Origin of the sequence: Arthrobacter agilis (genome assembly GCF_006494655.1) — a bacterium.
Taxonomy (GTDB): Bacteria; Actinomycetota; Actinomycetes; order Actinomycetales; family Micrococcaceae; genus Arthrobacter_D; species Arthrobacter_D agilis.
This window is the reverse complement of record NZ_VHIM01000007.1, coordinates 115,344-172,203: the sequence shown is the minus strand read 5'-3', so window position 1 is coordinate 172,203 and position 56,860 is coordinate 115,344. Positions and strand designations below refer to the sequence as shown.

The following is a 56,860-nucleotide window of genomic DNA, read 5'->3' as shown; positions in this document are numbered from 1 at the left end:
CGGCGAGCGCCATCCGGACCACGTTCGCGGTGGTCGCAGGCAGCCGGTGTCCGGTCATCGTCGCGGTGAAGGGCGCCTGGTCCTCGCGGTGCAGCACGATCGCGACACCCAGGTGCTCGCCGGGCTCGGGCACGCGCATCTCGTAGTCCCCCTCGACGGGGTTGAATGGCGACACGTAGAACTCCTTCGGCGTGCGCGCCGTGCCGTGCGCGTCGACGTCGAGCAGATAGCAGTGGCGTTCGCCGTAGGTGTTGTGCACCTCGGCGACGACGGCGGTGAGGGCACCCGAACGGTCGTGGCACCAGAAGAGCGACAGGGGGTTGAAGACGTGGCCGAGGACGCGTCCGCTGCCGAGCATCGTGACCGTCCCGCCGTCGTCGTCCCTGCCCTGTGAGCGCAGGAACTCCCCGACGTTCTCGCGGATGCTGTTCGTGGGCGAGCCCAGGTGGTCCTCGGGGACGAACCGGGCGAACGGGGCGAGCCAGCGCGGCAGGACGGGGAGGTCGTCGAGGTCCACGAACCAGCTGTAGCTGCGGTAGGTGAACTCGTTGCGCAGCGGCGTCCGCCGTACGTGGCGGATGCTGGTCGGATAGAGGGACGCGCTCATGACCGGACGTCGGCGAGTTCAGCGGCCGGGTTGCCGTCCCACGACCCGCCGACGCGCTCTGCCGCGCGGAGCCCGGACAGGGCTCCGTCCTCATGGAACCCCCACCCGTGGTAGGCCCCGGCGAAGGCCACGCGGCTGTCGCTCAGCTCCGCCAGCCGCGCCTGGGCGGTGACGGACTGCGGCGTGTACTGCGGGTGCTCGTACACCATGGTCTTCAGGACCAGCGCGGGATCGATCAGCTCGCCCTCCCCCAGGCTGACGATGAAGCGGTGGTTGGTCCGGCCCTCGAGCCGCTGGAGCCGGGTCATGTCGTAGGACACGAGCACGTGGTCCGGGGTCGCATCGCAGGCGGGCAGCCGGTAGTTCCACGAGGCGCGGGCACGGTGTTCCCTGGGTAGGACCGACTCGTCGGTGTGGAACTGTGTCCTGTTGACCGAGTAGGGCATCGTGCCGAGGACCTCGGCGGCCGCGCCGGTCGGCTCCTCGATCATCGCCAGGGCCTGGTCCGGGTGCGTTGCGATGATGACGGCGTCGAACAGTTCCGTCGCGTCGGCGCTCGTGACGAGGACGCCGTCGGCCGTCTTCCGGACCGAGGTCACAGGGCTGGCCAGCCGCACGTCGTCGAGGTTTTCGACGACCCTCCGCACGTACTCGTTGGAGCCACCCGTGACGGTGCGCCACTGCGGGGAACCCTTGATCGTGAGCATGCCGTGGTGGTCCATGAAGGAGAAGAGGTACCGCGCGGGGTAGGCCAGGGCCGTCGCGGGGTCGCAGGACCACACGGCGGAGACCACGGGGGTCATGAAGTGCGAGGTGAAGTAGTCGCTGAACGCACCCCGGTGCAGGAAATCGCCCAGCGTCAGGTCCTCGTCGCCGGCCTCCGGCTCCCCGGTGCGTGCCAGCAGCGCCCGCGCGGACCTCTGGAAGCGCAGGATCTCCAGGAGCATCCTCAGGTAGCGCCCGCGGAGCAGCACGCCGGGCTGCGCGAACACCCCGCGGCGCCCCTTGGCCCCGGCGTACTCGAGGCCGCACCCGTCGCAGCGGATGGACATGCTCATGTCGGAATCCTGCGTCGGGACCCCGAGCTCGTCGAACAGGCGGAGGAGGGTGGGATAGGTGCGGTCGTTGTGGACGATGAAGCCGGTGTCCACGCCCGTCGTCGTGCCGTCGGCCAGGTCCACCTGATGGGTGTGCGCATGCCCTCCCGGCCGTTCGTCGGCTTCGAAGAGGGTGACGGCGCTGTCGCGGCGGAGGACCCAGGCGGCGGTCAGGCCGGAGACACCGCTGCCGACGACGGCGACCCTGCGGCGGCCGGTCACGCCGTCGCCCCGGGTAAGCTCGACGGATTCCGTGTCTTCTGCGGCCATCATGTCTCCTGGATGCTCGGCGGTTCGGTGGATCCTCCGCGGGGGAACCCGCGGAGTCGCCACAAGCCCGCCGGGCCAGGCGCCCGCGGTACCGGCACGAGGATCTGAGAGACCTGTCGCAAAGATGGTTCGGGAGAAGTTCGGAGACGCACATAATCGGGATTGGTGCAACAGGTTCTTGCTGCACATCAGGAGCTGGACCAACGAGGGGGTGAGTGATAGGTGGTGAATCCGATTCATCTGCGCACCCTGCTCGAGGTGATCCGGCACGGCTCGTTCAGCGGAGCCGCCACGAGCCTCGGCTACACGGCGTCGGCCGTCTCACAGCAGATGTCCGCGCTCGAACGCGATACCGGTGCCACGCTCTTCACCCGGTCCGCCCGAAGCGTGATCCCCACCGACGCCGCGCTGGCGGTGGCGCGCCATGCGTCCAAGGTCCTGACCGACATCGACGCTCTCCTCGCCTCGACGGCCCGCGCGGGCGCCGGGCCCGCCCACGAACTCCGGCTCGGCATCTTCCCCAGCCTCGCCACCTTCGCCCTCCCCCGGTTGCTGCGCATGCCGGAGTGGCAGCGGCTCGGGGTCTCCCTGCGGCTCTTCGTCGGCGAACCCGCGCACGCGATCCAGGGCCTCCGCGCCGGCGGCGACCTCGATCTCGCCCTCGTCTACCAGGTGGGTCAGGCTGGTCTCGCGTGGCCCTCGACGCTCAGCCGCCAGTGGATCGGCGACGACGACTTCAGGGTGGTCCTGCCCGAGAGCTGGGGCATCCGCAGCGGCGCACGGGTCACCGCGGACCAGCTCGCCGACATGCCGTGGATCATGCACCACCCCGGGACCGCGGACGCCACGGTCATCGAGCGATTGTTCGCGAGTTGCAATCTGCACCCCCGGATCGCGGCCTACTGCGACGACTTCAATGCGAGCCTCGAGCTCACCGCCGCCGGACTGGGGGCCGCTCTGGTCCCGGATCTCGCCATGGTCAACCGTCCCGACGGGATCGTCGCGCTGGACGTCCCGGAGATCCGCCTCACGCGGAGCATCTTCGCGCTGCGGACGAGCGATGCGGACGAGGCCCGCGTGCGGCTGTTCATGGACCAGCTCGCCGAGATCCTGCGATCCAGGAGCATCGTGCCCAAGCACACTCCGTAGCTCGGGGCACGCTCTCCGGCCGGCGCGATTTCCGTTGCAGCGCCTCCAGCCCGCTCCGTAGCGTCGGACCGTGCGACGGGCGGTTGCCCGGCGGCCGGGAGGAGAGGAACCGTATGCGGATCAGGAACAGCGTCATCGTCATCACGGGAGCGGCGAGCGGGGTGGGGCGTGCCACGGCCCTCCACTTCGCGCGGCACCGGGTCAGTCTCGTGCTCGCGAGCCGGCGCGTCGAAGCGCTCGAGGCACTCGTGGCGGAGTGCCAGGCCCTGGGGTCGCGGGCCATCGCCGTCCCCACGGACACGTCGGAGTACGACGACGTCCGGCAGCTCGCGAGCCGGGCCGTCCAGGAGTACGGGCGCATCGACATCTGGGTCAACAATGCCGCCGTCTCCTTCTTCTCGCCGTTCCTGGCGGTGCCGATGGCGGATTTCAGGCGCGTGATCGACGTCAACGTCATGGGGTACGTGCACGGTGCGCGCGTGGCGCTCGAACGGATGCAGGACCAGGGCGCGGGTGTCGTGGTCAATGTGGCATCGATCGTCGGAGCGGTGCCGCAGCCCTACACCTCGGCCTACTCCGTGTCGAAGGCCGCGGTGCGTGCCCTCGGCGTCAGCCTCGGGTCCGAACTCGGCCTCGACCGGCAGAAGCACATCCACGTGTGCACGGTCCTGCCACCCACCATCGACACGCCCTTCTTCCAGCACGCGGCCAACTACACGGGCCGCCGCGCGGTCGCCATGCCGCCCGTCTACTCCCCCGAGCGCGTCGCGAAGGCGATCCTCCGTCTGGCCGAGCGCCCGCGGCACGAGCTCGTGGTCGGGAGGCTCGGGCGCTCGATGGTCCGGCAGCACCGGCTCATGCCCGGCCGCATGGAGAAGGTCATGGCGCACCAGGTCGAGAACACGCATCTGTCGAAGAAGCAGGCGGCGGACCCCTCGTCGGGCAACCTCTACGCACCCTCCCTCGACCCCGCGACCGCGCAGGTCACCGGCGGGTGGAAGGGCAGGCGGCGCTCCGCCCGCCGCACCCTGGCCGGTGCCGCACTCCTCGGCGTCGGCGTCGTCGTCCTCGCCGACCGGCTTCGGACTGCACGCACCTGAGCTTTGCCCCGGGCGCCGGACACACCGAACGGTTCCCCGGCTCAGAGTGACGCGACGGTACCCGCTTCGGGTGGCCGCTCGAGGCCGAGCGCGTCGAGGACGTCCAGCGCGGCGGCATGCTCGTTGAAGGTGTAGAGGTGGAGCCCGGGCGCTCCGTGATCGAGAGCGGCGCGCGCCAGTTCGACCGTCGCCGCGACCCCGGTACGACGCCGTTCCGCGTCGGAGCGCGCCCCTTCCAGCCGTGCCAGGAGGGAGGCGTCGACCTCGATGCCGGCGAGGCTGCCCAGCTTCTCGACCCGGCGGGTACTGGTGAGCGGCATGACCCCGGGAATGATGGGGATGGTCACCCCCGCCCGTCGTGCCCGCGTCAGGAGCCGGGCGTAGTCGGCGGGCTGGAAGAACACCTGGGTGATGGCGAAGTCCGCGCCCGCCTGCTGCTTCGCGAGGAGCACGTCGATGTCGTGCTCCTCACTGGGCGAGTCGGGGTGGCGGGTGGCGTAGGCGGCGACCCCCACGGAGACCCGGCCCGCGGCCAGCTGGGCGGTCCGCGGGGCCTCGATGTGACGGATCAGCCGGACCAGGTCCTCGGCATGCTGAAGATCGCCCTCGGAGGGGTCCACGCCGTCCGGCGCATCACCGCGAAGGGCCAGGATGCCGCGGACGCCACCACCGATGAGGCGCTCGACGACGTCCGTGAGCTCGGCGCGGCTGCTGCCGACACAGGTCAGATGTGCCAGGGGCTTCAGCGCGGTCTCCGTGAGCAGCCGACGCAGCAGGGTGAGGGCTGTCTCCCTGTTGCTGCCCGCGGCACCGTAGGTCACGGACACGAAGTCCGGTCGGGTGTCCTCGAGGCGTCGGATGGTCGCCCACAGGGACTCCTCGGCGTCGTCGCCCCTCGGGGGATACAGCTCGTAGGACAGTGCCGGGTACGTACGTGCGGGCATGCGGGTCCTCTTCGTCCGTGCTACCTGCTGGATGACGCCGGAGGGATCCGGCTCAGTCGGTTTCCTCCGGGACGCCGGCCGAGCGGACCTCGCTGTGGATGATTCCCATCTCCTCCAGCCTGGCCGACATACCGGCGCCATCCGCAGCATAGACCCAGGGAATGCCGGGGGTGGGCTGCACGCCCGTCTTGGAGCGACCACCTGCGAGGACGGCCTCGCCCGCGGACAACTGCCGGATGGCGATGGCCCTGACATTCTCCGGATGACGCCGGGCGAAGGCGGCGTAGATGGCCTCGTCGTGCTGGCCGTCGTCTCCCACCAGCAGCCACTTGATACCGGGGAACTCCTCAGCGAGACGTTCCAGGGACGTCCTCTTGTGCTCCTGGCCGCTACGGAACCAGCGATCACGAGTAGGGCCCCAGTCGGTCAGGAGCTTGGGACCCGCCGGGTACAGGTTCCGGGAGAGGAATCGCGAGAGGGTCGGTGCCACGTTCCACGCCCCCGTGGACAGGTAGAGGACGGGAGCCGAGGGCAGCGTGCGTACGATCCGCTCGTAGAGCACGGCCATTCCCGGGGTGGGGGTCCGCGCGTGCTCGTCGAGGACGAAGGTGTTCCAGGCGGCCAGGAACGGGCGGGGCAGGGCCGTCACCATGACGGTGTCGTCGATGTCGGAGACCACCCCGAACGTGGTGCCGTCCGCGACGACCCGCACCGGCGCCTCGACCACGGTGGATCTGCCGGATTGCAGCTCGATCGTATGCCACCCGGGGGCCAGGGAGACGGGAATGCGGGCATCGACGACGCCGCCGCGATCAGCGGTGACGTCGTGGACGGTGTCACCGACGGTCACGTGCATGACGGCGTGGGCGACGGGAGCGCTCGTGAAGTTGCGCCACCCGCGCATACCTTCCTGCAAGGGCTTCAGGGGACCGTCGTCCGTGCCTCCGGTGTCCCTCGGGTCGCTCAGGACGACGCGCGCCAGCACGCGGATCCAGGCTGTCGTCCCGTAGCCGGTATAAGGGATGACGGTGTCCACCCTGCCGCGCTTGAGTGCCACGCGGGTCTGCAGACGGAGCCAGGCGTCGTCGAGCCTCAACGCCATATGACGCTCCTCGATGACGGACTCCGTCGAGGTGCCCTTCTGAGATGCACTGCTGTCGTCTGCGGCGGAGGAATCGTGGGCCTGGTCGGCTGGGGGGCACATGCCCTTCAGTCTGGCACGGTAAGCGCCGCCGGACGACTGCTGCCGCGAGGTCACGAGCTCCTAACGACTTGCCCGGAGCACCCCGTCGGGCTTGTCGGCGCGGTCGGCGCCTGCCACTCTGGAACCTCGGTTCAGCAACTCGCCATGGGGGTCGGATGACGCAGGAGTGGGAAGAGGTGGGCGTGTTACTCAAGGAAGAGTCCGCCCTGCAGGGATGGGCCAGTGCAGCACTCGACGACCGTGAGGTCGCGGCGGCGGATCTCGCTCAAGCCATCCGGTTCGGCAAAGCCCAGGAGGCCCTCGAGGCCGTCGCTGCCGGTGGTGCCGGGCTGACCGCGGACCACGCCAGGGCATTGCATTTCGCGAACGAGATGGCCGAAGTGCGCCATCACGCTCCCCTGATCGCCGTCGAGAACGGCCTGCCTGTCCTCGCTCCCGGAGTACGCCCGCTGATCGAGAGTTTCCAGGAGCTGGGGCTCTGGACCGAAGGCCCTGCCTGGGACATCTGACGCCCACGCCCCCGGGCCTATGACCGCACGGTCGATCCGGCTTACCGTTCACCCATCCGCGCCCTGAGTAGCGCCGAACAACTGACGGTGGCGCCTCTTCGCGCGACCCGCCGCCCCCGGGCGGTTCGGCAGATTGCTCCGACCGGCCGGTGACGCGCGGTCGCGGGCGTGGATGAGGCGGTCCCTGATGAACTCGCACGCGACGCTCCGGTGTTCGGCACCCTCGTCGCCGGGTTACGACGCCGGTCGTTTCACTCTCTCGGTCCTTCCGTCCGTCCTTCGATTGACGTGGCGCCACCAGATCGTGATCGATCACGTCGATGTCGCCCGGGTCGGTAGGGCCATCACCGCATCAGCCCACCGGAGGCTGCCGTTGCTCGTGCAGGTTTCAGCCCTTCGTGAGGTCACCTGCGAGGCCAGGCAGGCCGTCCTCGGCTACAGTCATCCGGCAAGGATCGCACTCCTCGGCTCGGACGACGTCGATCTCGTGCTGACCGCATTCATGGTCCGGGCGCCGAGCGAGACGCGGTTCTTCACGGACCAGGACGACGCCGTGCGGTGGCTGCTGCAGCCCTGATCATCCGTAGCTCCTCGAGTTGGTGTCTCCCTTGAACTCGTGCGTCTCTTGCATCCGCACCCTTCCATGACAGACTCGGCCGCATGGAGGCGTTGATCCTGGCTTGGACGACCGCCGGACCGCAGTGGTCCGGCTCCTACGCCTCCGCCACCGCGACGGTGAGGACGAGCGGCGTCGTGCGGCACCCATGGACCGTCGCGATCGACGAACGCGTGGAGATCGGGACCGATGCCTGGCTGCTCGTGGTGGATGGTGGTCCCCTGATGCGCGGTGTAGTGGGGCACGGGGAGATCACCGCGGTGTCGTCAGGCCAGGGACGGCACCAGGACCTGGCGATCGAGTTCGATGCCCTCCTGCCGCACGGTGACCAGCTACCGCTCGCGCGCCTCGAGGCCTTCCTGCCCGGTATCCGGCAGCAGACCGAGGCCCGACCACTCGACGGGCCGGCGGCCGCAACGCTGCGATCACTGTGGTCGGAAACCGTTGCTCCGCTCCGCGGGTCGCGACATCCGGTCCCCGGTAGCCTGCCCGCGCGGATGGTGACCCGCGTGCCCGCGAACTCCGCGGAACACGACCCGGATCTGCGCAGCCTCGCGCTGGCCCACCGCGGCTCCCTGTGCCACGCCTGCGACGTGGATCTCGAGCAGGCGTACGGGGACGCCGGTCGCGACCTCATGGAGGTCCACCACATCACCCCGCTCGAATACCTCGACTCCTACTACGAGGTGGACCCGCTCACCGACCTCGTCCCGCTGTGCCCCACCTGCCATGCGGTCGCGCACAGCGGTCGGCCCGTTCCCCTCCGCGTCGAGGACATCCGGCGGATGCTCGGCAGCGGCGGATTCCTGCGGGGGACCATCATGACGGAGGAGCAGCTGGCCGCGGAGGCCGCCGCCGCGCAGCTACGGGACCCCACGTGAGCGGGCACCGCATCGGATCCGGCCCGGAGGCATCGAGGAGCTGGCGTCGATGCGCCCATCCTGGTGAACGCCTCGCGCGGCCCGCTCGTCGACACGGACGCCCTCGTCAGGACCCTGCAAGCGGAGCGCATCGGCGGCGCCGCACTCGATGTGTACGACGTCGAGCCCCTGCCGGCCGATCACATCCTGCGATCGCTCCCCCGCCCGGTTCTCACCCCACACATCGGCTACATCACCGATCACACGTACCGCGTGTTCTATCCGCAGGTGGTCTACGCGATCCTCGCCTGGCTGGCGGGATCGCCGATCCGCCAGCTCGGCTGAAAGGTGGACCCGCGCACAGCCGGGTACTTGCGCCCCCTCGCTGTTCCTACCCCTCCGCCGGTGCTCGACTACTTGTGTCGCCCGCGGTCACAACAGGTAGTCACTACTCTGTCGGGTACTCACCAGAGGTACCAAAGTTAAGCATGGGGATTCTGGGATGAAAGGCAGCAGTGATATGACCAGTGGAATCGGCCCGGTCGTGACCGTGGCAGAAGTAGCAGAACAGATGAGGGTCTCGAAGATGACGGTCTACCGATTAGTGAATTCGGGGGAACTCCCCAGCATCCGGTTCGGTCGATCGTTCCGCGTGCCCCAATCGGCCCTGAACGAGTATCTCGCCGCGCAGCACTCGTAGCAGGCAGGAGCTCCCGGCAACCGGGGCGACACCGACAGCGCACGGGCGCCGCCCCGGTCGGGCGACGTCCGGCCGTGAACTCGACTAGGCCGGGACGACCTCGATGATGGCAAACTGCTTCGTCGCTTCGTAGTCCGCGCCCGAGCCCGCTCCCCCGCGAACCATCGTGAAGACCCCGTAGGTCTGGGGCGGGAGGTCCGGTCCGATCGTGATGGTGAAGCTGTAGCCACCTGTGGCATCGGCGATGACGGATTGTTCCTCGAGCACCATGCTGTCGGTCTGGTAGACACCCATGTTCAGGAATACCTCCTGGCCGGCCTGATAGCCGCTCCCGGTGGCGGTGAAGGAGGATCCCTGCCGGACGGTGATCCGGGGCGCCTCTTCCCACGTCGGATCAGGCGTGACGACGATCGGAGGCTCGACCGGCGCCTCGGTCGTGGGGTCGGCGAGCGGTTCGGTGACCGGGGGTTCGGTGACCGGCGTCCCACTGTCCGCGGGCGTCGTCGCGACGGTGGCAGTGTGTTCCGGCGTCGGCGCCTGCATCGGGTCGCTTGACGGGGAGTCTGATACTCCCGGGGCCGGCGTGGCTGATTCCGCCGGAGCCGGCGTGGCTGATTCCGCCGGAGCCGGCGTGGCCGAGGGCGCGGCTGTGGCACTCGACGATCTCGTCGCGGGGACAGGAGCGGCCTCTGGCGCCGTTCCCGAGGTGGTGACGCAGCCTGCGAGAAGCGGCGCCGTGGCGGCGAGGGCGAGAACGTAGGGCAGCTTGGTCACGGACTTCGTCTCCTATGGCAGCGGGTGAAGGGTGGCGAGGAACCGCCCGGCAAGGACCCTGCAGTGCTGCATCGCCCGCCTTCGACCGTACCGGCGACGGGCGCACAGCGACACCCCGGAACGGGTGCGGGTCCGAACCGTTATACCTCCCGCCGGACAGCACGTCCCATCGGAGCCATCCGGGGATGCGACGCCTCCGAACGTCACCAGCCCGGGTCGATCGCCGCCCAACCGTGACCTGTCGGTGCGTGTCGTCAGCCTCCTTCTCATCCGGGGGTCGGAACACTTGGAGCATGGCACTCATGGGGATCGAAACGGTACGTCCGGCACAGTGGATCAGGGACAATCGGTCGGCGCTGCCGTCGATCATCGCGCTGGCTCTGGTGGCCGCGTTCTGGGTTGTCGGAGCCATTGGCGGAATCGGTTTCCTGGCGGAGGCGAGTTCGCCGATGACGATGCTCGTGGGCCTGTACGCCGGCCTTTCCGCCGTCGCGGTGTCGATCATCGTCGCCATCCTGGCACTCAACGACCTGGCCGGCCGGTACACGCGGCCGCGAACCCGCCGCTGACCCCGTAGTCCCCCGCCGGCTCGACCGGCACTCCCCGGGTACATGAGGATCGATTCCCGCCTGCTCTCGCAGGCACCCGAGGAGTAGTCGTCTTCAGAAACCAGCAGGTCGTCGAACCTCATGGAACCTACTCAACCACTCACACACTGGCGATGCTCTGCCTATCCACAGGCGCTACGGCACCGGGCCGTTCAACGGGATGCCCTAGCTGTCCCTCGCTCAGTCGAGCCAGTTCGGGCGGTCGGCGAGGCCGAGCCGGTAGCGCGCCGCGTCCACGGAGGGGCTGTGCGGGCCGAGGGCAAGCTGGAAGGTCCGCAGCTGCAGGCGGGTGCGCTGCAGGCGGAGGCGATTCGCGAGCGAGCGGTCTCCGCGGCCGGGTACCCCGGCGAGGGGTGCCACGGACGGGGAGATGACCAGCGCGCCGGCGCTGGCGATGCCGCTGTAGAAAATCCGCTCCGCCCGGTTCAGCCCGTCCGGGGCGGACAGGAACGTCAGCAGCTCGGCGGGCACGGGTTCCAGGTCAGGCTCGAGCGCGCGCAGTGCCTCCGCGAGTTCCCGGCGGCTCACCGGGAGGTCCTCGGCCCCGAGGGTCCGGGCGCTGCGGGACCAGTCGGCGACGTAGGTGTCGGCCCAGGTGCGGCCGAACCGCGGGGCCAGGTCGTGGCCGACGGCTTCGTGGGCCCCGAGGAAGGCATCGGTGAAGGCCAGGTGCACCCAGCGCAGGAGGGCGGGGTCGGAGGCGGAGTAGGCGCGACCGTCGTCGGTGGTACCGCTGACCCGCCCGTGCATGCGGCGGACACGTGCCGAGTCCCGCTCGGCGAGTTCCGCGGAGCCGAAGGTGGTGATGGTGAGCCAGCGCGCGGTCCCGGCGAGGCGTGCCCAGGGGTCACTGCGGTAGGAGGAGTGCCGTGCGACCCCGGCCATCGCGAGGGGGTGCGCGCCCTGGCCGAGGAGGGCCGCGACGCCGCCGACCAAAGTGGAAAGGCCACCGTGGACCTGCCAGACGACGCCGTCGGGCTCGAACAAGCCTGGGCCCTCCCCGACCAGGGCGATGTCGCGCACCCAGTCCGGCGCCCCAGTGGGGTCACCGGAGACCCGGGCGCGGAACGCGCTGCGGACACGGTGAGCCACTTCGGTCGGGCGCGGGATCGAGCTCAGAGGCATGATGCTCCAACGACGGTAGGTCGGGTATGACGGACACCTGGGACAGGAGTCCACTACGAAGCGTAGAACACGGCCCTGACACGCCGAAGGCTGCAGGGTCTCTCTGATGAGGTGTTCGTCGGCCTAGCGTTGCGGCCGCAGGGCGGCACGACGATGCACCCCCCAATGTCCGCGACAGCGCGCACGCGAACCTCACAACGAGGCCGGTTTTCGCGCTCACCAGTTTCAAAAGGCCGCTCACTGTCCGCAGCGAGCCAGGCGTGACTGCTCAACAACTTCAACGACGGCATCGCTTGGGGCCTCTTCCCCGTTTTGTCCTGCTTCACGGCGAGACGGAGGATTCGGCCGTCGAACACCGCAAGCAGCCGTCCCCGAGCTCGACACCTGGCCTTGGCCACCGGATTCCTTGACACACCACCTGGCCCCCGCGAAAGTAATAAGTACGCTTAGTTCCTGCCTGCGGCCTGTACTCCCCGGCCGCCGGCGGGAGCATCGACCGGAAGGAAGATCAGCATGGCGGACGAACCAGGCAACCAGACCCCGAACACCCCCGACGTCAGCGAGACCGAGCTGCGCGCAATGAAGGTCGACGAGCTCCGCAAGGAGGCCAAGGACGAGGGCCTTTCGGGCACCTCTGGGATGAGGAAGGGCGAACTCGTCGACGCCGTCGCCCAGGCGAAACAGGACCACGCCGATGGCTCGCACGCCGAGAGCCACGCTGGCGCCTCCGACGACGCCTCGGACGACGTAGGGGCCGGCCCCGACGGCGGACGGATTCGAACCGGCGACCAGACCTCGAAGTCGCTCAAGTACGCCCAGGAGATCACCTCCCCCGAAGAGGATCCCGAACGCGAGGGACGCAGCCTGGCGACAACCCATCACGAGGTCATCAAGCAGTGGGCTGAAGCACGGAACGCCCGGCCGGCCACTGTGGAAGGCACTGAACACGGGGACCACCTCGGCGTTCTGCGCTTCGACTTCAACGAGGACACGGACAAACTTCGCCATGTGAGTTGGGACGAATGGTTCCGGACCTTCGACCAGCGGCAGTTGAACTTCGTCTACCAGGAGCAGCGCAAAGACGGTAACCAGTCCAACTTCTTCATCCTGGAGAGCCCCAACCGCGAGGACGCCTGAGCGCTGGAACAGTCCGGATGAGAGGGCAGCCGCGCCCATCCTTGGCGAGGCGCCCGCCCCCAGCCCAGCCGGACGTTCCTGGCAGGTCTGGGCCATGACGACAGTGTGAACCGAGTAAGCCGCGGCGGCTGCAACCCCGTCCATGAGCTCGGCACGGCTGGCCTCGAACCAGGCCGGCGCGCCGTCGACGTCCTCGTACTCTCCGGTGGTCTTGGCCTCCATAGACCTCAGGAACCCGCGCGCCGGTTCGACGCCACCGTCGGCGTGCCCTGCGATCCTGGCAGCACATATTTTGGCTAGTGTCGCTGCACCCGCGGGTGGGCAAGAGGAGCTTTGGTCTCACATCCAAAACGATGGCAAACCCATGGCATAGTCCGCCGGAAGGCAACAAAAAACCGCCGGACCGGAGCTTTCACTCTGGATTCCAGCGGTTCGTCGTGGAGCTAAGGGGATTCGAACCCCTGACCCCCTGCATGCCATGCAGGTGCGCTACCAGCTGCGCCATAGCCCCGAACTGCTGCTCTGGATCGGTGGATACCGGCCGAAGCAACTTGTTCAGTCTAGTAAATTCTGACTCCCGCGCCAAATCGACGACACCGGGAACGTCAGCCCTCGATCGGCTCGATCGGCAGCGACCCGAGTCCGACATTGTGCTCCGTGAGTTGCCACGAGAAGAGTGCGCCCGTTCGGCCCACCACCTCATGGACCTCCGACCAGTGGCAGTTCGACAGACCGGCCACAGCACCCCACCGCTCGGGCGGCAATCCCATCAGGGCGGCCAGAGCGGCCCTGATGGCTCCGCCATGGCTGACGACGACGAGCGTCTGGGCCGGCGCCACTCGCCCGATGGCGTCCTGCACCGCCTCGAGCATGCGTGCTCCCACCTCCAGGCGGTTTTCCGCACCGCCTGCGCGGACCTCGGGGTCACCACCGCGCCAAGCGGCATTGTCCTGTGTGAACTGCTCGTCGATCTGGGCGAAGGACAAGCCCTGCCACAGGCCGGCATCCGTCTCGCGGAGTCGCTTGTCGTAGGACACCGGCAGATTTGTGGCAGTGGCCAGGGCAGCTGCAGTGTCGGCCGCACGACGCAGGTCCGACGAGATGATCAGCGCCGGCTCCCGGGTGGCAAGGACCTCCGCAGCGCGCACGGCCTGATCCCTGCCCGTCGCATCGAGGTCGATGTCCTCCTGGCCCTGGAAACGCCCGGCGTGATTCCATTCGGTGCGCCCGTGACGCCAGAAGATGATGCGGCGAGCGGCGGGATCAGCGTGCGCGTACCGCGTCACTCGGCGACGTCGTCGGACGCCGCTGTCTGGGGCGAGCTCTGCAGCGTGCCCTCGAGCTGGAGGTCCACGGACGGGCAGTCCTTCCACAGCCGATCGAGCGCGTAGAACACGCGGTCCTCCTCGTGCTGCACGTGGACGACCACCTCTGCGTAGTCGAGCAGGACCCAGCGGCCCTCGCTCCGGCCTTCCCGCCTGACCGGCTTGAGGCCCTGCTTGGAGAGTTCCTCCTCGATGCCGTCCACGATCGCGTTGACCTGACGTTCGCTCGGCGCTGACGCGATCACGAAGACGTCCGTGATGGCGAGCCGGTCACTGACGTCGATGGCGACAATGTCCTGGGCGATCTTGTCCACTGCGGCGTGTGCCGCAGTGCGGGCAATGCCAATGGACTGTTCGGTAGCGCTCACTGATCTCCTTGTGTGGGGTCGGCAGTTTCACCCATTGAGGGAGCCGACTGTCATCATTATCCCGGTTGCGAGCGCCGCGGCGCCCACCGCGATCATCGAGTACTGGATGTACCGAATGCGTCGACGTCGTCCGAGTCCGGCGGTCATGGCGTCCAGCGGGTCCAGACCGAAGGCATGCTGCGCCCTGACCGGTCCCGCCGCACGCTCCTGCCCTCCTGCAGCAGCACCGCTGTTGGCGGTCCTGTCGGCGGACCGGTGTGAAGGCACCACGATGGGGATGTGCGAGGTGGCAGGAGCGCGCAGCACGCTCCCGGAACCCCCCGGAACGCTGACGAACTCCGGCGGGGTGAGGATCGACAGATTGCAGGGCGTGGTCGGATCCCGCCACGAGTCACCACCCGGGTTCGGGTCGGAGCGCTCCTGCACGAGTCGTGCGCGCGCGTTGAGGAGGGATGCGCGCTGCGCCAGCGCCTGCTGCTGAGCCAGCAGGTCGGGATCGACGGCGAACGGATCCGCCTCGCGGTGCGCGGCCAGGGTGTCGGCGAGGTCGCTGGCATCCTTGGCGAGGGCGTTCCTTGCGGCGAGGGCGGCCTCGATGGTCAGATCTCCGGGCGTACCGGTGCGGCCGGGAGCCGGCCTTGGGGGTGCACCCGCGGACGGCACACGAGGATGCGATGTGGTCTCCGAGCGGCGCCTGTCCCGCCGTCCACCGGGGGCCGGCTCGCTTGCTGCAGATGCGTCCGCCGCCTCGGGCGCTGCCGTGCCTGTCGTCGACGACGTCGGGAGCACGGCACGCCCGTCCACCTGCTGCAGGCGCAGCTGCCTGCGCGTGAAAACCTCGACGCGGGCTCCGTCGTCATTGACTGCATCGGCCTCCGCCGGGGCGGTGCCCGACCGAAGGACGTCCCTGTCGCGGGCCCGCGCGTCATGCTCGTGCCGTGCCTCCGGAACGGCGTCCACCGGTGCCGCCGCGGCGCGTCTGCTGTGCCGCGGACCCTCGGCCGCCGTCGTCGCCGCTCCGTTCTCCACGGGCAGCACCGTACCGCCGTCCATCGGATCGGACTGCCCTGACTGCGCACGCTCCGCCCCATGGGACCCGGGGGGCCGCACGCCGTCTGTCACCTTGCTCATCACCCATTCACCCAGTTGGTTGTTCTACGGCGCTCGGGTTACCCCCGTGCTTTCCTTTCGTGGGAAAGACGTCGTCATCCTCGATCCCCGAGGACAGGCCGTCCTCGAGCCGCCCGGCCAGTCGATACAGCCGGTGCTTGGCGATGTACTGCACCACACCGTCTGGTACGAGGTACCAGACCGGTTTGTCCTCACCCACGCGGCGCCGGCAGTCGGTACTGGAGATTGCCATGGCCGGGACCTCGAGCAACTCGACATCGCGCCCGCGCCCGTTGAGCTCGTGGCCGGGCCGCGTCACCCCGATGAAGCGTGCCAGGGACCAGAGCTCTTCGGCGTTCTTCCAGGTGAGGATCTGTGACATCGCGTCGGCTCCCGTGATGAAGAACAGCTGGGCGTCCGGACGCTCGACGGCGAGATCCCGCAGGGTGTCGATGGTGAACGTGGGTCCGGGCCGGTCGATGTCCACGCGGCTGACCGTGAACGTCGGGTTCGACGCCGTCGCGATGACGGTCATCAGGTACCGGTGCTCTGCCTCCGTGACGTGCTTGTCGGCCTTCTGCCACGGCTGGCCGGTGGGCACGAACACCACCTCGTCGAGGTCGAAGACCGACGCCACCTCGCTCGCCGCGACGAGGTGCCCGTGGTGGATCGGGTCGAACGTGCCGCCCATGACCCCCAGCCGCCACGGCGAACCGTCGCTGCGACGCTGCCGGTTGCCCCCCATGACGTCCCGCTCGATGTTCTCCTCTGCCACCGGGACTGCTAGTGCCGGTTCGCTTCGCCGTGATCGTGGTTGTTGGCGTGCTGCTTGTGGGGGTCGATGTGCTCCTCGACGGCATCGTGGCGATTCCGGACGTTCGAGAAGGAGATCGTGACCAGCATGAGAAGCAGCAGGATGCCCATGACGATGAGACCGTACGCGATCGGCGGCATCGGCAGCTCCGTGTGGTGTTCCAGGGCTTCGGTCGCCAGCAGCGCGCTGCCGAGGGAGTAGAGCATCGTTAGTCCTCTGTCGATTCCGGTGGTGCCGGGAGCGGGGTCCCGGCCGATACAACACATCCCATGGTACGCGGTGCGGACGGAGGGTCACCCCCGCCCTCCCGGGACGTCGGTCTGCACTCAGCGGCGGATCTGACCCTCGCCCTGCACGATCCACTGGGTGGTGGTGAGCTCGGCCAGGCCCATGGGACCACGGGCGTGCATCTTCTGCGTGGAGATCCCGACCTCGGCCCCGAGCCCCAGCTCCCCGCCGTCCACGAAACGCGTGGAGGCGTTCACGAGGACGGCGGCGGAATCGACGCCGGCGATGAATTCCTCCGAGGAGGAGAGGTCGTTGGTGATGATCGCCTCGCTGTGCCCCGTGCTCCACCGCCGGATGTGCTCCAGGGCCTCGTCGACCGAGTCCACGGTGCGCACCGCGAGATCCAGTTGCATGTATTCGCGGCCCCAGTCGTCGTCCGTCGCGGCAGGAGCTTCGGTGCCGGCAGGAAGTAGGTCCCGGGCCCGATCGTCCACGTGCAGGGTGACACCGCCACGGATGAGGGCGGCGAGCACGCCCGGGGCCGCCGCGGACCGGCTGTGCACGAGGAGGGTCTCGACGGTGTTGCACACGCTGGGTCGCTGCGTCTTGGCGTTCAGCAGGATGTCCACGGCCATCTCCTCGTCCGCGGAAGCGTCCAGGAGGATGTGCACGTTGCCCTCCCCGGTCTCGATGACGGGGACGCGTGCCGTGGTGACCACCGACTGGATCAGTTCCCTGCCACCGCGCGGGATCAGGACGTCGACGCGTCCCCGCGCAGCCATCAGGACCTGCGCTCCGGCCCTGCCGTACTCGTCGATCGTGAGGACGGCGTCGCGGGGAAGACCGTGCTCCCCCAGGGTGTCGCGGATGATGCCGACAAGCGCCGCATTGGTCGCCTGCGCGGCGCTCCCCCCGCGCAGGATGACGGAATTGCCGCTCTTCAGGGCCAACCCGGCGATGTCCACCGTCACGTTGGGGCGGGCCTCGTAGATCGCGGCGACGACCCCGAGCGGCACACGGACCTGCCGCATGCGCAGCCCGTTGGGCAGCGTCTCCGCCCGGACGGCGGTACCGATCGGATCCGGCAGGGCGGCGAGCTGGGCAAGGGCGTCGGCGAGCCCGTCGATCCGCCCGGCGTCGAGTGTGAGCCGGTCCAGGAGGTAGTCGGAGGTGCCGGCGGCACGGCCGCGCTCGACGTCGGTCCGGTTGGCGGCCAGCACCGCGTCGCGGCGCGCGACGAGGGCCTCGCCGATGGCGAGGAGAACGCGGTCCTTGCGGCCGCGGTTGGCACCGGCGAGGACACGCGAGGCGGCACGCGCACGATCGGCGATCGCGTGCACGGCGGAGGCGAGCTCGTCCTGGGTCAGCGCAGGAGCATCCTCATCGCCCGACGGCGCGGTCGGCTCCGTCGTCGATGCCGTCGCCGGTGCGGTGGTGGCGTCGTCGGTCGGGGCGGTCGCGTCCTGCAGTTCGGTCATGCCGACAGTCTAGCGAGGGCCTACCCGCCGGGTACGGCGGTGTCGCCTCATGACGCAGGGCTCCCCGGGCGCAGGACCACGAGATCATTGACGTGCACCACGGAGCGCTCGTACTCGCTGCCGAGCTCATCGGCGAGGTCGTGGGTGGAGCGGCCCAGCATGCGCGGAAGCTCCATCGAGCTGTAGTTCACCAGGCCGCGCGCGACGACCGAGCCGTCGCCGGCCACGAGCTGTACGGGATCGCCCGCCTCGAAGGCCCCCGAGACGCCGGTCACACCGGCCGGCAGGAGAGAGCGCCTCCGCTCACCCACGGCGCGAACGGCACCGTCGTCGAGGACGAGCGTCCCCAGCACCCGCGCGAGGTGCGCGAGCCAGAGGAGCCGGATGGGCTGGCGCTTGCCGGTGGCCGTGAACCAGGTCCCGACGTCCTCCCCGCGCAGCGCGGCACCGGCGTTGGCGGTGGAGGTGACGAGCGCCGGGATGCCGGAGGACGCCGCGATCGTGGCGGCCTCGACCTTCGTGACCATACCGCCGGTCCCGACGCCGGCCTTGCCGGTCCTGCCGATCGTGACGCCCTCGAGGTCGAGCGGCGAGGCGACGAGCGGGATGCGTCGGGCTCCGGCGCTCGGCGGGCCGTCGTAGAGGGCGTCGACATCGGACAGGAGCACGAGGGCGTCCGCCTTGACGAGGTGCGCCACGAGCGCGGCCAGGCGATCGTTGTCGCCGAACCGGATCTCGTGGCTGGCCACCGTGTCGTTCTCGTTGACGATCGGGACGACACCGAAATTCAGGAGGCGCTCCATGGCCCGGTGTGCGTTCGCGTAGTGCGAGCGGCGGACAAGATCGTCCGCCGTGAGCAGGATCTGGCTCACGATGACGCCGTGGGCCGCGAAGGCCTGCGAGTACTGGGCCATGAGCAGTCCCTGCCCCACGCTCGCGGCGGCCTGCTGCGTGGACAGCTGCGCCGGCCTCCGGGGCAGCCCCAGCGGCGCAAGGCCCGCAGCAATCGCACCGGAGGACACGAGGATCACCTCCGTCCCGGCGGCACGCCGCGCGGCGAGCACGTCGGCGAGGCCGACGAGGGCCTCGCCGGAGATGCCGCCGGTCACGGACGTCAGGGACGACGATCCCACCTTGACGACGATCCGCCCGGCCGTAGCGAGTCCCGCCCGGTCGGCGACGGGCCGCTGCCCGGACTGGTCCAGCGCCACGGTCCTAGCTCTGGGACTCGGCGTCTGCCTCCTGCGGGGCAGGAGCAGGCTGCTTGCGGTTCTGGACCGATTCGGTCCAGATGCCGGCCTTGCGGTCGGCCTCGAGCTCGGCGCGCGCAGCCGCCTTGGCGTCCTTGCGCTCCTGGTACTCCTCGCGCTTCTGCTCGCGTGTGGGGCGGATGTACTCCGCGAGGCGCAGGTCGCTGCCGCGCGGCCCCGCCAGGAGCTCGGCGCCGCCCATCATGGTCGGCTCCCAGTCGAAGACGACGCCGTCGCCCTCGCCGATCACCACCGTGTCGCCGGGCTTCGCACCGGACTTGAACAGCTGCTCCTCCACGCCGAGCTTGGCGAGGCGGTCCGCGAGGAAGCCGACTGCCTCGTCGTTGGTGAAGTCGGTCTGCTTGACCCAGCGCTCCGGCTTCTCGCCCAGCACGCGGAACAGCGGCAGGGCGTCCTTCTCCTCGTTGCGGATGCGGAAGGACGCGGCATTGACGCCGCGGGGACGCAGGACGGGCGGCGCGACCTTGGGCGGGGCCGACGCGACGGCCTGGCGTGCATTCGCGACGATCTCCGCCATGGCGAAGCCGAGCTGACGCAGGCCCTGATGGCTCGATGCCGACACCTCGAACACGCGGTAGCCGCGCGCCTCGAGCTCGGGCCGCACGAACCCGGCCATGTCCTTGCCGTCAGGCACGTCCACCTTGTTGAGCGCTATCAGGCGCGGCCGCTCGTTCAGGGGAACGACGTCGCCCTCCGGTCCCGCGTAGCTCATGTCCACGGCGTACTTCTCCAGCTCGCGCTCGATGATGGCGAGATCGTTCAGCGGGTCGCGGTCCGTCTCCAGCGCCGCGCAGTCGAGGACGTGCACGAGGGCCGCACAGCGCTCGACGTGGCGCAGGAAGTGGTGCCCGAGGCCCTTGCCCTCGCTTGCACCCTCGATGAGCCCGGGGACGTCAGCGATGGTGAACCGTGTCGAGCCCGCCTCGACGACGCCGAGGTTGGGCACCAGAGTGGTGAAGGGGTAGTCGGCGATCTTCGGGCGGGCGGCCGACATCGCGGCGATCAGGCTCGATTTGCCCGCCGACGGGAAGCCAACGAGAGCGATGTCCGCGATGGACTTGAGCTCGAGCACGACATCGCGCTCGTCCCCGGGGATGCCGAGGAGGGCGAACCCGGGAGCCTTGCGCTTTTGGGAGGAGAGTGCCGCGTTGCCGAGCCCGCCCTGGCCGCCGGCGGCGGCGATGAACTCGGTGCCTTCGCCCACGAGATCGGCGAGGACCTCGCCGTCCTTCGTCTTGACGACGGTGCCGTCCGGCACGGAGAGGATCAGCGTCTCACCGCTCTTGCCGCCGCGCCAGTCGCCCATGCCGTTGCCGCCGTTGGTCGCATGGCGGTGCGGCGCGTGGTGGTAGTCGAGGAGCGTGGTGGTCTGGTGGTCCACGCGAAGGATCACGTCGCCGCCGTCGCCCCCGTTGCCGCCATCGGGGCCACCGAGGGGCTTGAACTTCTCGCGGTGGACGGATACGCAGCCGTGGCCGCCGGTGCCACCGGATACGTGCAGGACGACGCGGTCAACGAAGCTCGCCACGTGGGTCTCCTTCTACAAATACTTCACTGTGCCGAGTCTAACCGGCTTAAAAGAAGGTGGGGCGAGCCGTAGCGGCTCACCCCACCCGAGTGCTGGTGCATGGGACATGCACGCGAGCTGCGCAGATTACTCTGCTGCGGCTCCTACGATGTTGACGACCTTGCGTCCGCGGCGCGTGCCGAACTCGACGGCACCGGCCTCGAGCGCGAACAGGGTGTCGTCGCCGCCGCGGCCGACATTGGCGCCCGGGTGGAAGTGGGTGCCGCGCTGGCGGACGATGATCTCGCCGGCCTTGACGACCTGGCCGCCGAAGCGCTTGACGCCGAGGTACTGGGCGTTCGAGTCGCGGCCGTTACGAGTTGAGCTTGCGCCCTTCTTATGTGCCATGGGGTATGCCTGCCTTCGCTGAAGTGTCTACGTGAGGAGATCGCTAGCCCGAAGGACTAGGCGATGCCCGTGATCTTGACGCGGGTCAGTTCCGAACGGTGACCCTGGCGCTTCTTGTAGCCGGTCTTGTTCTTGAACTTCTGGATGACGATCTTCGGTCCACGAAGATTCTCGATGATCTCGGCGGTGACGGAGACCTTCGCGAGGTCCTCCGCTGCGGAGGTGATCTTGGCGCCGTCCACCAGAAGGAGGGCGGGAAGCTTGAACGTGCTTCCGGCCTGACCGGTGACGCGGTCAAGGGTAACGAGGTCTCCTACAGAAACCTTTTCTTGGCGGCCGCCTGCGCGGACAATCGCGTACACCACTTGGGAACTCACTTCTCTCGACAATCTGACTTCTGATGAAAAAACTCGGGTGCGTCTCGGCGGACTGTGAACAGTCTCTCGTGCCTCATCCGCTCTGTGCGTCCTCGACGCTGCTGCCCTGGGGCTGCCGTCGCCTGGCGGAACCCCTCCGGGTCTACCCCGTACGATTGTCCGCCGGACATGCCGTTCTACAGGCGGATGCACCGAGGGTCCAGATTACGGCAGAACGGCGTCTTCCCGCAAATCAGCACCCTGTGGCGGCGCGGCGTGGCCGCGCCGTGCGCGGGGCGCGTCGAAGAAGTCGCATTCGTAGGCGGCCGACCAGCGGAACGCCGCCAGCATCGCATCCCGCTCGGCCGACGATCCCTCCCGGTGCGCGCGGTCGGCGATGCGCCGTGCCTCCGCGGTGGCCGCCGCGAACGCCGGGTCGGCATACGTCGCGATCCATGCGCCGTAGGGGTGCGCCGCCTGCTCGGCCGAGCCCTCCTGCAGCACGTGCTCGCGTACGTAGTCCCCCACGGTCGCGTAGAGCCAGAAGCACGGCAGGACTGCCGCCACGAGTACCGCATAGGAGCCCCTGGCCGACGTCGCTGCGAGGTGGTCGCAGTAGGCGCGGGTCACGGGCCCCGGACCGCCCTCGCCCGACCGCGCGCCGGTCTCCACGTCCAGCCACGAGCGGTGCAGCTCCGCTTCCGTCTCCAGGCAGGAGGTGGCACACCGGAGCCAGAACAGTTGTTCGGACTCCGTGGGCGCCAGGGCGGCTGCGCGCGCCAGGATTCCCGAGTACTCCCGCAGATAGAGGGCGTCCTGCTGCAGGTAGAAGACGAAGTCCGCGGCAGGCAGCACGCCGTCGGTCAGTGCCGTGACGAACGGGAGATCCAGGATCTCGCGCCGGATGTCCGCGGTGTCATGCCAGGCGAGATCGGTGAAGAGCCGATGGTGGCGGGCCTCGGGCAGACCGTGGAAATGGTGGACTGGACCGCTCCCCTGCCCCACCCGGAGGAGGTCCGAGGAGGCGAGCGCCCCCTCCAGCCATGCCTTCGCCTCCCGGACGGCGGCTCCCCAGTCACCTGTCACGGCGCGGCGCGTCGCGATGGCGGACGAGAGCGAGCAGCCCGTGCCGTGCGTGTTCATCGTCGCCACGCGGCGGCCGTCGAACACGAGCGCGTCCGGGAAGTCTCCTCGCCCGTCGGCCGGCAGAATCAGCGCATCCGGGCATCGCGGTACGGGCAGGTGCCCGCCCTTGACGAGCACGGCCGTTCCCAGCCGCCCGGCGAGCTCCCGGCCCTGGTGCAGCGCCTCCTGCCAGGACGCGGCGGGCTCGGCGCCGACGAGGACGGCGAGCTCCGGGATGTTCGGGGTGACGAGCGAGGCTCTCGCCGCCAGGTCGAGCACCGCGCGCACGGCGTCGTCGTCGAGCAACCGCGCACCGCTCGTGGCGACCATGACGGGGTCGAGGACGACCACCGCCGGACGGACCTGCTCCAGCCACGACCCGATGCACCGGGCCACGTCGGCGCTGCCGAGCATGCCGATCTTCACGGCATCGAGGACGATGTCCTGCGCCACCGCGTCGAGCTGCTGGCGCAGGAAGTCGATGGGCGGGGTGTGGACGCCCGTGACACCGCGCGTGTTCTGGGCGGTCAGGGCGGTCACGACCGCGAGGGCGTATCCCCCGTTCGCGCTGATGCTCTTGATATCCGCCTGGATACCGGCCCCGCCGCTCGGGTCGGAACCCGCGATGCTGAGGATGTTCGGGACGGCGGAGCCCCTGCTCGCTGCTGCTCGGACGGCTTCCATGGATGACATCCCTCCGCTAGGCCCGGGCGCAGAGCGCCCGCTAGATCAGGTTCGACGGGTGTGATCTCAGCCCTGCATCCGGCAGGGCACCCCGTGTCCCGCCCCAGCCTAGCGCAGGGGAGCTGCCTGTGGATCTACCCGGGACCTACCCCGTGGACCTGCCGCCGTCACGCGGACGACGGCGCGACCGGCCGGGCAGGAAAAGGGAACGGAAAGGTGGGAACGGAAAGGGGGCCGGGATCCCTGCGGACCCCGACCCCCTGATGCCCTTCCGTGCGGGACGGACCGGCAGGCGCTGCTACAGCTCCGAGGCCGGAACCCCGACGCCGAAGATCAGCGGCTCTGCGGCCGACGCCGCAGGAGTGCGCGCCGGGGGCTGGGAACGCGCCACGTGCCGCGTCCCGGACGGTTCGACGGCCGGATCCACGGCCTGCGTCTCGATGCTGGTGTCCGCAGCGCCCTGGGCGCTCCGGGCCACGCGGCGGGGACGGGAGCGGCGGGCCGGGGCCTGCGCGGTCGCTGCAGCGGTCTCCGGGACGGGAGCCGCCTCCGAACCGGATGCGGGCGCCCCCGCGGACTCGCCCTGCTCGGCGTCGCCCGGCCCGGCGTCGGGCTTCCGGTTGAAGGCCTCACTGAGGCTGTCGAGTGTCAGCCGGGTCGCCGGCGCTTCGGGCGCCACCACGGCGCGCTGCCGACGCGCCTCGGACCGCGGCAGCGTCACCGTCTCACCGTTGATGGTGAGCACGGCCTCCGTCACCTCGACCTCGGGCTCGGGCTCGGGGGCCGGGTACTGGGCTGCTTCCTCGTGCGCATGGTGCGTGGCCGCGGCGATGCTCGCGAGGGCCGCCCGGGCAGCCTCTGCCTTCGCCGCTCGTTCCGGACTGTCGGCGACAGGGGCGGGAGGGGCTGTCACGACATCGTCCTGCTGCTGGCCTCCCCGCCCACCGCGATTGCGCTTGCGCTCGCTCCGGGACATCCGGTCCTGACGCGACTGCTGCTGGTCCGGGACGGGGGCGGCGCGGCGGTGCTCCACGGGCTCCATGTGCGTCACGACACCGCGTCCTGCACAGTGCTCGCAGTCCTCGCCGAACACCTCGAGCAGGCCCGTGCCCATGCGCTTGCGCGTCATCTGGACGAGTCCGAGCGAGGTCACCTCGGCGACCTGGTGCTTCGTGCGGTCGCGGCCGAGGCACTCCACGAGGCGACGCAGCACGAGATCGCGGTTGGCCTCGAGCACCATGTCGATGAAGTCGATCACGATGATTCCGCCGATGTCGCGAAGGCGGAGCTGGCGCACGACCTCCTCCGCGGCCTCGAGGTTGTTCTTCGTAACGGTCTCCTCAAGGTTGCCGCCGCTGCCGGTGAACTTGCCGGTGTTGACGTCGACCACGGTCATGGCCTCCGTGCGGTCGATCACCAGCGAGCCGCCCGACGGCAGGAAGACCTTCCGCTCGAGAGCCTTGGAGATCTGCTCGTCGATGCGTGACGCGGTGAAGATGTCCTCCTCACCCGCCCACTTCTCGAGCCGGCCCACCAGGTCGGGTGCCACGTACATGACGTAGGCCTCGATGGTGTCCCAGGCCTCCTCGCCGGAGACGACGAGCTTGGAGAAGTCCTCGTTGAAGACGTCGCGGACCACCTTGATGGTGAGGTCCGGCTCGCCGTACAGGAGTTCCGGTGCAAGGGTCTTGGTCGAGCCGGACTTGCGCTCGATCTCCTCCCACTGCGCGCGCAGGCGGTTGATGTCGTGCGTCAGCTCTTCCTCGCTGGCGCCCTCGGCGGCCGTGCGGACGATCACGCCGGCGTTCTCCGGCAGGCGGTCTTTGAGGATGCGCTTGAGCCGGTTGCGTTCGACGTCGGGCAGCTTGCGGGAGATGCCGGTCATGGAGCCGCCCGGCACGTACACGAGGTAACGGCCCGGCAGCGAGATCTGGCTGGTGAGGCGCGCGCCCTTGTGTCCCACGGGGTCCTTGGTGACCTGGACCAGGACCGGATCGCCGGACTTGAGGGCGAGCTCGATGCGGCGCGGCTGACCGTCGAGGCCCGCCGCGTCCCAGTTGACCTCACCGGCGTAGAGCACGGCATTGCGCCCACGGCCGATGTCGACGAAGGCGGCCTCCATGCTGGGCAGCACGTTCTGCACCTTGCCGACGTACACGTTGCCGATGAGCGAATCCTGCTGGGTGCGGGAGACGAAGTGCTCGGCGAGGATCCCGTCCTCGAGGACGCCGATCTGGATGCGGTCGTCGCTCTGGCGCACGATCATCTGGCGGTCGACGGACTCGCGACGCGCGAGGAACTCCGCCTCGGTGATGACCTGGCGGCGCCTGCCCGTGTCGCGGGACTCCCGACGGCGCTGCTTCTTCGCCTCGAGGCGCGTGGACCCGCGGACGCTGGTGACGCGGTCTGACACCGGTTCGGCGGACTGGCGGGGAGCACGGACGCGCGTGACGGTGTTGGGCGGATCGTCGTCCTCGCCTCCCGTCAGTTCCAGGTCCTGGTCACCGCGACGGCGACGGCGACGGCGGCGGGAGGTGACATTGGTCGTGTCCTCGGGGCCGGAGGAATCACTGTCCTCCGTCGCCTCCGGCTCCTGGCGGCCGGTACCGTCCGATGCTTCCTGGTCGGCAGCGCCACCCTTGCGGCTGCGTCCGCGCCGGCTGCGGCGGGACCGGCGGCCCGACTCCTCCGCCTCGTCCTCGTCGCCGTCCTCGACGGGCGGCGCGATCTTCACAGCCGGAACGGTCGCGGTGGTCAGGTCGGGCGCGTGGAACAGGAGCGAGAGCGGTGATTCGGGCACGGCGAACGGGTCGAACCGGTCGCTCGCCTGCTCCTCGGCCGTCGACGCGTCCTCCGTCGACGCCGTGGCCGGCTCGGCAGCAGCAGCCGCCGCCGGTTCGGTGGACCCGGCGCCTGCGTCCCCTACGGGGGTCCCGTTCGCTCCGGTCGGGGTGTCCGTGGCCGGGGTGTCCGCGGTCTGGGCACCCACGGTCGGGGTGTCCGCGGCCGCCGGCTCCGAGGCACGCCGGCTCCGACTCCGGGGCGTACGGCGTGCGCGTGCGGGCTTCTCCTCGGAGGGGGCTTCTGCCGTGCCGTCCTCGCCGGCCGCCGGGGCGGATCCGGCCGGGGTGTCTGCGGCGTCGGGGGCGTCATCGGAGGTCTGCGGGCTTCCGATGGAACCGGTGGCACCCTTGAATGCGTCGGAGTCAGTGGACCGATCGGGCTCGATCGGCGTCGTTCCGGCCGGGCTCGTTGCGTCGGCACGCGCCGGGCCGGCTTCCGATGATGCGGCGCGCCGGCGCGAACGCGGCGCCTTGGCCGGCGCGTCCGGCACGACCACGGTCTCGACCGAGCCCCGGGTCGATGCGGCAGGGGTGGTGCCCGCTGCGTCGGCGTCGTCGGGCCGGGGTGCGTCCGGGCTGTTCGGCGCAGCGGCTGCGGGTCCGGCCTCGGCCGTGGCCGCACGGCGACGGGAGCGCGGCGCCCGGGCCGGCGGAGCCGCAAGGGTCTCCGGCACGGGGGGCGCAGCCGGTGCGACGTCGGCTGCGGGAGATGACGCCGACCCGGCCGTGTCATCGGAGGCGGCAGCATCGCCGGCCGCCGCTCCCCCGGTCGCGACGGGCTTCCGGGCCCTGCTCGCCCGCTTGCGGACCGGGGCGGCCGCCTCGTCGGACGCCGGCTCCGGGGCGGGAGGTGCACCGGCCGGCGCACTCGCGGTGCGGCGCTTCCGTGGGGCTTTCGCCGGCGCCGCCTGCGGTTCCTGCCCTGCAGGCGCCTCCGGCGTCGCTGCGGCCTCTGCCGTTGCTGCCTGTTCGTTTGCCTGCTGTTCCGACTGATCCATGGGTACTTGCTCCAAGCCCCTGCGGCACCGGCCACATTCCAGCGCCCTCAGGGCGGTATGTCGGTCGGCCGCGGGCCTTCGCCCGGCGGCTGACCGGAAGTCGTTGTCGTGTCCTCCGAGGTCACACCGTCAAGTGGGTGCGGAATCACACGGAGACCAGTGGCGCTTTTCCACCTCTGCCGCCCTTGCGGACGGTGGTTCCCGCCAGCGGATTCCGCCACCTCCCGCCGACGTGGCGGACTCGGTGGGACGGAAGCATCGCTCGCGGAACGGAAGCCTGTCACTGGACCGGCGAAGGAATGTGGTTCCCGCGCCAGCCTTCGTCATTGTCTCACACGAGCCCTCGGAGGGGCCCTCAGGCGCGGGCCGGAGGGTCCCGGCGCGGCGGCGGGCGGGGTCCTGAGCGGCAGCGGGCGGGGTCCTGCCGCCTCGGGCCTCCCAGGACCGCGTGCCCCTCCGGGCGGGGCGGCCGGACCTCGCGACCGCCGGCCCCGACGCACCCGTCGGGAGCCTACTGTTGGGGCAGCTGCCCCGTCGCGGGCTCGCGGTCACCGGGAAGGGGCCGGGCCACCGGCACCTTCGTGCCCAGCACCTGCGCGACGACGTCGTGCGTGATCTGCTGGGCCGTGAGTCCCACGCGTTCGAGCACCTGCTTGCGGGATCCGTGGTCGAGGAACTCGACGGGCAGGCCCACCTCGTTGAGCGCTGTGTCCACACCGGCGGACCGCATCTCCTGGCGGATACGCGAGCCCACGCCGCCGGCACGGACGCCGTCCTCGATGACGATCACGATGCGGTGGTCGGCAGCCAGATCGATCACGGAGCGGCACACCGGCAGGAGCCAGCGCGGGTCGATGACCGTCGAGCTGATGCCCTGGGCGCCGAGCCGGTTGGACACATCGAGCGCCAGTTCGCTCATGGCCCCGACGCTGACGATCAGGACGTCGTTCTGGCGTGAACCCGCCGGACGTCGCGAGAGCACGTCCACGCCGTCGTCCAGCCGCTCGACGGCCTCGACCTCGGCGCCCACCGACCCCTTGGAATAGCGGACCACGCTGGGCGCGTCGGAGATGGCGACGGCCTCGCGGAGCTCCTCGCGCAGTCGCGAGGCGTCCCGGGGCGCCGCGAGGTGGAGGCCGGGAACGGCCTGCAGCATGGCGAGGTCCCACATGCCGTGGTGGCTCGCGCCGTCGGGACCGGTCACGCCCGAGCGGTCCAGGACTACCGTGACGCCGGCCCTGTGCAGCGCCACGTCCATGAGCAGCTGGTCGAAGGCCCGGTTCAGGAACGTCGCATACAGGGCGATGACCGGGTGGAGGCCGCCGAAGGCCATACCGGCCGCGCTGGTGAGGGCGTGCTGCTCCGCGATACCGACGTCGAACACGCGATCGGGATGGCGCGCGGCAAAGCGGTGCAGCCCCACAGGGATCAGCATCGCCCCGGTGATACCCACGATGTCGGGGCGTTCGTCCGCGATGTCGGCGATCTCGTCGGCGAACACCGAGGTCCAGGACTGGTGGCCGGCGGCGTCGACGGGTTCGCCGGTCTCGGGATCGATGATCCCGACGGCGTGGAACTGGTCCGCCTCGTGGGCGCGTGCGGGGGCATACCCGTGGCCCTTCTCGGTGATGGCGTGCACGATCACCGGGCCCTCGTACTTCTTGGCGAGCTGGAGCGCCTGCTCGACGGCGGCCTGGTCGTGCCCGTCCACGGGGCCCACGTACTTCATGCCGAGGTCCTCGAAGAGTCCCTGCGGGGCCCACCAGTCCTTGATGCCCTTCTTCATGGCGTGGAGGCTCTTATAGCTGAACTCGCCCGCCGGACCGCCGTTCTGCATGCGAAGTTTCACCCAGTCGAGAGTGCGCTCGTACACCCGGTGGGTACGGACGGAATCGAGGGTGGGACGCAGCGAGGCGAGATAGTCCGCGACGCCGCCGATGGTCGGGGCGTAGGACCGGCCGTTGTCGTTGACCACGATCACCACGCGCCGGCGCTTGTCGGCGGCGATGTTGTTGAGGGCCTCCCAGGCCATGCCGCCCGTCAGGGCGCCGTCGCCCACGAGGACCACGGTGTAGCGCTCGCCCTCGCCGCCCAGCACGCGCGCGCGGGAGATACCGTCCGCCCAGGACAGGGAGGAGGAGGCGTGGGAGCTCTCGACGACGTCGTGCACCGACTCGGCGCGCGAGGGGTAGCCGGACAGGCCACCCTGCTGCCGGAGCGTGCTGAAGTCCTGGCGTCCGGTCACGAGCTTGTGCACGTAGGACTGGTGGCCGGTGTCGAAGATGATGCTGTCGCGCGGGGAGTCGAAGATGCGGTGGATGCCGAGCGTCAGTTCGACCACCCCGAGATTGGGGCCGAGGTGCCCGCCGGTGCGCGACACGTTGCTGACCAGGAAGGTCCGGATCTCCTGCGCGAGCGCCGTCAGTTGGCCCTCGCTCAACTTGCTCAGGTCCTGTGGGCCGTGGATCGTCTCCAAGAGTCCCATGGGCGCCTCCTCGGTTGATTCGGTAGGGCGACGTGATCGCCCTCGATTGGCGTTAACTCTAACGTTCGGCGCCCCCGCGGGGTGCCATTGACCGGCTCCGCCGCCCGTGCTCCATCTCCCGCCGCCGGTCAGGCCGCGGGCGGGAGCAGACGCGCGAAGGACTCCATGTGGTGCGTGTGCGGATAGAAGTCGAAGACGCGCAGGGAATCAAGGGTCCAGCCCGCCCCCAGGAAGTAGCCGAGATCGCGGGCGAACGACGCCGGATCACAGGAGACGTACCCGACGGCCCGCGGTCGCGCATCGATGATCTGGCGCACCACCTTCCTGCCGGCACCGGCACGCGGCGGGTCCAGCAGGACGACGTCCAGCGGGTCCTTCCAGCGCCCGAGAACTGCGTCCACGCGACCCTGCACGATGGAGACGTGGTCCTGTCCGTGGAGGTTGCGGCGCGCATCGCGGCTGGTACCGGCCGAACCCTCGACGGAGAGCACGCTGCCGGCAGCGCCCACCGCGCGGGCCAGCGGCACCGTGAACAGCCCGGCCCCCGCATAGAGGTCGGCGACCCGTTCACCGGCTGCCGGCTCCAGTCCGTCCAGCACGGCGGACACGAGGGCTTCGGGTGCACCGCGGTGGATCTGCCAGAACCCCGCACCCGTCACGCGGTAGTCGGTGCCGAGCACCGTCTCCTGCAACCAGGTCCGCCCGCCGATCCTCTGCACCTGCCCGGACTCCGGGTCGAGGACCCCCACGGACGCGCCGTCGATGGCGCCTGCCACGGAGGCGACGCGCCGCGCGGAGGTGCCGGCTGCCGGGACGAGGAGCACGAACGGCACTCCCCCGCCGGAGGGCACGGCAACATCGACACGCTCGATCCCGCTGAGATCGAGCGTCCAGAGGCGCAGCGCGTTCACGGCGTCGACGGCGAGCGGCATCTCCTGGACCGGGAGCACCTCGTGCGAGCGGTGCAGGTGCATGGCCAGGCGGCCGGCGGGATCGACGGCGAAGGCCGCGCGGGTCCGCCAGCCCAGGCCGTCCGATGCCTCTCCCGGAGCCGGCTCCACGAGCACATCCCACTCCGTCCTCGCGAGCCGCGAGAGCTGCTCCCGGAAGATCGCGCCCTTCAGACGCCGCTGCTCGTCCAGGGCGATGTGCCCGAACTCGGCACCGCCCACGGCGGACCGGTTCCGGGCCGCGGCCCTGAGCGCATCCGCGACGGCCCAGGGGTGCTGCACCCGCTGGGCGGAGGCCTCGAGCACCTCGACCACGTCGGCCCGCCAGAAGCTGGCGTCCTCGTCCGTCTCGGTGAAGCGGACCCTGACCCGCTCGCCGGGCAGCGCATGCCGCACGAAGACCACCCGCCCCTCGTGGCGCGCGACGAAGTGTCCGCCGTGCGCGGGACGTTCGATGATCAGCTCGGCGGTGCGGAGGTCAGTCCCGTCTCCCGGGCCCGGCTGATCAGTGGCTGGTGAAGCGTCGGTCATGATGTCTTCCTACTTGAGGTCCTGGTAGATCTGTGCCGCGTCGGAGGATGCGAGCTGCCACGGGACACTGGCCACCATCACGCCCGGCACGAAGTGCAGCCGGGTCTTGATGCGCAGCGCGGTCTGGTTGTGCACCAGCTGCTCCCACCACTTTCCCACCACGTACTCGGGGATGTAGACCACGATCAGGTCGCGCGGCGAATCCCGGCGCATGGTCTTGATGTAGTCGAGGATCGGCGTGATGGTGTCGCGGTAGGGCGAGGCGAGGACCGTGATGGGTACCGGGATCTCGTACTTCTCCCAGTCGGCGAGAGTGCGCCGGGTCTGCTCGGGGTCGACGTCGACGGTAATGGCGTCCAGCCGGGAGGGCCGCGATGCCCTGGCGAACGCGAGCGCCCGCAGGACGGGCTTGCGCAGGTGCGAGACGAGGATGACGGCGTGCACGCGCGAGGGCAGGGCGCGCAGCTTCACGGCGTCGTCGATCGCCAGCTCCGCGGCGACGGTGTCGTAGTGCTTCTTGATGCTGCGCATCACCGCGAACAGGATGGCCATGGCGAGCACCGCGATCCACGCACCGTACTCGAACTTGGTGACCAGGATCACTACGAGCACGGCAGCGGTCAGGCCGAAGCCCAGCGTGTTGATCGCGCGCGACTTGTGGATGCGCCAGCGCTCCTGCTTGCCCACGGTGCTGCGCAGCGTCCTGTTCCAGTGCCGGATGAGGCCGAGCTGCCCGCCCGTGAACGAGACGAACACTCCCACGATGTAGAGCTGCACGAGCGCCGTGACGTCCGCCCGGAACACGAGGATGAGCACCGCTGCTCCGATCCCGAGCGCCAGGATGCCGTTGCTGAAGGTCAGCCGGTCCCCCCGGGTGCGCAGTTGGCGTGGCAGGTAGCCGTCGGTCGCGAGGATCGAGGCCAGCACGGGGAACGCGTTGAACGCTGCATGCCCCGCGAGCATCAGCATGAGCGCCGTCGCGGCCACCACCAGGTAGAAGGCGGGAGACCCAGAATCGAAGATGGTCCGCGCGAGCTGGCTCACGACCGGCGCCTGGATGTAGTCGTCCGGTACCGGCTGCCCGTCCAGCAGCAGTTGTGCCGACGGATTCTGGACCACATGCACCCGGGTGGCGTTCGCGAGGTAGATGACTCCCGCGAGCATGGCCGAGGAGACGAGCCCCAGGATCAAAAGCGTGGTCGCCGCGTTCCGGCTCTGCGGGGCCTCGAAGCGGGGGACGTTGGACCCCGGACCTTCGAGGCCGGTCAGCGCGGCGGCGCCGGCCGAGAACGCGCGCAGGATCAGGAGCGCGCCCGCGAGCCCCACGAGCCCGGTGTCCAGCGCGGCGTCGGGCACGATCTCGAAGCGTGAACTCGGCGCGTCGGCCAGCGTTCCCGAGAGCGCCTGGACGAGACCCGTCACGCACAGGGCGGCTATGCCGGCCAGGAAGGCGTAGGTCACCACGGCCCTGGCCCGCACTCCCCGCGTGACACCCCGCAGGTTCAGCAGCACGAGCACGGCGACGCCGACGACGGCGAGCGTGACGCGGGCGCCCTCCAGTCCGGGCGCAAGGGAGACGAGGTACTGCGCGGCTGCCGAGACGGACACCGCGACGGTGAGCAGGTAATCGATCATCAGGGCGGAGGCCACGGTGGTGCCGGCGCGCGGACCGATGTTCCGCTTGGCGATCTCATAATCTCCTCCGCCCGACGGGTAGGCATGCACGGCCTGGCGGGACGACGCCACCACGACGAGCAGCACCGCGATCACGGCCAACCCCACCCAGGGTGAGATGGCGACCGAGGCCACCCCGGCGAGGGCGAGCGTCAGCAGGATCTCGTCGGGGGCGTAGGCCACGGAGGAGAGCGCACTCGCGGAGAAGACGGGCAAGGCGAGGCGCTTGGGGAGGCTTCGGTTCCTCAGCCTGTCGCTGGCGAACGGCTTGCCCACCAGCACCCGCTTGACGGCCTCGAGAAAAGTCAGCACAGCCCACAGACTAGCGCGTCCGTGCGGACGGCCAGCCACTAGGCTGGGTGCTGGTCCGGCACCGCACGGCGGGATCCTCGTGAAGAATCGACCAGGAATCAGAGGTGCCCCCGGTGGCTCATTTTGTGATCATGGGATGCGGCAGGGTGGGCGTCAGCCTGGCGCACACCCTCGACGAGTCCGGGCACTCGGTGGCCATCATCGATCAGGACGACCGCGCGTTCCGCCGCCTCCGCTCGTCCTTCGGTGGACGGAAGGTCACGGGAGTGGGGTTCGACCGGGAGACCCTCAAATACGCCGAGATCGATACGGCATACGCGTTCGCCGCCGTGTCCAGTGGTGACAACTCGAACATCCTCGCCACGCGCGTGGCGAGGGAGACCTTCCACGTCCCGCACGTCGTCGCCCGCATCTACGATCCGGGACGCGCCGAGATCTATCAGCGCCTCGGTATCCCCACGGTGGCGGCCGTGCGCTGGAGCGCGGACCAGGTCCTCCGGCGGATCCTGCCCGAGCAGACCATCAACGGCGACTTCAGGGAGACGTCGGGGCGGTTGATCCTCGCGGAGCTCGCTCTCAGCGACTCCTGGCTCGGGAAGTCCCTGAAGAGCATCGAGGCGGCCAGCGGCGTCAGGATCGCCTACCTCACCCGCTTCGGCGAGGGGATCCTGCCGACCGCGGAAACGAGCTATCAGCAGGGAGACACCCTGCACGCCATGATGAAGACCACGGCGACGGACGAGATAGGCCGCATCCTCGCGGCAGCACCGAAGGAGGAGGCACAGTGAGGGTCGTCATCGCAGGCGCAGGGAGCGTGGGTTCCTCGATCGCACGGGAGCTCCTCGGCAACAAGCACGAGATCCTGCTCATCGACGAGAAGCCCGAAGTGATCGGGCGCAGCGGCCTCAAGGGCGCGAAGTGGCTCATCGGGGACGCCTGTGAGCTGACCACCCTCAAGGACGCGCGACTGGAGGAGGCCGACGTCGTGGTCTCGGCCACCGGGGACGACAAGGTGAACCTCGTCGTCTCGCTCCTCGCCAAGAGCGAGTTCGGGGTGGGCCGTACGGTGGGCCGCGTGAACAACCCGAAGAACGACTGGATGTTCGACGACTCGTGGGGGGTCGATGTCGCCGTGAACACGCCGCGCCTCATGACGGCGCTCGTGGAGGAAGCCGTGGAGATCGGCGATCTGGTCCGCCTGCTGACCCTGCAGACCGGGGTGTCCTCGATCGTCGAGTTCACGGTGCCGCAGGATTCCCCCCTCGTCGGCGGCACGATCAGCTCGATCCACCTGCCGGAGGACTGCGCCGTGGTCGCGGTGCTGCGCGACGACTCCCCCATCACCCCGAGCCCCGACGACGTCGTCGAGGGTGGCGACGAGATGTTCTTCCTGGCCGCCATCGCGGCCGAGGACGAGCTGCGGGCGGCTCTGTCCGCGCGCGGGCAGCAGGACGACGCGGAGGAGTGACGACGCGGCCGCACTCCGCGGCGGGCCTGCCCGCTACCCGTCGGTGCCGGCTCCTGAGCGGTCGTCGGGACGCGAGCCCTCCGTTGATGCGGCGCCGCCCGGAGCAGCAGGAGGCCGGGAGATGACCCAGGCCAGCCAGAGTCCGAGGGCGTAGAGCGGCAGCCCCATGGCCACGCGGGTGGAACCGAGCGCCGCGACGTTCTCCGCGAGGTAGAGGGGCACCTGCACCACGAGCCGCAGCGCGAGGACTGCCACGATGATCCACGTCGCCAGCGAGTAGGCCCTGACGCGGACCGCCTGCCGCCGCCACTCGATCCCCTCGTTGCGGATGAATCCGAAGAGCAGCCCCGCGAAGGGCCAGCGGACGACGACGGATACCGCCATCGCGACGATGTAGGCGCCGTTGATGAAGAACCCCGGCAGGAAGAAATCCTCGGCGTTGCCCGTCCGCAGCGCCACGAAGGCGCAGAACGCGACGCCGACCAGGCCGGCGAGTGCCTGCGTCACCGGCGTGCGGGAGACCAGCCGGATGACAGTGAAGACCGCGGAGACGGCCAGCGCAGCGACCAGCGAGAGCGTGAGGTCCCGCGTGAAGGTGAACAGCACCGTGAACACGAGCCCCGGAGCGATACTCTCGGCCAGGCCCTGGACCCCACCGATCGAGGAGAGCACGTCGATCTGACCGTCCTCGCTCCGGCGCACCCCGGACGTCGCGGCGTACTGCGCGGCGAGATCGGCGCCGGTCGGCGCAGCCTGCCGGTCAGCGCGCGTCCTGCTGTCCGCTGTCACAGCGTCACCCCCGGCACGATCGCCCGCGTCGTCCCCGGGGTCACTCACCGGGTCACTCGGCTGACTCGGGTCACTCGGGTGGCCACCCATCGGGCTCCCGCCGGGCGTCGTCTCTCTCGCCACGTCTCTGCACTCCTCCGTCGTCCCCACTGGTCGTCCCTGGTCGTCACTGCTCGTTGCCGGTCGTCCCCGGTGATCACTGCTCGTCCGGGCGCCCGATGATCTCGTAGCGGGGATTGTAGACGGTCGGCGTCCCACCGACCCGGCTCACCATCCCCTCGAAGCGGAGCTCCACCCCGGCCTCGACGCCCGGCACCCTGCGCTGGCCCATCCAGACCAGGTGCACGCCTTCGTGCCCCGCGTTCCGGTCGAGACGCGCCAGGGCACTGAACGACGGCGTCGCCGCGGCCGGCGCGATGGTGATCCGCTCGATGGTTCCCCGAGCCGTGACCCGGCCCCGCACGGGGAGTTCCGACGGCGATGCCGACGGCGCCCGCACGCTGCCGTGCGTTCCCGCCGTCAGGCCATCCCCCGGAGCCACGGAGGCTTCGGTTTCGGGACGGTGCAGCCGGGACGGCACGGGCGTCAGCGGGTCTCGGTGATCTCCGGACCGCGCTCCAGCGGATTGAGGTCCGGGCGGGCCGGCTCAGCCGTGGGTGCTGCCGGGGCAGGCCCTCCGGCGTCCTTCGGGAGCTTCAGCTGCAGGAGTTCGCGCGGGGGCAGCGGATGATCGCCGCGGACCACGACGACGCTGCGGAAGAGCGCCTCGACGGACGCGGCGGCGGCCGGCTGGAAGGCTGCGGGTCCGCCGAACACACCACGGAGGAACCAGCGGGGACCGTTGATCCCGACGAACCGCGCAACGCGGAAGCCGGGCTGTCCATCCGGGGTCTGCGCAGGGAGCTTGGCCAGGAGTTCCGTGCCGAGCCGGCCGGGTCGTTCCTCGACCGTGCCGCCCTGGGAGCCCACGGAGACACCGATCTGTTCGCGGATCTCGTCCCACAGACCCTCCGTCTTCGGCGCGGCGAACGCCTGGAGCTGGAGCGTGGACCCCGCGAGGTCGAGCGTCACCGCGATGACGCGCTTGCTGCGTTCCTCGACCTCGAGCCTCAGCTGCAGCCCTTCGGCGGCGTTGATCCGCAGGGCACCGAGGTCGATGTAGCCGCTCCCCGTGTCCTGTTCGGATTCGTCGAAGGGACCGAGCGCCGTGCGGTCGTAGTCCTTGCTGGACACGTGGCCGGCAGGAACGGGCGGCGAATCCGCCGGTACTGCGTCGGCCGCGGGAGCCGAGTCACCGTCGGCCGGAGCGGGAGCCGGGTCGCCGTCAACCGCAGCGGGAGCCGAGTCGCTGTCGACCGGAGCTGACCCGCCGTCGGCGGTGGCCGGAACCGTCTCCCCCGCAGGCGTGGCCAGTTCCGCCTCCTGCTCGGGCGCGCCGTCGGCGTCGTCCTGCTTCTTCTTCCTGAGGCGCCCAAAAGCCATGAGGAGGGTTCCTTTCCCTGGGGACGTGATCGAGTTCGTTGAAGGATGGTGGGGAGGCGGTCCGGGATCAGCCGGCCGGGGGCGCACCCGCGACGGGCACGGCCTCGACACTGCCGAAGCCGCCGGTCGATCCGAAGCCGCCCGAGCCGCGCGGGCTGGCGGGAAGCTGATCCACCACCGTGAAGACCGCGTGCTCCACGCGTTGGACGACCAGCTGCGCGATGCGGTCTCCGCGCGCGATCCGCACGGACTCGCTGCGGTCCGTGTTGAGGAGGCAGACCTTGATCTCGCCTCGGTAGCCGGCGTCGATGGTTCCCGGGGCATTGACCACCGTGACGCCGTGGCGCACCGCCAGGCCGCTCCGCGGATGCACGAGTCCGACGTGCCCGGGAGGCAGCGCCAGCGCGACCCCCGTGGGAACCAGGAATCGCTCGCCCGGCTCGAGGACCACCTCGACGGCGCTCCTCAGGTCGGCACCCGCATCGCCGTCGGTGGCGTAGGCAGGGGGTTCCAGCCCGGCGTCGAGCATGACGATCTGGACCGGCAGATCCCGCTCTGTATTCATCGACGCACCCCTTGATGTACCCGTGACCGCACCGTCGGAACAAGCACCTCGGGTGACCAGCACCCCACTTTAGCGCCTTTGCCCCGGGCCTACCTGACACTCCACCGGGCGTCCACCCGGGAGGCGCGCGGGTGGACGGCAGGGCTGGGATGGGGCGTCCGGCAAATGATGGAATGCTGGTGTCATGTCCAGCGTGCCAGAGGAAGCTCCCCAGAACTCACCCGACCAGACCGTGTCCTACGAGGAGCGCCTGTGGCCGTCCTTCTGGATCTGGCTGATCGCGGCAGGGTTCTCCGCGGCGACGATCGTGATGTTCGCGCCCATCTCGATGGTCGTGGGCTACACCGTCGCCGTCGTGGTCGCCATCATCGTCGGCACCCTGCTCATCCTGTCCACGCCGCGGATCGTCGTGACGGACACGACCCTGACGGTCGGTCGTGCCACCATCGAGCGGTCCTACCTCGGGGACGTCGGCTGGTACACGGGCGACGACGCCACGCACCAGCGTGGCCCCGGCCTGCACGGCCTCGCCTACCTCTGCATCCGCGGCTGGATCTCCCCGGTCGTCCGGATCGAGCTCACGGACCCCGAGGACCGCACGCCGTACTGGCTCGTCTCCTCCCGCACACCCGAGCGGCTGGTCGAGGCCCTCACGCGCTGACCCGGCGGGCCTTCGCCGGCCGGTCAGCCCTCGCAGTCGGTGCAGTACAGCCGACCGTCGCGGTCGACGGCTATCTGTGAGCGATGGCGCACCAGGAAACAGGACGCGCAGGTGAACTCGTCGGCCTGCGCGGCGAGGATCTGGACGGCGATCTCCTCGCTGGAGAGATCGGCGCCGGGAAGGTCGAAGGAGTCCGCCGCTTCGAGCTCAGCCTGGTCGAGGAGGGCTGTCGCCGACAGGGACGGATGACCGCCGAGGGCGGCCGCACCGTCGGCGTCGCGCCCCGTCTGCTGGACCTGACCCGTCGATGGGTCGGTGCGAAGGCTCCCGTCCGCGATTGCCTCCCGGTCGGCTGCCGGAGTGGCCCGCGCATCCGCGCTCGGCACGTCGTAATCTGTCGCCATACCCGTTCTCTTCCGCTCCCTCGTGTCCCGATCTGCCGGGGATCAACCCCACGGCTCGCATAACGCTGCGAGCTCCTGATTTGTGCCCGCTGTCGAAGCACCTGCCGAAACGCCCTGCTGTGGAGTAGGAAAGGCCGTCGTTCAATGGCAGAGTTTCACCTAGGAATTATTGTCGGCTGGAGGAACTGATGCAGGAGTTACGCCTGATGGGTGTCCATGAGGATGGCGAACATCTGCTGTTGGGTGGCGAGCAGGACACGTCCTACCGGCTGCCCATCGACGATGCGCTGCGCGCCGCGAGTGCCCGACGCGGGCCAGGTCCAGCCGCGGAGTCCGCATCGGAGCCGGCGGCGAAGGCCGCTCGGGAGGTTCCGCCGATTCCCGCCGACCGCCCGAAACCGGCGAAAGCAGCCGTGCACCTCACGCCGCGGGACATCCAGGCCCGCATCCGGGCCGGAGCCACAGCGGAGCAGGTCGCCGCGGAATCTGACCAGGACCTCGCACACGTACGGCGGTACGAGGGGCCCGTACGGGCGGAGCGCGACTACCTCGCCTACCTCGCGCAGCGGGTGGAAGTGGCCACTCCGCTCCCGAGCCACGACGGGTACCGCTCGGCTTTCGGCGACGACCCCGCCACGCTCGGCGACATGGTGGCCTACCGTGTCCGCAGCTACGGGATCGATCCGGCGTCGCTCGAATGGGATTCCTGGCGCCTGCAGGACGGCTCGTGGCACGTGGAGGCCTCCTTCGACCTGCCCGAGGACTTCGCCGTCGACCTCGGCGAGCAGCCCCCGGCCCGCTGGACCTACAACCCCACGCGCAAGACCGTCGCCAACGGCAACCGCTGGGCGCAGGTCCTCAGCGAACTCGAGCCGCTCGACGGCCCCCTGCCCTCCCGACGCCTGAGTGCGGTCGCCGATCGCGTCTTCGACTTCGAGGCGGAGTCGGACGCACAGCAGGACTCCGGGACCGTGGGCACCGGGGATTCCGGACCCGCTGGCGAGGACGATCATGACGGCCTCCTGGAGGTGCTCCGCTCCCGCCGCGGGCAGCGGCTCGGGGCGGACGAGGACGGCGACGACGCTCTTGCCGAACTCCTGACCCGCGGCGCCATCCCGGCGGCACACCCGCGCGGGGATGCCGACGACGCGGAGAACCGCGAACAGGGCGATGCGATACCGGGTCTGTCACTCGCCCCTCGGAACCTCGCGGAGGAACCGGCAGACGCGACCGGCGACCAGCAGTCCCTGGAAGACCGCAACGACGGCAGTGCCGACCGTGCCGGCCAGGATCGCAGCGAGGACAGCAGCGCCGATCAGCCTGCCGCGTCGACCCACCACGACGACGGCACACCCCGACTGCACGATGTCAGCACGGAAACGCGCGAGATCAGCATCTTCGCCCAGCCGTCCCGCAAGCGGCAGCCCCCGGCTGCGCCGGCCAGGGCTGCCGGCTCGGGTCCGGGGAAGCGGGACGCGGGCCGACCTTCCGCCGATGCCGGGCAGCAGGACGGCGACGCCGCGCCGGACCGGAAGGCCAAACCGAAGCGATCCAGCGTTCCCAGCTGGGACGACATCGTCTTCGGTCGGAAAGGCGACTAGCCACCTCGCGCTGCGAGCCCGCGGCGCCTGACGCCGCCAGGCGCTGTTCACAGGTCCCGCTGTCGATCCCCGGGCCGACTGTCTCCGGTCGGTGCCGGATCGTTCGGTGCCGGATCAGCCGCGTGCAGGCGCCGCTGCCGATCCCTGCCGCTGGTCGAACGGCAGGGGCATCTGGTGGGCGTGGAGCGACGGCGACGTACGCGAGGTCTGCCGCCGCATGTGGTGGCGGCGGCACAGTGTTTCGTAGCCGATGACGGGATCCGCGGAGGGGTCGCCCGACGTGTCCCCCGGGATCGGTCCGATCACGGCATCCGCCTGCTGATCGACGTCGCCCACCATCATCTGGTCCCCCTCGACCACCATCACCCCGTCGACCGTCCGCGCATTGTGTGTGGCGCGCTTGCCACACCAGCACAGCGCCTCCACCTGCAGCACCTGCACCCGATCAGCCAGTTCGATGAGCCGTCGGGAACCGGGGAAGAGCCGGGTGCGGAAGTCCGACGTGATGCCGAAACTGAACACGTCGATGTCCATCTCGTCGACCACGCGGGCCAGCTGGTCGATCTGGGGCTCGGTGTAGAACTGGGCCTCGTCACAGATGACGTAGTCGATCCTCGCCCCCATGGTCTGGCGGACCGTCATCTCGGCCCAGAAATCGGTGTCCGGCAGGACCTCCACGGCCGGTACCTGCAGGCCCAGGCGGCTGGAGATCATTGATTCACCCGCGCGGTCGTGCGAACTGAACAGCAGCCCCCGGCGCCCGCGGGCCTTGTGGTTGTGATCCATCTGCAGCGCGAGCGTGGACTTGCCGCAGTCCATGGTCCCGGAGAAGAACAGCAGCTCAGCCACGCCGGGGCCCCTTCCCGTTCCTGGTGCGGACAGCTGCGGCAGGCGTCGGCAGGATCAGCAGGGGGATGTCACGCTCGGCGCGTGTCAGCGAACCGTGCTGTCCCACCATCGCAAAGGCGGACGGCTGCGCCCGCCGTCCGTCGATGAGGGCGACGCCCTCGCGGGCGAGCACGAGCAGGTCGCCGATGCGCGGCCGCACTTCGTCCCGCACCGAGCCGAAGTAGCCGTGCTCCACGGCCTCCTCTCGCGTGAGGATCCAGGCCCGGGTACCGAAGGCCTCGTGCCAGCGCAGCGCCACGGCGTCGCGCTCGGAAGCCGTGAGCCCCTGCTCGAGGTAGAGGTGCAGCATGCGCGGTTCGCCGGCCGTGTGGGCCACCCCGTCGATCAGATCGGGGCGGAGAGAGTAGTCGATGCGCTGGGTCGCCGGGACGTCCACCATCCCGTGGTCCGCGGTCACCACCAGGAGCGTGTCGGACGGAACCCGGCGTGCGAGCAGCTTCAGCGCGGCATCGAGGTCCTCGAGGGCCCTGAGCCACTCGGCCGAGTCCACGCCGTACCGGTGACCGGCCTTGTCGAGATCGTTGACGTAGAAGTACATGAGCATCCTCGACGCGCCCGCGAGCTGCCCCGCCGCGGCGTCGACGCGCGCCTGGATGGTGTTGGCGCCGACGAACGTCCCGCCGCGGAGTGCGGCGCGGGTCATCGGGGAATCGGCGAACCGGGGCTGGCTCACGGTCACGACGGGCACGTGCGCGGCCGCTCGTTCGAACACGGTCTCGTACGGCTGCCACGTGAGCGGGTCGACGCCGGGATCCCAGCCTCCGAGCATGTTCACCACGCGGTCCTGCGCCGGGTCAAGGACGTCGTAGCCGACCATGCCGTGCTGGCCCGGGGGCAGGCCCGTTCCCAGACTCGCGAGGGACGCCGCCGTGGTGGAGGGGAACGCCGAGGAGAGCGTGCGCGCGGAGTCGAGGTTCTCGCGGAGGAAGGGTGCGTGGGCAGCGAACTTCCTGAGCAGCGTCAGCCCGAGACCGTCCACCATGACCACCGCCACCCTGCGCGCGGCGGGGAGCGACAGCGTGTTCGTGAAGCCCTCGATGCCGAGGGCGCCTGCGGCGCTCGTCAGCACCTCGGCCACGGTGGACAGCCCGTAGGCGGGTGGGGCCGGCAGGGGCTCCCGGTGATCGAAGGGCATCGGGCCGCTACCGCTGGTGGTGGGCCCGGTTGAACCGTCCGCCGAAGCCGGGCTGGCGACGCGGCGGAACGTCCGGCGCCGCGACGAAGCCGCCGGACACGGGACTCGCCGTGTTGACCTTGCGCAGGGCGCGCGCGAACGACTTCGCATTCTGGACCGCCTGGGCGCCGTCGGCCTCGGCACTGACGCGGAGGACGATGTCCTCCTGCGCCACGGTCCCGGTGAGGCCGTGGTCGGCGTCGCACTGCGGATCCCCGCAGCTCGCCGGCCCGATGTCGAGGCGCTGCCCGCCCGACCAGGCGATGGCGAGCGTCATTTCGCGGACCTGGTCGCTCGGCCTGTAGTCCTGGGGTTGCGCGTACAGGTAGCTGAGGACCACCGACCGGATCTGGCTGACGGGCACGGACTCGGTGGAGACCTGCGCCATCACCTGCTCCCCGGCGTCATCGAGCTGCTGGTCGTCCACGTGGGTGATGACGAGCATGTCCTCGGTCAGCACCAGGACCGTGATGTGGCGGTGCACCTCGGTGCGCTCGAAATGCGTCTCGAGGTGGGCCACGTGGGACAGCGGCTCACGGCCGTCCAGCGCATCGTGGACGACATCGGCCACGAGACGGGGATAGAAACCTGCCCGCTCGAGCGATGCATCGAGGTCACGCCACTGGGCGGAAAGCGATGGGGTCATGAACCCAGTTTCCCCCACCGGCCCGCCTGCTGCCTAACCAGCGGGAGTCAGTCCCGCATGGCCCGGCGTGCGCTGTCGGTGCGTCGCTGCGGGTTGCCGACGTCGATCACGGCACCGAGGATCGTGAGCCCCGACGTCGCAACGAGGATCGGATTGAATTCGAGGCGCGCGATCTCGGGATGGTTGTCCTTGAGCAGCGCCACGCGCGACACCAAATCCTCGATCGCCGCGACGTCCGCCGGCGGCAGGCCCTGGTACCCGAAGAGCTTGCGGGCGGCCCCGGGTGCCCGGACGAGATCGGCGATGTCACCGCTGCTGAGCGGTGGCACGGCGTGTGCCCAGTCCTCGAGGAGGTTCACCGCATCTCCCGCCAGCCCGAAGGAGACCACCGGGCCCATGAGCGGATCCTCGATGGCACGGAGCGTGCAGGCCTGCCCCGAGGGTGCCATCGGCTGGACCTCCATCCCGAACCTGCCGAAGGGAGCCAGCACCCGCTCCATCTGAGCGATGTTGCGCCGCAGCGAGTCGGGGCCCTCGATGGAGAGCCGCACCCCGCCGAGGTCGAGTCGGTGCCGGAGGTGTTCGTCCACCGTCTTGAGCGCCACCGGCCACCCGAGCTCCTCCGCCCGCTGCACGGCCTCCTCGACCGAGGTGAAGCCCACCGAGGGCAGGAGGCGCATGCCGTAGGCCGCCATCAGCGCCGCACACTCGCCGGGGGTGAGGCGGGTCAGCTCGACGTCGGTGACGCGTTCCCGCACCCCCGCCAGGACCGTCACGGCACGGTCCGTATCGACGCCGGCGGGCTCGGTGAAGTCCCCATGGTCCCGCGCGCGCCACCGGGCGTAGCGGACCACGGCACCGAGCGCGGTGAGGGCTGCGCCGGGGCTCGGGAAGCAGGGCAACCCGCGCTGCAGCGGGAGGACCACCGCCGGATCGGCGTCCTCCGGGGCATCCCCCGGCGTCGCGGGCGCACCCGGGTCCGGCCGGGCAGCGGCGTGGGTCCCCCCTGCGTCCGGATCGGCGCGGAGCGGGGAACCGGGCCCATCGGGCTCGCGCCCGGGTGACGTTCCGGCCCCGCCGCCCGGGGTGCCGACGAGTCCATCGAGCTGCAGCCGCTGGTCGAGGATGCCCGTGAAGGAGGCGACGAGGGGTTTGCCTGCCACCTCCGCACAGCGCTGCAGGCAGGCGGCGACGGCGTCGGCGGTCAGGCCGCGCGCCGGGAGGGTCGTGACAATCGCGGCGTGGACCGCCGGGTCCGCGAGCGCGTCCGTCACGGCCGTCGTGAGGGCGGGCAGCGCCACGGACAGGCCCGTGTCCAGGGCGAGGTCCACCAGGCGGTGCGCCACCGTCATCCCCTGGGCGACCACCCCGTCCGCCACGACCTTGCCGAGTGCGGAGGAGTTGCTGATGACGGCGACACCCGAACCTCCGGGCAGCGGCTGGCTCGTGACGATCTGCGCGATGTCCATCAGCTGCTCCGTCGTCTCCACGCGCATGACGCCGGCCTGGCGCAGCATCGCGTCGAGAGCTCCAGCCGGGGCCTGCGTGGTCCGCACGGCGTGTCCCGGCGGGAGCTGGAGCCCGGTGACGTCGGATTTCGCGACGATCACGGGTTTGGTCCGGGCCAGGCGGCGAGCGATCCGCGAGAACTTCCTCGGGTTGCCGATCGACTCGAAGTACAGGCCCACCGCCCGCGTCGTCGGATCGTCCTCCCAGAACTGCATGGCGTCGTTCCCGGAGACGTCCGCGCGGTTGCCGGCCGAGATCACGGAGGAGACCCCGAGCCCGCGCCGGTGCGCGCTCGCGTAGAGCAGTACTCCGAGTCCCGCCGACTGGCTGAACAGCGAGAGGACCCCGCGCTCGGGCAGCACGGGCGCCATCGAGGCGTTGAGCCGGACGTCGGGGTGGGTGTTGACGAGTCCGAGCGACGCCGGGCCGACCACCCGCATGCCGTGGGCCCTGGCCCTGTGCACGAGGGCCCGCTGCCGCGTGAGGCCCTCGCCGTCGTCGTCGGTGTAGCCCGCGGTGACCACGAGGAGACCCTTGACTCCGGCGCGGGCGCACTCGTCGACGACGGCGTCCATCTGGTCCTGCGGCACCGCGATCACCGCGAGGTCCACGGGCTCGGGGACCTCGTCGAGCGAGGCATGCGAGATCATGCCGCCCAGCTCGAAGGCCTCGGGGTTCACCGCATACACGCGCCCCGTGAACCCGCCGTCGGTCAGGTGCTCGAGCAGCGCATTGCCCACGCTGCCCCACTCGCGGCTGGCGCCGATGACCGCGACCGAATGCGGCGTCAGGAGCTCCGCCATGCTCCGGGCCTCGGCGCGGTGCTCGCGGGCCTCCATCACCGCCTGCGACTTCCGGGTGGGATCGATGTCGAAGCTGAGCATCACCACGCCGTCGTCGAAGTGCCTCTTCACCTCGTACCCCGCCTCCGCGAAGACCGTGATCATCTTCCTGTTCTCCGGCAGGACCTCCGCGGAGAATCTCCGGATGCCGTTCTCGCGTGCCGCGACGGCCAGGTGCTCCAGGAGGATCGATCCCACGCCCCGGCCCTGGTGATGATCGGAGACGTTGAAGGCGACCTCCGCCTCGAGCGGGTCGTCCAGGCGGTCGTAGCGGCCGATCCCGATGATGTCCTGACCACGGGTGATCACGAAGGCCACCCGGTCACGGTGGTCCACCTGGGTGAACCTCGTGAGCTCCCTGCTGCTCAGCTTGGCCTTGTAGGTGAAGAACCGGAGGTAGATCGATGCCTGTGACTGGCGGACGTGGAAGGCCTGCACCGCGTCGGCGTCGGACGGGGAGATGGGCCGCAGATGCGCCGTGCCGCCGTCACGCAGAATGACATCAGCCTCCCAATATTCCGGGTATTGTCCCTCCGTCACCATAGACTCAGGGTAGTCGGCGGGACCCCTGTTCCGGGTCCCACGGCGTCAGGACCGTCCGCGATGCGCGGACGCCGACCCGCCGATCACGTCCCTACCCCCGAGTCGAGGATTCGCCACGCACATGGCCAGGCGCCAGAACTCCGCACCGCCGGAGGATTTCACCGAGAAGATCATCGACATCGACGTCGAAGCCGAGATGGAGGAATCCTTCCTCGAGTACGCCTACTCGGTCATCTACTCGCGGGCGCTTCCCGATGCCCGCGACGGGCTGAAGCCCGTCCAGCGCCGCATCCTGTACATGATGACCGACATGGGACTGCGCCCCGACCGCGGGCACGTGAAGTCCGCCCGCGTGGTCGGCGAGGTCATGGGGAAGCTGCACCCGCACGGTGACAGCGCCATCTACGACGCGATGGTCCGCATGGCACAGGACTTCTCCCTGCGGCTGCCCCTCATCGACGGCCACGGGAACTTCGGCTCGCTCGACGACGGACCCGCGGCCGCGCGGTACACCGAGGCGCGCCTCGCCGCGGCGGCGCTGACCATGACCAACCACCTCGACGAGGACGTCGTCGATTTCATCCCGAACTACGACAACCAGCTCACCCAGCCGGAGGTCCTGCCCGCTGCCTTCCCGAACCTGCTCGTGAACGGGGCCAGCGGGATCGCCGTCGGGATGGCCACCAACATGGCGCCCCACAACCTCGGGGAGGTCGTCGCGGCCGCGCGACACCTCATCGCGCAGCCCGATGCCACCCTCGAGGACGTCATGCGCTTCGTCCCGGGACCGGATCTGCCGAGCGGCGGCAAGATCGTCGGGCTCGGTGGGGTGCGGGACGCCTACGCGACGGGCCGCGGCTCCTTCAAGACACGCGCCACCGTCAAGGTGGAGCAGCTCTCCGCCCGCCGGACGGGACTCGTGGTGACCGAACTGCCCTACACCGTGGGGCCGGAGAAGGTGATCGAGCGCATCAAGGACGCCGTCACCGCCAAGAAACTCCAGGGCATCTCGGACATCGTGGACCTGACGGACCGCAAGCACGGGCTGCGCCTGGTGATCGAGCTCAAGAACGGCTTCAACCCCAACGCCGTCCTCGCGCAGCTCTATCGCTTCACCCCGATGGAGGACTCCTTCGGCATCAACAACGTGGCCCTCGTCGACGGGCAGCCCCGCACACTCGGGCTGGTCGAGTTGCTGCAGGTCTACATCGCGCACCGCATCCTGGTGGTCCGCCGCCGCACGTCCTACCGGCTGCAGCGCAAGCGGGACCGCCTCCACCTGGTCGAGGGACTGCTCGTCGCGATCGTGGACATCGACGAGGTCATCCAGATCATCCGGTCCTCGGACGAGTCCTCCGAGGCCCGCGAGCGGCTCATGGCGATCTACGATCTCTCGGAGATCCAAGCCAACTACATCCTCGAGCTCCGGCTGCGCCAGCTGACGAAGTACTCGCTCATCGAGCTCGAGAAGGAGCAGGAGCAGTTGCGCCTCGAGATAGCGGAGCTGGAGGCCGTCCTAGGTTCCGAGGAACGCCTGCGGACCCTGGTCTCGGACGAACTCGGTGCCCTCTCCGAGCAGTTCGCCACACCACGGCGGACGGTCCTCCTCGAATCCGAAGCGGCTGCACCGCTCAAGGGTTCCACCCTCCCCGCGCCCGCGGGCAAGGGAGCGAAGGCAGCCCTCCCCCTCGAGATCGCCGACGATCCCTGCTGGGTCCTGCTGTCCGCCTCGGGGCAGCTGGCGCGGACGTCCGACCGGCAGCCGCTCACGGACGGTCAGCGGATCAAGCACGACGCCTTCCGTTCCGTACTGCCCTCCACTGCGCGGGGAGAGGTCGGCGCCGTCACCTCGGCCGGCCGGATGATCCGCCTGCAGGTCATGGACATGCCGGCGCTGCCACCGACGGCCGGTGTGCCGAACCTCGCGGGCGGCGTGCCGTCGTCGGAGTTCATCACGCTCGAGCGCGGGGAGCGCCTCGTGGGTCTCGCCCCGCTGAACGCCGTCGTGGCCCTCGGGACGACCCAGGGTGTGGTCAAGCGCGTGCAGCCGGACTACCCGCTGAACCGGGACGACTGGGAGGTCATCTCGCTCAAGCCGAAGGACGCGGTGTCGGGCGTCGCCGTCGTCGGCGAGCAGGACGATCTGGTCTTCGTGACGCGGATGGCGCAGCTGCTCCGGTTCCCCGCCGCGGCGGTACGCCCGCAGGGTCGGACCGCCGGGGGCATGGCCGGCATCAAGCTCGCGGCGGGAGATGCGGTGCTGCACTTCGGTGGAGTCTCGTCCGGCGACGACCAGGCCGTCGTCGTGACCGTCACTGCCGCCGGGGACGCCCTCCCGGGCACGGCGGCCGGGTCCGCGAAGGTCACCGAGTTCGCCGAGTATCCCGCCAAGGGGCGCGCCACCGCGGGTGTCCGGGCCCACCGCTTCCTGCGGGGCGAGGAAGCCCTCTCGCTGGCCTGGGCCGGGCACGGTCCGGCACGTGCCGCGTCCTCGAACGGGGTGGCGCGAGCGCTGCCCACCGAGCACGGGCGACGCGACGGTTCCGGCGTCCCGCTGACGCAGCAGATCGACGCCGTCGGTCCGTCGCTGCTGCGACTCGTGGAGAGCACAGGTCCCGGCACCCCGGACGTCGGCGCGGCGACCGGCGACGCGCCCGGCGCCCCGGACGTCGGCGCGGCCACCGGCGACGCGTCCGGCACGACGACGGGTGCCGCCGGTTCCGCAACGACGAAGGATTCCGCCGACGACGGCCAGGGGACCCTGCTCTAGGCCGGCGGGCTTCCTGCCGCCGGTCAGCCTTCCGGGGCCTCGATGGGCAGGTCGAAGACGATGGACCGCTGCGTGGGGACGTAGCCCATGCGTTCGTAGAGCCCCAGGGCGCCCGACGGGTTTTCCGTGTCCACTCCGAGGCCGGCGTTGTCCATGCCGGCCGCACGGTAGCGCTTCATCCCCTCGGTGAGCAGTGCAGGAGCCAGGCCCCTCCCCCCGCCAGGTCCTTCTCACGCCGAGCAGGTCGGTGTACCCCTCGGCGTGCCCGAGGAGTTCCCGCGAGTCCGGGTCGAAGCTCGCCAACTGGTAGGCCACGACCTCGTTCTTCGCGGGATCGAGCAGGGCCAGGCTCCAGTCGTCCCGGAACTCGGGGTGGGTCACGGTGAACTGCCACGACTCCTGGTCGCGTGGTTCGCTGCCCCAGTGGTCCAGGAACGCGTCGTTGTGCGCGAGGCGCACGAGCTCGACGATGTTGCGGTCGGCGCCCTCGGCGAAACTGAGCAGTTCGAGCTCCGCGGGGAACGGAAGCTCGGGGATCGGCTGGTCGAGCGGCCTCGTCATCTCCGTGAAGTAGCGCACGATACTGCTGCCGCTGGCGGTCAGCAGCGCGAGGTGGGAGGGATTTCGCTCCTCCACGTAGTTCCTGAAGATTCCCGACGTCCCGCCGGTCTCCCGGATCCGCTGCCGGGCGCGCCACTCCTGCCAGTCGAGGACGGCGCGACCCAGGCCGCGCCGGCGCCAGGCCGGGTCCACCGCACCGGAGCCGTGGACGAGGGACGACCCTGTGTTCAGGGAGAGACGGCCGTAGGCCCGGGGAACGCCGTCGGCGTCGAACCCGGCGAGTGTGTCGCGGCGGGGATCGTTCTTCGACGCGCGCAGCGCCTGCTCGAGATCGGCGCGCTGCTCCACCCAGTCGGGCTCGTCCACCGCGGCGATGCGCTTCACCAGCGCGTGCCAGCGATCGATGTCGGAGTGCGTGAGCGGGCGCCACGTCAGGAGGTCGGGGAGCGACGGCGGGGCGCCCTCCTGCGCCTGATGGGCTTCGTGGTCCAGCGAGGTCTTCTCGGGCGTACTCATGATTCCAGCGTATTGCAGCCCGCCCGCGGGCGTCGGATTCCTGCCCCGACGGCGCGGTCCCCGCAGTCGGCCGCCCAAGATCACTCCTCGACGGTCGACTCAGGACCCCAGGACGACGACCTCGTCGAAGAGCGCGGCCTCGCCCGGATCATGCGTCACCAGGAGGACCGCATGCGTGGGCAACCCTTCGCGGAGGTCGCCGAGCAGTGCACGGGCTCCCTCGGCGTCCAGATGCGCGGTGGGTTCGTCCAGCAGGATCACGGTCGCACGGGTGAGTAGAGCCCGGGCCACAGCGAGCCGCTGCCGCTGCCCGCCGGAGAGCCGGGAGCCGCCGGCCCCCACCTGCGCATCCAGTCCGCCGGCGAGGGAAGCCGGGACGTCGCCGAGCCCCACCGCCCGGAGGGCGTCGCCGAGCTCGGCGTCCGACGCCGGGTCGTCGGCCGCCCGCGCGAGCTGGAGGTTGGCCCGGATGCTCGAGGCGAAGAGATGGCTCTCCTGAGGGCACCACGCGATGCGGGGGACGTCACCGGCTCGGGCGTCCTTCCCGTCGACCAGGAGCCGGCCCTCGTCGAGCGGGAGGAACCCCAGCAGGGCACCGATCAGTGTCGACTTCCCACTGCCGGAGGGGCCCGTGAGGGCTGTCCACCGACCGGGAGCGAGTGCGAGATCCACCCCGGCGACCACCGGGCGTCCCGGCCGGTAGCCGACGGCGGCGCCCTGCAGGGTGAGGGTGCTCGGTCGGCTGCGCTCGCGTCCGGAGTCGGGCGCTGGGTTGCGTCCTGGGTCGTGCGCTGGGTCGTGCGCTGGGTCGTTCTCGGGGCCGAGGCCGGGCAGGATACGCCGGGTGACGGCGGCGAGCGGGCCCCAGTGCTGCACGGAGGAGGTCCCTGCGATGAACGGCTCGATCAGGGCCAGCTGCATCAGCGCGAGGACGGCCGTGATCTCGGTCGGCAGTCCGTCCGCGTGGAGCAGGATGCCCACGGACGCCGTGCAGCAGGCTGCGACGATGACCGCCGTCGACGCGCCGGCCGCTGCCGCCGATCGACGGGCAGCCGCCGCCGACAACCGCTCGAGTCCACGGGTGCGGGTGAGGGCACGGGTGTGCGCACCGTTGATCCGCAGGTCCGGAGCAGCCTTCAGGAGTCGCGTGACGCGGCCGAGCGCGTCCGCCCGCACCTGTACCGCGGCGGCGCCGGCGGCCTGTTCACGCAGGACGGCGACCACCGGCGCGACGACGAGGGCGGCGCCGACGGACAGAGCCTGCCAGCCGAGGGAGGCGGGGTGGAGCAGTGCGGTCGTGGCGAGTGCCGCGCAACCGGTGAGCACGGCGGTGAGGAAGGGCAGCACCGCGCGGGCGGAGATGTCGCGCAGCTCGTCGACATCTCCCACGAGGGTCTCGATCCCGCCGGAGCCGCGCGCAAGCGTGCGCCAGGACCGGCCGGCACCCAGCAGCCCCGCCCAGAGGCGCAACCGGGTGTCATCGGCGCGGTGGAACACGGCACGGTGGAGCCAGAGCCGTTCGGCGTACCGCAGGACTGATCGGCCGATACCGAAGAACCGCACACCGACGATGGCCGTGAGGAGATACAGGATCGGGGGTTGCTCCGCTGCGCGGACGATCAGCCACCCGCTGAGCGCGGTCAGGGCGACCGCGAAGACCGACGCGCCCAGCCCCAGCCCGGCTGCGGCGAGGAAACGACGGTCCCACGGACGAACCAGCGTGAGAACGTCCCGTGCGGCACGAGCGGCGGAGGCCGGTGCCGGGACCGTGCCCACAGTGCTCACAGGGGTACCAGTGGCCCCAGTGCTCACAGGGGTCCCCGTAGTCGCTGCCGGGTCGTCGACGTCGGATCCCACCACGGCGCGCTTCCCGGTGCGACGCGGAGCAGGCAGCGGCGACTCCACGGGCACCGTGCCACGACCCGAGTGCCCCAGCCACAGCTCGGAGGACGCGAGCGCGGCGGTGTCGTCGTCGTGGGCGATCAGCAGGACAGTCAACCCCTCCCGGCGGGCCGCGATGGCGGCCCGGATGGCGTCGGAGGAGGCCCCGTCGACGTGCGCGGTGGGTTCGTCCAGCAGGAGTACGTCCACCGCAGGGTCCTCCGCTCGGATCAGGGCGCGGGCGACGGCGACACGCCTCAACTCGCCCGGGCTGAGCTCGGAGGCTGTGCGGTCGGCAAGAGCTGCGGCGTCGACCCGGGCGAGGACCTGCTCCACAGCCGGGGCGTCCTCCGCACATGCACCGTACAGCGCGAGCTCGCCCCGCACCGTGTCCATCACGAGTTCGGGGTGCTGCGGCACCCAGGCCACGCCGCCGTCGGCCGCCCCCGAGACGCGCCCGCGCAGATGCAGCTCCGGTGGGAGCGCAGCACGTCCCGCGAGCGCGCGCATGAGGGTCGTCTTGCCGCTTCCGCTGGCGCCGCGGAGTGCGGTGACGGACCCCGGTTCCAGCGTGAAGGAGACATCGTCGAGAACGGCGGAGCGGGCGCCGTCGTAGCGGGCGGTGAGTCCTTCGACGCGAACGCCCGCGGTGCCGCTCCCGTGCCCGCGAGCCACCGGCCTATCCACGCCCTGCACATTCTTCGGAGCATCGATCACGGCACGCACCCGGGATGTGGCCTCCTCGCCGTCCTCGCTCGCGTGGTGGGCGGCCCCGACGTCGCGCAGCGGCCCGTAGCATTCCGGCGCGAGGATGAGCGCAACGAGCGCCGTCTCGAGCGCGAGGTCGCCGTGGACGAGGCGGACGCCGGCGAACACGGCGACAACCGCGACCGAGAGGGTGCTGATGAGTTCGAGGGCGAGGGAGGACAGGAACACGGTGCGCAGGGTCGCCATCGTCCGCGCGGAGTAGGCATCGGCGATATCGCGGAGCGCACGGGTTTGTTCGGCCGCGCGGCCGAGCCCGACCAGGACCGGAAGGCCCCGCGCGAGTTCGAGCAGGTGGTCGGAGAGCCTGCCCAGGGCAGCGGCGGCCTGCTGCGTGCGGTCCTGCGTGTGCAGCCCGATGAGCGCCATGAAGACCGGGACAAGCGGCACGGTGAGGACGATGATGAGTGCACTGACCCAGTCCGCGGCCAGGATCCGCGCCCCGATGAGCAGCGGCACCACGGCGCAGGAGATCAGTGCGGGAAGGTACTGCGTGTAGTACTTGTCGAGACCGTCGAGCCCCCGGGTGAGGAGCACGGAGAGGGAACCCTGGCCGCCGGAGGAAGCCGCCGTCGTGCCGCCGTCATCAAGGACCCGGAGCACCGCCTCCTCGCGCAGCCGCTCCCGCACGCCGAGTGCGAGGCGCGCAGCGGTGGCGTCCTGGCCCCACGCGGCGATGGTCCGCAGCACCACGCCGCCCGCGCCCTGCAGGAGCACCGCGCCGGCGTCGAGCGACCCCGAGGCCAGGGACGCGAGCCCGACGGCCAGGGCCTGCGCCAGGAGCACCAGTCCGAGGGCCCGCGCTGCCGCGAGCACACCCAGCAGGTAGACGGCGGACCGGGAGCCGCTGCTTCCGGTCCCTCCCGCCCCGAGCCCGGCGAGGGGTGAGCCACCGAGGGGGCCGCGTGCCGCACGGGCGGTCCGCCGCGGCGCCCCTGATGCTCCCCCCTCCGCACACTCCTCGGTGTCGGAGGTCGGTGCACCGGGCCGGACCGGCGTGCCGGTGGAGCCGCTCACAGCGCCGTGACACCGTGCGCGGCCGGGATGCTCGCCTCGGACACGCGCCGCCGGAACACCCAGTAGGTCCAGGCCTGGTAGGCGAGGACGAGCGGGAGCCCGAAGCACGCGACGACGCTCATGACACCCAGGGTGTAGGGCGAGGACGAGGCATTGGAGACCGTCAGGTCGAACGCGGGGTCGACGGTCGAGGGCAGGACCACGGGGAAGACCGCGGCGAAGACGGACCCGACGAGCGCGAGCATCCCGACGCCCAGAGCGGCGAAGGCGCGCCCGTCCCGGCCGGACAGCGCTGACCGGTAGGAGGCGGTGAGCGCGGCGATCGCGAGGGCGACGGCGAGCCACGTGACCGCCGATCCGGCGTCCAGCTGCACGAGGAGCGCCCAGCCGAGGAAAGGCAGCATGGCGATCGGTAGCAGCCGGCGGAACAGCCGGTCCGCCTGCGCGCGCACGCCGCCCTCCGTCTTGAGGGCGATGAAGGCGGCTGCGTGGACCAGGCAGAAGAGGACGACGGCGGCGGCCCCCAGGAACGCAGGGGCGGTGGCCCAGGCGAAGGCGCCGCCGACGCGGTCGCCGTTGGCGTCGAGCGGCAGGCCCGTGGTGGTCAGGGCGAGCGCCGCGCCGATCCCTGCCGCCGCCGCGAAGGACCCGAGCGCGATCGCCCAGTCCCAGCGGTTCCGCCAGGCGTCGCTGTCCTGCTTGCCCCTCCACTCGAAGGCCACTGCTCGGAAGATCAGCCCGAGCAGGACGAGGAGGAACGGCAGGTAGAGCGCGGAGAGCAGTGAGGCGTACCAGAGCGGGAAGGCCGCGAACGTCGCACCCACGGCGGTCACGAGCCATACCTCGTTGCCGTCCCAGACGGGTCCCACGGTGTTGAGCAGGACACGCCGCTGGGTGTCATTGCGTGCCATCAGCTTCATGAGCATGCCGACCCCGAGGTCGAAGCCCTCGAGGAACAGGTAGCCGGCCCAGAGCACGGCGATCAGGACGAACCAGAGTGTGGGCAGTGCCTCGCTCATCATGGGGCCTTCCGGGACGGTGGGGTCGGGGTGTCAGGGCGCTCCGCGCGGGCTCGTGTGCCGGCCGGGGCGTGCGGCGTGCTGCGTGCCGTTCCGGCCGCGCGGCGAGCGGTCAGTATGCGAAGGCGAGGACATCGCCGTCGTCCTTTCCGCCACGCCGGGACGCGTCGCCGTCGTCGGAGCCGCCATGACCGTCGTCACGGGCCCCGTGCGCCAGCTCCGGCATGGCGGCGGCCGTCCCTCCGCGCACGTAGGTGACCAGCAGTCTCACCTCGACCACGAGCAGCGCGGCATAGACCCCGGTCAGGAGGACGAGCGACGTGACGAGTTCGGCGAGGGACACACCGGGCGAGACGGCGGCCGCGGTGAACATGAAGACGCCGTCGATACCCGTGGGGTCGGGATTGGGCGCCACCACGAAGGGCTGGCGGCCCATCTCCGTGAAGACCCAGCCGGCGATGTTCGCGCCGAAGGGGGCGAGGATGCCGAGGACCGCGAGCCGCATCAGTGGCCGGGACGCCGGCACGGTTCCCCGGCGCAGCACCCAGAGGGCCGCGGCAGCCGCTACCGCCGCGAGTGCTCCGAAGCCGATCATGAGCCGAAATCCCCAGTAGGTGACCTCCATGACGGGCAGGTAGTCGATCTCCGTCCCCGCCAGCTCCCCGTACTTGGGATCGTCGGGAAGGTGGGTGCCGTACTTCTCCTGGTATTCGGGGAGGAGCGTGTTGACGCCCTTCACCTCGGTGGTGAAGTCACCGTTGGCCAGGAAGGACAGCACGCCGGGCACCTCGATGACCGCCGTGATGTCATCACAGCTCTGTGCACCGAGATTGCCGATGGAAAGAATGGAGAACCCGGTGCCGTCGTGGCACGCCGCCTCTGCCGCCGCCATCTTCATGGGCTGCTGGTCGAACATGAGCTTGCCCTGCAGGTCCCCGGTGATCCCGGTGCCCGCGAAGGCGATCATGGCGACGACGGCGCCCGCCCGGGCCGACTGCAGCCACACCCGGTGGTCGACGGCGTCCCGGGCTCCCTGTGCTCCACCGACCGAGACCCGTCCGTCCGGTCCCACGGTGTCGAGCCCGTCGTGGCGGCGCTTCCACAGGTGGTACCAGCTGATGCCCAGGAGGAAGGCGCCGGCGACCGCCAGGCACCCGAACAGCGTGTGGGGGAACGCGACGAGCGCCGTGTTGTTCGTGAAGACGGCCCAGACGTCCACCATCACCGGCCGGCCGTCCACCATCTCGACGCCGACCGGATGCTGCATCCAGGAATTCGCGACGAGGATGAAATAGGCCGAGAAGACGGAGGCGAGGACCGCTGCCCAGAGGGAGAGGAGGTGGAGCAGGCGCGGCAGGCGGTCCCACCCGAAGATCCACAGGCCGAGGAAGGTCGATTCGACGAAGAACGCGAGGAGTGCCTCCATGGCGAGCGGCGCGCCGAAGACGTCACCGACGAAGCGGCTGTACTCGCTCCAGGCCATCCCGAACTGGAACTCCTGCACGAGCCCGGTCGCCACGCCGACGATGAAGTTGATGAGGAAGAGCTTGCCCCAGAACTTGGTCATCCGCAGGTACTGGTGCTGCCCCGTGCGGAACCACATGGTCTGCATTACGGCGACGAGTAGCCCGAGGCCAATGGTCAGCGGAACCATGACGAAGTGGTAGACGGTGGTGATCCCGAATTGCCACCTGGCAATCTCCAAGGCTTCCATGTGGCCCTTTCAGCAGTACGTGGCGCCGGCGGCGGCCACTTTTCTACAGAGCGTAGAAAGATTTCTTCTACACATCGTAGAACAAACTCGAATCCATTTCTACATGGAGTAGAAAAGCGCGGCGCAACGCTGTAACTTGGAACCAGCACGCTTCGCGCTCCCTGTCAGGGAGCGGATCCCGGTCCGGGTGGACCAGGACCGCGGTTTCATCGAAGGAAGAACATGGCAACGCTCGGAGATCTTGAACGCACGGTGATGGACCTGCTGTGGGCGACACCGGAGGCGATGACCGCCAACGCCCTGCGCGACGCCATCGCCGAGGCGCCTTTGGGGGAGGTGGGGCGCGAGCTCGCCGTCACGACGGTGCTCACCGTCCTCTCGCGCCTCGAGAAGAAGGGCCTCGTGGAACGTGAGCGCGACAGCCGCCCGCACCGGTACACGTCCGTGACGAGCCGGGAGGATCACACCGCGGAGCTGATGCACGAGGTGCTGGTCACGGCTCCCGACCGGGAGGCCGTGCTGGCACGCTTCGTCGGCAGCGTCTCGGAAGCCGAAGCGAAGACCCTGCGCAAGCTGCTCGGCGGCAGCTGACCGCCCGTGTTCTGGGCCTCCTATCTGCTCGCGGCTCTCGCGATCATCCTCGCGTGGCCCGCCCCGATCGCGCTCTCACGGGCTTCCTGGCCCGCTCGCGCCCCCTTCACCGCGATGGTGCTCTGGCAGTCGATCGCCCTCGGCGGAGGCCTCTCGATGATCGGGGCCATGCTGGTCTGGGGCCTCGAGCCCCTGGGGGACAATCTCGTGTCCGCCTCGGCAGGCTTCCTCAGGATCCTGGTCAGCGACGAGCCCGCAGCCTCACT

At 70.2% G+C, this 56,860-nt stretch carries 50 protein-coding genes, 1 tRNA gene and 1 pseudogene (2 of these 52 only partly in view); 17 read left to right on the top strand and 35 right to left on the bottom strand.

Going from position 1 to position 56,860, the window contains the following annotated elements:
* Both FJV46_RS12175 and FJV46_RS12170 read right to left on the bottom strand, forming a co-directional pair.
* Positions 1–607, bottom strand: the 5' portion of a protein-coding gene (locus FJV46_RS12175) for a DUF1365 domain-containing protein (protein WP_087026251.1). It extends 119 nt beyond the left edge of the window; only the first 607 of its 726 coding nucleotides appear in the window; its start codon is at positions 605–607; the stop codon falls past the left edge of the window.
* A complete protein-coding gene (locus FJV46_RS12170; protein ID WP_087026398.1) occupies positions 604–1,974 on the bottom strand; it encodes an NAD(P)/FAD-dependent oxidoreductase in 1,371 nt (456 codons plus the stop codon). Before FJV46_RS12170 ends, FJV46_RS12175 begins: the two co-directional genes overlap by 4 nt.
* A gap of 222 nt (positions 1,975–2,196) precedes the next feature.
* Between FJV46_RS12170 and FJV46_RS12165 the strand changes: the two genes are divergently transcribed.
* Positions 2,197–3,123, top strand: a complete 927-nt coding sequence (locus FJV46_RS12165) for a LysR family transcriptional regulator (protein ID WP_087026248.1) — start codon at positions 2,197–2,199, stop codon at positions 3,121–3,123.
* A gap of 113 nt (positions 3,124–3,236) precedes the next feature.
* Positions 3,237–4,223: an SDR family oxidoreductase gene (locus tag FJV46_RS12160; RefSeq protein ID WP_087026245.1), complete on the top strand. Its 987-nt coding sequence runs from the start codon at positions 3,237–3,239 to the stop codon at positions 4,221–4,223.
* A 41-nt stretch (positions 4,224–4,264) separates the two neighbouring features.
* Here FJV46_RS12160 and FJV46_RS12155 read toward each other — a convergent pair whose 3' ends face one another.
* Together FJV46_RS12155 and FJV46_RS12150 are read right to left on the bottom strand one after the other, a co-directional pair.
* The gene (locus FJV46_RS12155; RefSeq protein ID WP_087026242.1) at positions 4,265–5,167 is read right to left on the bottom strand and encodes a methylenetetrahydrofolate reductase; all 903 of its coding nucleotides are present in this window, start codon (positions 5,165–5,167) and stop codon (positions 4,265–4,267) included.
* A 52-nt stretch (positions 5,168–5,219) separates the two neighbouring features.
* Positions 5,220–6,371: an App1 family protein phosphatidate phosphatase gene (locus FJV46_RS12150; protein WP_087026240.1), complete on the bottom strand. Its 1,152-nt coding sequence runs from the start codon at positions 6,369–6,371 to the stop codon at positions 5,220–5,222.
* A 182-nt stretch (positions 6,372–6,553) separates the two neighbouring features.
* Between FJV46_RS12150 and FJV46_RS12145 the strand changes: the two genes are divergently transcribed.
* From FJV46_RS12145 to FJV46_RS12125, 5 genes and pseudogenes are all read left to right on the top strand, one after another.
* The gene (locus FJV46_RS12145; protein ID WP_126130573.1) at positions 6,554–6,880 is read left to right on the top strand and encodes a hypothetical protein; all 327 of its coding nucleotides are present in this window, start codon (positions 6,554–6,556) and stop codon (positions 6,878–6,880) included.
* 283 nt (positions 6,881–7,163) lie between these two features.
* Complete coding sequence (locus tag FJV46_RS12140; RefSeq protein ID WP_126130572.1) at positions 7,164–7,457, top strand: DUF7793 family protein; 294 nt, start codon at positions 7,164–7,166, stop codon at positions 7,455–7,457.
* A gap of 83 nt (positions 7,458–7,540) precedes the next feature.
* Complete coding sequence (locus FJV46_RS12135) at positions 7,541–8,377, top strand: HNH endonuclease (protein WP_087026232.1); 837 nt, start codon at positions 7,541–7,543, stop codon at positions 8,375–8,377.
* Between the two features lie 57 nt (positions 8,378–8,434).
* A pseudogene (locus FJV46_RS12130) lies at positions 8,435–8,701 on the top strand (NAD(P)-dependent oxidoreductase); the annotation flags it as partial.
* A 175-nt stretch (positions 8,702–8,876) separates the two neighbouring features.
* Positions 8,877–9,056 carry a helix-turn-helix domain-containing protein gene (locus FJV46_RS12125; protein ID WP_087026228.1) on the top strand — a complete coding sequence of 60 codons (180 nt, stop codon included), beginning with the start codon at positions 8,877–8,879 and terminating at the stop codon, positions 9,054–9,056.
* Between the two features lie 84 nt (positions 9,057–9,140).
* Here FJV46_RS12125 and FJV46_RS12120 read toward each other — a convergent pair whose 3' ends face one another.
* The gene (locus tag FJV46_RS12120) at positions 9,141–9,599 is read right to left on the bottom strand and encodes a hypothetical protein (protein ID WP_087026225.1); all 459 of its coding nucleotides are present in this window, start codon (positions 9,597–9,599) and stop codon (positions 9,141–9,143) included.
* 40 nt (positions 9,600–9,639) lie between these two features.
* On the opposite strand from FJV46_RS12120, the gene FJV46_RS15410 reads away from it, so the two are divergent.
* Both FJV46_RS15410 and FJV46_RS12115 read left to right on the top strand, forming a co-directional pair.
* Positions 9,640–9,816 (top strand): hypothetical protein, encoded by a 177-nt coding sequence (locus tag FJV46_RS15410; protein ID WP_204840876.1) that lies wholly within the window; start codon positions 9,640–9,642, stop codon positions 9,814–9,816.
* Positions 9,817–10,123: 307 nt separating this feature from the next.
* Positions 10,124–10,399, top strand: coding sequence for a hypothetical protein (locus FJV46_RS12115; RefSeq protein WP_087026222.1), 276 nt, complete (start codon positions 10,124–10,126; stop codon positions 10,397–10,399).
* 219 nt (positions 10,400–10,618) lie between these two features.
* Here FJV46_RS12115 and FJV46_RS12110 read toward each other — a convergent pair whose 3' ends face one another.
* On the bottom strand, positions 10,619–11,563 hold the full coding sequence (locus FJV46_RS12110; RefSeq protein WP_232008631.1) for an oxygenase MpaB family protein: 945 nt from the start codon (positions 11,561–11,563) through the stop codon (positions 10,619–10,621).
* A gap of 513 nt (positions 11,564–12,076) precedes the next feature.
* Here FJV46_RS12110 and FJV46_RS12105 point away from each other — a divergent pair.
* Complete coding sequence (locus tag FJV46_RS12105; protein ID WP_087026219.1) at positions 12,077–12,700, top strand: Rho termination factor N-terminal domain-containing protein; 624 nt, start codon at positions 12,077–12,079, stop codon at positions 12,698–12,700.
* Positions 12,701–13,138: 438 nt separating this feature from the next.
* Here FJV46_RS12105 and FJV46_RS12100 read toward each other — a convergent pair.
* The 16 genes from FJV46_RS12100 to FJV46_RS12025 all read right to left on the bottom strand — a co-directional run bounded on the left by FJV46_RS12100 (position 13,139) and on the right by FJV46_RS12025 (position 33,167).
* A tRNA-Ala gene (locus tag FJV46_RS12100) sits at positions 13,139–13,211 on the bottom strand.
* 94 nt (positions 13,212–13,305) lie between these two features.
* The gene (locus tag FJV46_RS12095) at positions 13,306–13,986 is read right to left on the bottom strand and encodes a histidine phosphatase family protein (protein WP_197715710.1); all 681 of its coding nucleotides are present in this window, start codon (positions 13,984–13,986) and stop codon (positions 13,306–13,308) included.
* Positions 13,983–14,393 (bottom strand): ribosome silencing factor, encoded by a 411-nt coding sequence (gene rsfS / locus FJV46_RS12090; protein WP_087026216.1) that lies wholly within the window; start codon positions 14,391–14,393, stop codon positions 13,983–13,985. The genes FJV46_RS12095 and rsfS overlap by 4 nt, the downstream gene beginning before the upstream one ends.
* A gap of 27 nt (positions 14,394–14,420) precedes the next feature.
* Positions 14,421–15,524, bottom strand: coding sequence for a hypothetical protein (locus tag FJV46_RS12085; protein WP_126130570.1), 1,104 nt, complete (start codon positions 15,522–15,524; stop codon positions 14,421–14,423).
* A 7-nt stretch (positions 15,525–15,531) separates the two neighbouring features.
* Positions 15,532–16,194 carry a nicotinate-nucleotide adenylyltransferase gene (gene nadD / locus FJV46_RS12080; protein WP_087026389.1) on the bottom strand — a complete coding sequence of 221 codons (663 nt, stop codon included), beginning with the start codon at positions 16,192–16,194 and terminating at the stop codon, positions 15,532–15,534.
* A gap of 92 nt (positions 16,195–16,286) precedes the next feature.
* On the bottom strand, positions 16,287–16,523 hold the full coding sequence (locus FJV46_RS12075; RefSeq protein ID WP_087026211.1) for a hypothetical protein: 237 nt from the start codon (positions 16,521–16,523) through the stop codon (positions 16,287–16,289).
* Between the two features lie 120 nt (positions 16,524–16,643).
* On the bottom strand, positions 16,644–18,023 hold the full coding sequence (locus FJV46_RS12070; RefSeq protein WP_087026209.1) for a glutamate-5-semialdehyde dehydrogenase: 1,380 nt from the start codon (positions 18,021–18,023) through the stop codon (positions 16,644–16,646).
* Between the two features lie 47 nt (positions 18,024–18,070).
* Positions 18,071–19,234 carry a glutamate 5-kinase gene (gene proB / locus FJV46_RS12065; protein WP_370684661.1) on the bottom strand — a complete coding sequence of 388 codons (1,164 nt, stop codon included), beginning with the start codon at positions 19,232–19,234 and terminating at the stop codon, positions 18,071–18,073.
* Between the two features lie 4 nt (positions 19,235–19,238).
* Complete coding sequence (obgE, locus tag FJV46_RS12060; protein WP_087026206.1) at positions 19,239–20,822, bottom strand: GTPase ObgE; 1,584 nt, start codon at positions 20,820–20,822, stop codon at positions 19,239–19,241.
* A gap of 126 nt (positions 20,823–20,948) precedes the next feature.
* Positions 20,949–21,209 (bottom strand): 50S ribosomal protein L27, encoded by a 261-nt coding sequence (gene rpmA / locus FJV46_RS12055; protein ID WP_028280075.1) that lies wholly within the window; start codon positions 21,207–21,209, stop codon positions 20,949–20,951.
* 56 nt (positions 21,210–21,265) lie between these two features.
* The gene (rplU, locus tag FJV46_RS12050) at positions 21,266–21,574 is read right to left on the bottom strand and encodes a 50S ribosomal protein L21 (protein ID WP_087026203.1); all 309 of its coding nucleotides are present in this window, start codon (positions 21,572–21,574) and stop codon (positions 21,266–21,268) included.
* Positions 21,575–21,790: 216 nt separating this feature from the next.
* Entirely contained in the window at positions 21,791–23,374 is a 1,584-nt protein-coding gene (gene thiD, locus FJV46_RS12045) for a bifunctional hydroxymethylpyrimidine kinase/phosphomethylpyrimidine kinase (protein WP_087026200.1), read from the bottom strand.
* 298 nt (positions 23,375–23,672) lie between these two features.
* On the bottom strand, positions 23,673–27,215 hold the full coding sequence (locus tag FJV46_RS12040) for an Rne/Rng family ribonuclease (RefSeq protein WP_087026197.1): 3,543 nt from the start codon (positions 27,213–27,215) through the stop codon (positions 23,673–23,675).
* Positions 27,216–27,726: 511 nt separating this feature from the next.
* Entirely contained in the window at positions 27,727–29,700 is a 1,974-nt protein-coding gene (gene dxs, locus FJV46_RS12035; RefSeq protein WP_087026194.1) for a 1-deoxy-D-xylulose-5-phosphate synthase, read from the bottom strand.
* A gap of 128 nt (positions 29,701–29,828) precedes the next feature.
* On the bottom strand, positions 29,829–31,181 hold the full coding sequence (locus tag FJV46_RS12030; RefSeq protein ID WP_087026191.1) for a class I SAM-dependent RNA methyltransferase: 1,353 nt from the start codon (positions 31,179–31,181) through the stop codon (positions 29,829–29,831).
* Between the two features lie 9 nt (positions 31,182–31,190).
* On the bottom strand, positions 31,191–33,167 hold the full coding sequence (locus FJV46_RS12025; RefSeq protein WP_087026188.1) for an APC family permease: 1,977 nt from the start codon (positions 33,165–33,167) through the stop codon (positions 31,191–31,193).
* A gap of 113 nt (positions 33,168–33,280) precedes the next feature.
* Here FJV46_RS12025 and FJV46_RS12020 point away from each other — a divergent pair, with 113 nt between their 5' ends.
* Positions 33,281–33,955 (top strand): potassium channel family protein, encoded by a 675-nt coding sequence (locus FJV46_RS12020; protein WP_087026383.1) that lies wholly within the window; start codon positions 33,281–33,283, stop codon positions 33,953–33,955.
* Positions 33,952–34,635, top strand: coding sequence for a potassium channel family protein (locus FJV46_RS12015; RefSeq protein ID WP_087026185.1), 684 nt, complete (start codon positions 33,952–33,954; stop codon positions 34,633–34,635). Before FJV46_RS12020 ends, FJV46_RS12015 begins: the two co-directional genes overlap by 4 nt.
* A gap of 33 nt (positions 34,636–34,668) precedes the next feature.
* Here the strand turns inward: FJV46_RS12015 and FJV46_RS12010 are convergent, their stop codons facing one another.
* From FJV46_RS12010 to dut, 4 genes are all read right to left on the bottom strand, one after another.
* Positions 34,669–35,514 (bottom strand): DUF3159 domain-containing protein, encoded by an 846-nt coding sequence (locus tag FJV46_RS12010; RefSeq protein ID WP_087026182.1) that lies wholly within the window; start codon positions 35,512–35,514, stop codon positions 34,669–34,671.
* 106 nt (positions 35,515–35,620) lie between these two features.
* Positions 35,621–35,965, bottom strand: a complete 345-nt coding sequence (locus tag FJV46_RS12005; protein WP_232008630.1) for a single stranded DNA-binding domain-containing protein — start codon at positions 35,963–35,965, stop codon at positions 35,621–35,623.
* A gap of 44 nt (positions 35,966–36,009) precedes the next feature.
* A complete protein-coding gene (locus FJV46_RS12000; protein ID WP_087026180.1) occupies positions 36,010–36,906 on the bottom strand; it encodes a DUF3710 domain-containing protein in 897 nt (298 codons plus the stop codon).
* A 67-nt stretch (positions 36,907–36,973) separates the two neighbouring features.
* Positions 36,974–37,471: a dUTP diphosphatase gene (dut, locus tag FJV46_RS11995; RefSeq protein WP_087026178.1), complete on the bottom strand. Its 498-nt coding sequence runs from the start codon at positions 37,469–37,471 to the stop codon at positions 36,974–36,976.
* 184 nt (positions 37,472–37,655) lie between these two features.
* Here dut and FJV46_RS11990 point away from each other — a divergent pair, with 184 nt between their 5' ends.
* The gene (locus FJV46_RS11990; RefSeq protein WP_087026175.1) at positions 37,656–38,132 is read left to right on the top strand and encodes a DUF3093 domain-containing protein; all 477 of its coding nucleotides are present in this window, start codon (positions 37,656–37,658) and stop codon (positions 38,130–38,132) included.
* Positions 38,133–38,155: 23 nt separating this feature from the next.
* On the opposite strand, the gene FJV46_RS11985 is transcribed toward FJV46_RS11990, so the two are convergent.
* Positions 38,156–38,536 (bottom strand): DUF4193 family protein, encoded by a 381-nt coding sequence (locus FJV46_RS11985; protein WP_087026172.1) that lies wholly within the window; start codon positions 38,534–38,536, stop codon positions 38,156–38,158.
* 188 nt (positions 38,537–38,724) lie between these two features.
* Between FJV46_RS11985 and sepH the strand changes: the two genes are divergently transcribed.
* Positions 38,725–40,137, top strand: a complete 1,413-nt coding sequence (sepH, locus tag FJV46_RS11980; RefSeq protein WP_087026169.1) for a septation protein SepH — start codon at positions 38,725–38,727, stop codon at positions 40,135–40,137.
* A gap of 114 nt (positions 40,138–40,251) precedes the next feature.
* Here sepH and FJV46_RS11975 read toward each other — a convergent pair whose 3' ends face one another.
* The 4 genes from FJV46_RS11975 to FJV46_RS15630 are packed head-to-tail and all read right to left on the bottom strand — an operon-like array spanning position 40,252 to position 45,760.
* Entirely contained in the window at positions 40,252–40,986 is a 735-nt protein-coding gene (locus FJV46_RS11975) for a thymidine kinase (protein ID WP_087026166.1), read from the bottom strand.
* Positions 40,979–42,181: an alkaline phosphatase family protein gene (locus FJV46_RS11970; RefSeq protein WP_087026164.1), complete on the bottom strand. Its 1,203-nt coding sequence runs from the start codon at positions 42,179–42,181 to the stop codon at positions 40,979–40,981. The genes FJV46_RS11975 and FJV46_RS11970 overlap by 8 nt, the downstream gene beginning before the upstream one ends.
* 7 nt (positions 42,182–42,188) lie before the next feature.
* Entirely contained in the window at positions 42,189–42,866 is a 678-nt protein-coding gene (locus FJV46_RS11965; protein WP_087026161.1) for a DUF5998 family protein, read from the bottom strand.
* A gap of 47 nt (positions 42,867–42,913) precedes the next feature.
* Positions 42,914–45,760, bottom strand: coding sequence for a bifunctional GNAT family N-acetyltransferase/acetate--CoA ligase family protein (locus FJV46_RS15630; RefSeq protein WP_087026157.1), 2,847 nt, complete (start codon positions 45,758–45,760; stop codon positions 42,914–42,916).
* A 121-nt stretch (positions 45,761–45,881) separates the two neighbouring features.
* On the opposite strand from FJV46_RS15630, the gene FJV46_RS11955 reads away from it, so the two are divergent.
* The gene (locus FJV46_RS11955) at positions 45,882–48,530 is read left to right on the top strand and encodes a DNA gyrase/topoisomerase IV subunit A (protein ID WP_087026154.1); all 2,649 of its coding nucleotides are present in this window, start codon (positions 45,882–45,884) and stop codon (positions 48,528–48,530) included.
* A 23-nt stretch (positions 48,531–48,553) separates the two neighbouring features.
* Here FJV46_RS11955 and FJV46_RS15625 read toward each other — a convergent pair whose 3' ends face one another.
* From FJV46_RS15625 to FJV46_RS11935, 4 genes are all read right to left on the bottom strand, one after another.
* Complete coding sequence (locus FJV46_RS15625) at positions 48,554–48,709, bottom strand: N-acetyltransferase (RefSeq protein WP_232008629.1); 156 nt, start codon at positions 48,707–48,709, stop codon at positions 48,554–48,556.
* Positions 48,710–49,706: 997 nt separating this feature from the next.
* Positions 49,707–53,270: a thiol reductant ABC exporter subunit CydD gene (cydD, locus tag FJV46_RS11945; protein WP_158250116.1), complete on the bottom strand. Its 3,564-nt coding sequence runs from the start codon at positions 53,268–53,270 to the stop codon at positions 49,707–49,709.
* Complete coding sequence (gene cydB / locus FJV46_RS11940; protein WP_087026377.1) at positions 53,267–54,289, bottom strand: cytochrome d ubiquinol oxidase subunit II; 1,023 nt, start codon at positions 54,287–54,289, stop codon at positions 53,267–53,269. Before cydB ends, cydD begins: the two co-directional genes overlap by 4 nt.
* Positions 54,290–54,401: 112 nt before the next feature.
* Positions 54,402–56,003 (bottom strand): cytochrome ubiquinol oxidase subunit I, encoded by a 1,602-nt coding sequence (locus tag FJV46_RS11935; RefSeq protein WP_087026148.1) that lies wholly within the window; start codon positions 56,001–56,003, stop codon positions 54,402–54,404.
* A gap of 222 nt (positions 56,004–56,225) precedes the next feature.
* Between FJV46_RS11935 and FJV46_RS11930 the strand changes: the two genes are divergently transcribed.
* Positions 56,226–56,594 (top strand): BlaI/MecI/CopY family transcriptional regulator, encoded by a 369-nt coding sequence (locus tag FJV46_RS11930; RefSeq protein WP_087026145.1) that lies wholly within the window; start codon positions 56,226–56,228, stop codon positions 56,592–56,594.
* 6 nt (positions 56,595–56,600) lie between these two features.
* On the top strand, positions 56,601–56,860 hold the start of the coding sequence (locus FJV46_RS11925; RefSeq protein WP_087026141.1) for a M56 family metallopeptidase. 736 nt of this gene lie beyond the right edge of the window; the window shows 260 of its 996 coding nt (coding positions 1–260); the start codon lies at positions 56,601–56,603; its stop codon lies off the right edge, out of view.

Excerpts from the sequence above, each read along its gene's own strand:
- FJV46_RS12170 (WP_087026398.1), bottom strand. The coding sequence starts at position 1,974 with ATGGCCGCAGAAGACACGGAATCCGTCGAGCTTACCCGGGGCGACGGC.
- FJV46_RS12160 (WP_087026245.1), top strand. The coding sequence starts at position 3,237 with ATGCGGATCAGGAACAGCGTCATCGTCATCACGGGAGCGGCGAGCGGG.
- FJV46_RS12155 (WP_087026242.1), bottom strand. The coding sequence starts at position 5,167 with ATGCCCGCACGTACGTACCCGGCACTGTCCTACGAGCTGTATCCCCCG.
- FJV46_RS12150 (WP_087026240.1), bottom strand. The coding sequence starts at position 6,371 with ATGTGCCCCCCAGCCGACCAGGCCCACGATTCCTCCGCCGCAGACGAC.
- FJV46_RS12135 (WP_087026232.1), top strand. The coding sequence starts at position 7,541 with ATGGAGGCGTTGATCCTGGCTTGGACGACCGCCGGACCGCAGTGGTCC.
- FJV46_RS12125 (WP_087026228.1), top strand. The coding sequence starts at position 8,877 with ATGACCAGTGGAATCGGCCCGGTCGTGACCGTGGCAGAAGTAGCAGAA.
- FJV46_RS12120 (WP_087026225.1), bottom strand. The coding sequence starts at position 9,599 with ATGCAGGCGCCGACGCCGGAACACACTGCCACCGTCGCGACGACGCCC.
- FJV46_RS12115 (WP_087026222.1), top strand. The coding sequence starts at position 10,124 with ATGGCACTCATGGGGATCGAAACGGTACGTCCGGCACAGTGGATCAGG.
- FJV46_RS12110 (WP_232008631.1), bottom strand. The coding sequence starts at position 11,563 with ATGCCTCTGAGCTCGATCCCGCGCCCGACCGAAGTGGCTCACCGTGTC.
- FJV46_RS12105 (WP_087026219.1), top strand. The coding sequence starts at position 12,077 with ATGGCGGACGAACCAGGCAACCAGACCCCGAACACCCCCGACGTCAGC.
- FJV46_RS12085 (WP_126130570.1), bottom strand. The coding sequence starts at position 15,524 with ATGAGCAAGGTGACAGACGGCGTGCGGCCCCCCGGGTCCCATGGGGCG.
- nadD (WP_087026389.1), bottom strand. The coding sequence starts at position 16,194 with ATGGGCGGCACGTTCGACCCGATCCACCACGGGCACCTCGTCGCGGCG.
- FJV46_RS12075 (WP_087026211.1), bottom strand. The coding sequence starts at position 16,523 with ATGCTCTACTCCCTCGGCAGCGCGCTGCTGGCGACCGAAGCCCTGGAA.
- FJV46_RS12070 (WP_087026209.1), bottom strand. The coding sequence starts at position 18,023 with ATGACCGAACTGCAGGACGCGACCGCCCCGACCGACGACGCCACCACC.
- rpmA (WP_028280075.1), bottom strand. The coding sequence starts at position 21,209 with ATGGCACATAAGAAGGGCGCAAGCTCAACTCGTAACGGCCGCGACTCG.
- thiD (WP_087026200.1), bottom strand. The coding sequence starts at position 23,374 with ATGGAAGCCGTCCGAGCAGCAGCGAGCAGGGGCTCCGCCGTCCCGAAC.
- FJV46_RS12040 (WP_087026197.1), bottom strand. The coding sequence starts at position 27,215 with ATGGATCAGTCGGAACAGCAGGCAAACGAACAGGCAGCAACGGCAGAG.
- dxs (WP_087026194.1), bottom strand. The coding sequence starts at position 29,700 with ATGGGACTCTTGGAGACGATCCACGGCCCACAGGACCTGAGCAAGTTG.
- FJV46_RS12030 (WP_087026191.1), bottom strand. The coding sequence starts at position 31,181 with ATGACCGACGCTTCACCAGCCACTGATCAGCCGGGCCCGGGAGACGGG.
- FJV46_RS12010 (WP_087026182.1), bottom strand. The coding sequence starts at position 35,514 with ATGGGTGGCCACCCGAGTGACCCGAGTCAGCCGAGTGACCCGGTGAGT.
- FJV46_RS12000 (WP_087026180.1), bottom strand. The coding sequence starts at position 36,906 with ATGGCTTTTGGGCGCCTCAGGAAGAAGAAGCAGGACGACGCCGACGGC.
- dut (WP_087026178.1), bottom strand. The coding sequence starts at position 37,471 with ATGAATACAGAGCGGGATCTGCCGGTCCAGATCGTCATGCTCGACGCC.
- FJV46_RS11990 (WP_087026175.1), top strand. The coding sequence starts at position 37,656 with ATGTCCAGCGTGCCAGAGGAAGCTCCCCAGAACTCACCCGACCAGACC.
- FJV46_RS11985 (WP_087026172.1), bottom strand. The coding sequence starts at position 38,536 with ATGGCGACAGATTACGACGTGCCGAGCGCGGATGCGCGGGCCACTCCG.
- sepH (WP_087026169.1), top strand. The coding sequence starts at position 38,725 with ATGCAGGAGTTACGCCTGATGGGTGTCCATGAGGATGGCGAACATCTG.
- FJV46_RS11970 (WP_087026164.1), bottom strand. The coding sequence starts at position 42,181 with ATGCCCTTCGATCACCGGGAGCCCCTGCCGGCCCCACCCGCCTACGGG.
- FJV46_RS11965 (WP_087026161.1), bottom strand. The coding sequence starts at position 42,866 with ATGACCCCATCGCTTTCCGCCCAGTGGCGTGACCTCGATGCATCGCTC.
- FJV46_RS15630 (WP_087026157.1), bottom strand. The coding sequence starts at position 45,760 with ATGGTGACGGAGGGACAATACCCGGAATATTGGGAGGCTGATGTCATT.
- FJV46_RS11955 (WP_087026154.1), top strand. The coding sequence starts at position 45,882 with ATGGCCAGGCGCCAGAACTCCGCACCGCCGGAGGATTTCACCGAGAAG.
- FJV46_RS15625 (WP_232008629.1), bottom strand. The coding sequence starts at position 48,709 with ATGAAGCGCTACCGTGCGGCCGGCATGGACAACGCCGGCCTCGGAGTG.
- cydB (WP_087026377.1), bottom strand. The coding sequence starts at position 54,289 with ATGAGCGAGGCACTGCCCACACTCTGGTTCGTCCTGATCGCCGTGCTC.
- FJV46_RS11935 (WP_087026148.1), bottom strand. The coding sequence starts at position 56,003 with ATGGAAGCCTTGGAGATTGCCAGGTGGCAATTCGGGATCACCACCGTC.
- FJV46_RS11930 (WP_087026145.1), top strand. The coding sequence starts at position 56,226 with ATGGCAACGCTCGGAGATCTTGAACGCACGGTGATGGACCTGCTGTGG.